The organism is Proteus penneri (assembly GCF_003144535.1).
GTDB lineage: Bacteria > Pseudomonadota > Gammaproteobacteria > Enterobacterales > Enterobacteriaceae > Proteus > Proteus penneri.
The window spans coordinates 173,014-230,684 of the sequence record NZ_PHFJ01000002.1 but is presented as its reverse complement, the minus strand read 5'-3'; the positions used below and the strand labels follow the sequence as shown (position 1 = coordinate 230,684).

Sequence of the window (57,671 nt, the reverse complement as noted above, 5' to 3'; positions counted from 1 at the left end):
CATCTATCTCAGGTGCTGAAGTGGGTTGCCAAGGCGAAGTGGGTGTTGCTTGTTCAATGGCAGCAGGTGCATTAACGGAACTTTTAGGCGGTAGCCCAGAACAAGTTTGCATTGCAGCTGAAATTGCGATGGAGCATAACTTAGGGCTTACTTGCGACCCAGTTGCAGGACAAGTACAAGTTCCTTGTATTGAACGTAATGCTATCGCCGCTGTACAAGCAGTAAACTCATCGCGTATGGCGTTACGTCGTGTCAGCGACCCTCGTATTTGTTTAGATAAAGTCATTGAAACAATGTACGAAACCGGTAAAGACATTAATGCTAAATATCGTGAAACCTCTCAAGGTGGATTAGCTATTAAAATATCCTGTGACTAAACCCATGGATCTTAAATGCAAATAGCTACAATAGATAAGGCGCTGATATCAGCGCCTTTTTTGTTTGTGTAGTATCTATCTCGTTACTCTTCTTTTTTAATATCATCTTTTTGTATGAGATTAAATTTTTATCCTTAGTTAAAATATGTTTTTTCAAACGAGCAAAGCATCACTCAATACAGATAATTTAAAGAAAAAATAGGAGATAACTACATAAATTATTTAAATGGCGTGACGATAAACGCGTTATCTAAAGTAAATAACTACAACTTAATCAATCTATTGGTGATATTTAGATTATTGTCTAAAGTTGATAAGTAAAGATCACTAGAGACATCATCAGCGGGATAAAAAGAGAACTAAAATGAAATCAGATATTCAAATCTCCCAAGAAGCACACCTCTTACCTATTCAAGAAATTGCGAAAAATTTAAATATTGATCAAGATGATATCGAGTTTTATGGCAAATACAAAGCTAAATTTAGCCACAGTATTTGGTCAAAAATTGCGGCCAAAAAGCCCGGAAAATTAGTTTTAGTTACAGCAATTAATCCAACACCTGCTGGTGAAGGTAAAACAACCGTCACCGTTGGATTAGGGCAAGCCCTTAACCGTATTGGAAAAAATGCCATTATCGCATTACGCGAACCCTCATTAGGCCCTTGCTTTGGCATTAAAGGGGGAGCTGCTGGGGGGGGTTATTCTCAAGTTGTACCAATGGAAGATCTTAATCTTCATTTTACTGGCGATTTTCATGCTATTACATCAGCAAACAACTTACTGGCCGCCATGCTTGATAACTCTATTTATCAAGGTAATCCTTTAAATATCGATCCTAAAAAAATCGTGTTTAAACGTTGTATGGATATGAACGATCGCGCTTTACGAAATATTGTTGTGGGATTGGGTGGCGAAAAAGACGGTATTACAAGAGAAGATAACTTTGTTATTACTGTTGCTTCTGAAATTATGTCAATCCTGTGTTTAGCTGAGGATATTCAAGATTTAAAACAAAGACTTTCTCAGATCATTGTTGCTTATTCTTACAATGGCGATCCTATCACGGCGAATGATTTACAAGCCGTTGGCGCAATGGCCAGTTTGTTAAAAGATGCTATTAATCCTAATCTAGTACAAACACTCGAAAATACGCCAGCCATTATTCATGGTGGCCCATTCGCTAATATTGCTCATGGTTGCAATAGCGTAAGAGCAACAAAATTGGCTCTTCAACTTGCTGATATCACTATTACGGAAGCGGGTTTTGGTGCTGATTTAGGTGCTGAAAAATTCTTTGATATAAAATGCAGAATGAGCGGATTACGCCCTGATTGTGCCGTTATTGTTGTCACCACTAAAGCACTAAAATATAACGGTGGCTTAGGTAAAGGCGAGTGGAATAATGAAGATTTAAGTGCACTTAAAAAAGGTATTGTCAATCTAGAAAAACATATTGAAAACCTTAAAAAATACGGCTTACCTGTGATTGTTTCACTCAATGCCTATGTTACCGATAGTATTGCAGAGCATCAGTTTATCAAACAATTCTGCCAAGATAGAAATTGTCGATTTGCAATTACAAAAGTGTGGGAAAAAGGAGGGGAAGGTGGTATTGAATTAGCGAATCAAGTCATTGATACACTTGAAAATGAGCATAGCCAATTCCAATTAATTTATCCTGATAATGCCTCGCTTAGTGAAAAAATTAATACTGTCGCAAAAGAGATCTATGGCGCAAATGAGGTGACTTATAGTCAATCTGCTCGTAACATGTTGGAAAAAATAGAAAAAATGGGGTTTTCTCATTTCCCTGTTTGCATGGCTAAAACTCAATATTCACTCTCAGATGACCCCAAGTTATTAGGTCGCCCGACTGATTTTACAATAAATGTTCGTGAAGTGTATGTTTCTGCTGGCGCTGGCTTTGTTGTCGCCTTAACAGGCTCTATCACAACCATGCCCGGACTACCGAAAACACCTGCTGCTATCACTGTTAATGTTGATAATCAAGGTAAGATCGATGGTCTTATTTAAGCTCTAAAGTAGATATTTCCCCATTTTTATTGAATATAAAAAAATCCGTAATCATTAAACAATTACGGATTTTTCATATCAAAATAACAACTAGTCTTTCTTTTTGGGTGAAAAACTCAGTAACGCTTTGATAGATCCATTCTTGATAAATTAACCAAAAATAGCATTAAACCAACCGGATACTGTTTTAACAACAAAATCCCAAATACGGCTGAAGAAACCGCCTTCCTCAACCGCTTCTTTTACGACGAGTGGGCGTTGTTCAATCACTTCATCATTTAATAAAAAGTTAACTGTACCTACAGCCTGGTTTTGAGTTAACGGCGCTTCTAATACAGGATTAGTTAACGTAAAAGAGGCTTTCAGATTTTTCAATTCACCTTTAGGAATGGTAATTGAGGCATCATTAGCAACCCCTAATGCCACTTCACCTTTATCGCCGTACCACACTTTTTGACTTGTCAATGGTGTAGCTGCTTTTACTGGCGTTACCGTTTCAAAAAAGCGAAAACCCCAGCCTAATAACTTTTCACTTTCAGCAAAACGTACTTTATCTGATGGTGCTCCTAAAACAACAGCAATCAAACGCATATCACCTTCGGTTGCCGAAGAAACAAGATTATACCCTGCTCCATTAGTGTGACCTGTTTTCACACCATCGACATTCATATTTTTATTCCACAATAAACGGTTACGGTTTGGCTGACGAATATTGTTGAATGTAAATTCTTTTTCTTTATGTATTTCATACTCTGAAGGAACATCGCGGATCATGGCTGCTGTGAGTAATGCCATATCTTGTGCTGTTGTATATTGCCCTTCAGAATCTAACCCATGAACAGTTTTAAAGTATGTATTTTTTAAACCCAGATTCTTAGCATAGGAATTCATTAAATCAACAAAGGTTTCCTGACTACCCGCAATATGTTCTGCTAATGCGATACTGGCATCATTACCAGATTGAATAACCATACCGCGATTTAAATCAATCACTTTGACCTGATCACCCGGTTTCAAGAACATCAATGATGATCCCTTCAATACCGGATTTCCTGTTGCCCATGCATTACGCCCAACAATAACCATATCGTCAGGTGACATACGACCTTCTTTAATAGCTTGCCCAACAACATAGCTACTCATGATTTTTGTAAGACTAGCAGGATCTAAACGCTCATCAGGTTTTTCTGATGCCAGAATTTTTCCGCTGTTATAATCCATTAATACATAAGATTTTGCCTCAATTTGAGGAGCCACTGGATTATTTACTGCAAATGAAGGACTAGAAATAATTAGCAGTAAACCCATTCCCGCGGTAACCTTACTCAGAACAGATGGAATATTTTTTGTCATTACCGATCACCCTTTTATATCAATTTGTTAAAGCTTTCCTACTATATGGCTTTCTGGAATAAGACGCCAACATTGATATGTAGAGATTTATCTTATATTCATATTTAGGCGCCCTATAGAGGGAAATTTTATTACTTATCGTGGTTTAGGAGACCTTTATGTTAAAAGTCTGGGGTAGAAAAAACTCATCTAACGTTAAAAAAGTTCTTTGGTGTTTAAAGGAATTAAATGTTCCTTATGAGCAAATCGATGTTGGTGGCCCTTTTGGTGGACTCAATGAAGTAAATTATTTAGCGATCAACCCCAACGCATCTATTCCAACCTTACAAGATGATGACTTTGCTTTATGGGAGTCTAATACCATTATTCGTTATTTATGTACAAAATATGAAAATAACACACTCTATCCCATTGTTCTAAAACAACGAGCAAATATAGAAAAATGGATGGACTGGTCAAATGGCAGCCTATTTGCTCCCATCCAACAAATGATGATCATGATTGTTCGTACGCCTAAAGAGCAACAAAATCCTGAGATTATTAACGAGTTGAAAGAGAAGCTTAATAAACTCCTTAAAATTGCTGACGACCAACTGGCAAAAACAACTTATTTTGCAGGAGATACACTTTCTCTTGCTGACATAGCGATAGCACCATTGGTCTATCCATGGCTAGAAGTTTGCAAAGATAGACCACATTTCCCTCACATTGAGCGTTGGTTTGCACGATTAAGTGAAAGACCTATTTTCCGTGATATCGTGTTACTGCCTGTAAATTAAGTTAATTCATTGGCATTTTGTCGGGATCTGGGTAATGGTAATGGAATCCAAGATCTCGACAGATCTGCTGACCATCAATCTCTCGTATTAAAGGCTTCTCTTCCTCAACAAATTCTGGTGGAATAAGATCAAGTTGATTAGACACTCTTGAGTAAAAATCTTTCTTTTTAGGGTGAATAGGAGCACATAGGTTATATAAATGGCCACCTTCATTCTGCGCAAGAAGTTGTTCGACTGCAAAAATTACATCGTCTAAGTGAACTAAGTTAACGCATTGATGAGCGCCTTTTACCTGTTTTTTACCTGATAAAAAACGTCCTGCATGACGACCCGGCCCGACTAATCCAGCTAACCGAAGAATATCAACCGTAGTCAACGGTAAACGATGTAGCCAGTTTTCAACTTCTGCTAACATTTTTGCTGATTGTGTTTCTGGCCGAATATCTATTTCTTCCGTGATATTACCCGTTTGATTGCCATATACAGAAGTAGAGCTAATGTAAATGACTCTCGTAACATGACGAGACATTGCGCTATCCACCAGCGTCTGAATAGCTTCAACATAATCATAACCACCACCAGCAGCACTAGGTGGTAACGTGATAATGAGAACGTCTGTTTCCATTAAGTAATCAAAATCATCTCTATCACATTCAATTGCGGGTGTTAAATTCACTAAACAGCAGTCAACGCCACTCATTCTTGCTGCTTCTACGCCATCTTCGGTGGTTTTAGTCCCTTTAACTTGATAGCCTGCATCACGCAACGCAGCGGCAAGTGGTAAACCTAACCAACCTAATCCTACGATGGTTATTCGTTTCATTTTGCTCCCCTACTTAAATGGCTTAGTCAAAGTATGCTATAAAATTTCAGTTTCGCCATTACCTATAAACAATACTTATATTTCGTAAACATTTTACATCTCCCTATATACTCGCCTACTTATCCCATTAAGTAAATAAGAGAAATATTAAAATTACATTAAAAACAAAAGGTTATAAAATAATTAAATTATTATTAAAAAATAGGTTGCTTTCTGCTTTGTAAATCATGTAGGTTGAAAGGCAGACAAATTCTAAATGCAGGTTACTAAATAGAGATTAACAGTAACAGGCATGATTAAATAACAAATAGTGTTATTAGCTAGGAAAATAATTATGTATAGCATTCAACTAAACCACCATCATCACCATCACCCTGACTAGTCTTTCAGGCGATGAGTGCTGGAAGACGTTTAAGAAACGCTTCTGGTGGTCTGAATGCAGATAACAACTAAAACCCCGGAAGGCAACTTCCGGGGTTTTTTTATAGCTAATTTTCAAACAAAAAATTAAGACAAGGACAGGGTAATATTATGTTAGACAAAACAAGATTAAGAATTGCAATGCAAAAATCGGGTCGCTTAAGTGATGAATCTCGCGCCCTTTTAGCACGTTGTGGCATCAAAATTAATTTAAACCAACAACGTCTGATTGCTTATGCAGAAAATATGCCTATCGATATTTTACGTGTTAGAGATGACGATATTCCTGGATTAGTAATGGATGGCGTTGTTGATTTAGGGATCATCGGTGAAAACGTTTTAGAAGAAGAGTTATTAAAGCGTCGTTCACAAGGTGAAAACCCCAGTTATCTAACATTGCGTCGTCTTGATTTTGGTGGCTGTCGTTTATCTCTTGCGACCCCTGTCGATTTTGATTACCAAGGTGCGGAATGCTTAAATAATACTCGTATCGCAACCTCTTATCCAAACCTGCTCAAACGTTATTTAGACCAAAAAGGTATCAAATTTAAATCGTGTTTATTAAACGGCTCTGTTGAAGTCGCGCCTCGTGCGGGCCTTGCTGACTCTATCTGTGACTTAGTTTCTACTGGCGCAACATTAGAAGCCAACGGTTTAAAAGAAGTTGAAGTGATTTATCGCTCAAAAGCGTGTTTGATCCAACGCGATGGTGAGATGGAAGCTGATAAACAAGCTCTTATCGACCGCTTACTAACGCGTATTCAAGGTGTTATTCAAGCTCGAGAATCAAAATATATTATGTTACACGCACCAAGTGATTGTCTTGAAGATGTCATCGCATTACTTCCGGGAGCTGAAAGACCCACTATTTTACCTCTGGCTGGAGACCAAAATCGCGTTGCGATGCATATGGTAAGTAGCGAAACCCTATTCTGGGAAACAATGGAAAAGCTTAAAGCACTAGGTGCAAGTTCAATTCTTGTTTTACCAATTGAAAAAATGATGGAATAAGGTGAAATGATGAAAACAGGTTTTAGTACATTAATTTACTGGAATAAATACACGAGAGAACAGCAACAACAGCTATTAACTCGCCCTGCTATTTCTGCATCAGGTTCAATTACAGAACAAGTTGCTAGCATCATTTCACAGGTACGCAATGAGGGAGATAAAGCGCTTAAAACGCTTAGCCAAAAATTCGATAAGGCAGCGCCGGAAAGTGTTTTGGTGTCAAAATCGCAAATCGATGAAGCCTCATCACGACTTGATAGCAAAATAAAACAGGCAATAGCACAGGCGATGAATAATATTCGTCGCTTTCATGAGGCGCAAATTCCTAACACTATCAACGTAGAAACTCAGCCCGGTGTATTTTGTCAGCAAGTAAGCAGAGCAATTGATGCAGTAGGACTTTATATTCCCGGAGGTTCAGCGCCATTGCTTTCAACCGTCATGATGTTAGGTATCCCAGCACGTATTGCAGGTTGTCGCAAAGTTATTCTTTGCTCTCCCCCTCCTATTGCTGATGAAATTTTATATATTGCTCAACAAATTGGTATTGATGAAATTTTCCAAGTAGGAGGCGCGCAGGCGATTGCAGCCATGGCGTTTGGTACAGAATCTATCCCTAAAGTAGATAAAATTTTTGGCCCCGGTAATGCGTATGTAACAGAGGCCAAACGTCAAGTCAGCCAATCGCTACAAGGTGCAGCAATCGATATGCCAGCAGGCCCTTCTGAAGTATTAGTGATTGCTGACGCGGATGCAAATCCTGCATTTATTGCTGCTGATTTACTGTCGCAAGCAGAGCATGGCCCAGATTCACAAGTCGTGTTATTAACACCCGATGAAACCTTAGCAAAAGCGGTTATCACTGAAACGGAAACACAACTTACTCAATTAAGCCGAGCTGAAATTGCCAAACAAGCGTTAGCTGAAAGTCGAGTCATTATTACTCGCGATCTCGATCGGTGTATTGAAATCAGTAATAGCTATGGTCCTGAGCACTTAATTATTCAAACCAATGATGCTGATACTCGTGTTGATAGCATTACCAGCGCCGGATCTGTTTTTCTTGGTGCTTGGTCGCCTGAATCTGCAGGAGACTATGCTTCTGGCACGAATCACGTTCTACCAACTTATGGTTATACATCAACCTACTCCAGTTTAGGTTTAGCTGACTTTATGAAGCGAATGACGGTACAAAAACTGACAGCAAAAGGTTTATCCGATTTAGCAGAAACGATTGAAATATTAGCACAAGCTGAACAATTAACCGCTCACAAAAATGCGGTCACACTTCGTGTTAATGCTTTGGCTCAGGGGAAAAATAACGATGAAAACTGAATTTGATATCACCACACTTGCCAGAAAAAATGTACGCGAACTGACGCCTTATCAATCTGCTCGACGTTTAGGCGGAAATGGTTCTGTTTGGTTAAATGCAAATGAATACCCTATCGCTCCTGATTTTACTTTTAATGAAAAAAACTTAAACCGTTACCCTGAATGTCAACCTGTTAACGTTATTAGCCGTTATGCAAAATATGCCGGTGTAAATACTAATCAAGTTTTAGTTAGCCGTGGCGCAGATGAAGCTATTGAGCTCCTTATTCGTGCTTTTTGTGAGCCGAGTAAAGACGCAATGCTCTATTGCCCACCGACATATGGCATGTATAGCGTTAGTGCTGAAACTTTCGGTGTAGAACAGCGTGTTGTCCCTGCTCTTGCTGATTGGAGCCCTGATGTCAAAGCCATTGCATCACAACTTGATAATGTCAAACTTATCTATCTATGTAGCCCAAATAATCCAACAGGAAACATTATTGATCCTTCGCTTATTCGTGATGTATTGGCATTAGCTAAAGACAAAGCCATTGTTGCGATAGATGAAGCTTATATTGAATTTTGCCCACAAGCCTCAGTTGTTTCATGGCTTGAAGATTATCCGAATTTAGTTATTTTGCGAACCTTATCGAAAGCTTTTGCTTTAGCAGGGCTTCGTTGTGGCTTTACGCTTGCCAATCCACCTGTCATTGAATTATTACTAAAGGTGATCGCGCCATACCCGCTTTCAACACCTGTTGCAGATATCGCTGCGCAGGCATTAACAGAAGCAAGTATTGAGATAATGAAAAAACGAGTGGCAGAAATTTCGCGTAACAGAGCCATTTTATCTGAAACGTTAAAAAAATTACCTAATGTTGAACAGGTTTATAACAGTGAAACCAACTACATTTTAGTGAAATTCACTGATGCTACTCTAGTTTTCCGAACTTTATGGGAACAAGGGATTATTTTACGCGATCAACAACGTCAATATGGGCTTAATGGCTGTTTGCGTATTTCTATCGGTACAGCAGAAGAATGTGATAGCGTGATTAATGCCATAAAAAATATTCAAACTGCAAACGTATAAAACATTAAAAACGATAACAACAAAAAATCGCAACTGAAGGATCTCAACCATGAGCCAAAAAATTCTTTTTATCGACCGTGATGGTACTTTAATCACAGAACCCACAACTGATTACCAAGTAGATAGACTTGATAAGCTTGCCTTTGAAAATGGCGTGATCCCCGCACTGACTGCGCTACAAAAAGCGGGTTATAAACTCATTATGATCACAAATCAAGATGGATTAGGCACAGAAAGCTTTCCTCAAGCAGATTTTGATCCTCCTCATAATTTAATGATGCAAGTTTTTTCTTCTCAAGGGATCTCATTTGATGACGTTTTAATTTGCCCTCATAAACCTGAAGATAACTGCCCTTGTCGCAAACCAGAAACAGGACTTGTCACCCAGTATTTAGTTGATGGCGCACTCGATAAAGATAACAGCTATGTCATTGGTGATAGACAAACTGATATTCAACTAGCTGAAAATATGGGCATCAAAGGCCTGCTTTATAATACAGATAAACTCAATTGGGCTGTTATTACAGAGCAACTAACTAAAAAAGATCGCTATGCCCACGTTGAACGAAAAACAAAAGAAACACAAATCGTGATCGATATTTGGCTTGATCGTGAAGGCAATAGTCAGATCAGCACAGGTGTTGGTTTCTTTGATCACATGCTTGATCAAATTGCCACACACGGTGGCTTTCGTATGAATATTAATGTGAAAGGTGATTTAGTGATCGATGATCACCACACTGTGGAAGATACCGGTCTTGCTTTAGGTGAAGCCTTACGCGAAGCATTAGGTGATAAACGAGGTATTGCTCGCTTTGGCTTTACATTACCAATGGATGAGTGCCTTGCAAGCTGTGCATTAGATATTTCAGGTCGTCCACACCTTGAATACAAAGCCGAATTTAAATATCAACGTGTCGGTGATTTAAGTACAGAGATGATCGAACACTTTTTCCGTTCACTCTCTTACACCATGGGTTGTACATTACACCTGAAATCAAAAGGCAAAAACGATCACCACAAAGCTGAAAGCTTATTTAAAGTCTTTGGTCGTACATTGCGCCAAGCCATTCGTGTTGAAGGCAATACTTTACCAAGCTCAAAAGGTGTTCTGTGATGAAAGTGGTTATTCTTGATACAGGTTGTGCCAATTTAGCCTCTGTCACTTACGCCGTTAAGCGACTTGGTTATGATCCCATTGTTTCCTATGAAAAAAACGTTGTGTTATCTGCGGATAAGCTCTTTTTACCCGGAGTCGGAACGGCTAAAGCAGCAATGGAACAACTCAAAGCACGTGAGCTAATTCCTTTAATTAAAGCATTAACACAACCTGTTTTAGGTATTTGTTTAGGCATGCAAATATTGGCTTCACTAAGCGAAGAAGGCAAAGATATTCCTTTATTAGGTTTAGTTGATGGCACTATAGATAAGCTTAATACTGCCGGATTACCATTACCTCATATGGGTTGGAACCAAGTATTAGCAAAACCGGGACATCCTCTGTTTCGTGAGCTTGGTGACGATGCTTGGTTCTATTTTGTTCATAGCTACGCTTTAGCACTCAATGAATCGACGATTGCAGAAACTGAATACGGCACTCGTTTTAGTAGCGCAATTCAAAAAGATAATTTTTATGGCGTGCAATTTCACCCAGAGCGTTCAGGGAAAGCGGGTGCTCAACTTATCAAGAACTTTTTGGAGATGTAACCCGTTATGATTATTCCAGCATTAGATTTAATTGAAGGGAAAGTCGTTCGTCTTCATCAGGGTGATTATGCCAAACAGCGCGATTATGATGATAATCCGCTGATACGCTACCAACAATATGAAAAAGAGGGTGCAAAATTACTTCACTTAGTGGATTTAACGGGAGCAAAAAATCCCTCTGCCCGCCAAATTCCACTGTTAAAAGAACTTGTTACTTGTGTCAATGTGCCTGTACAAGTGGGTGGTGGTATTCGCACTGAAGATGATGTGAAATCACTACTTGATGCAGGGGCAAGCCGTGTTGTTATTGGCTCTACCGCAATCAGTCAGCCCGAAATGGTAAAAACATGGTTCGAGCGCTATGGTGCGGAAGCCATTGTATTAGCCCTCGATGTTCGCATTGATAAACAAGGCAAAAAGTGGGTGGCAGTCAGTGGTTGGCAAGAAAACTCACCCTATACGCTTGAAGAGATCATCGAGCTTTATCAAAGTGTGGGTTTAAAGCATGTGTTATGTACCGACATTTCTCGAGATGGCACATTGGCGGGCTCTAACGTCGAACTGTATAAAGAAATTAGCCAACGTTTTCCTGATATTTTATTCCAAGCTTCAGGCGGTATTGGTGATTTACAAGATATCGCAGATCTTCCAGCATCCGGTGTTGCCGGTATTATTGTTGGTAGAGCATTATTAGAAGGCAAGTTTACATTAAAAGAGGCAATATCATGTTGGCAAAACGCATAATTCCTTGTCTTGATGTCCGAGATGGGCAAGTTGTTAAAGGTGTTCAATTTCGTAATCATGAAATTATTGGTGATATTGTCCCTCTTGCTGAACGCTATGCCAAAGAAGGCGCTGATGAACTGGTATTTTATGATATTACCGCCTCTTCTGATGGTCGAGTTGTTGATAAAAGCTGGGTGTCACGCGTAGCTGAAGTCATTGATATACCATTTTGTGTTGCTGGTGGCATTCGTTCCGTTGAAGATGCAGGAAAAATTCTCTCTTTTGGGGCTGATAAAATTTCGATTAACTCGCCTGCGCTTTCTGATCCAACATTGATTTCACGTTTGGCAGAACGCTACGGTGTGCAATGTGTTGTCGTAGGTATTGATACTTGGTTTGATGAAAAAACAGGTGAATACCTAGTTTATCAATTCACAGGTGATGAAAAACGTACTCAACAAACACACTGGAAAACACTTGATTGGATACGTGAAGTTCAAAAGCTAGGCGCAGGTGAAATTGTTTTAAATATGATGAATCAAGATGGCGTAAGACAAGGCTATGACTTGAAACAATTAGCTCAAGTGCGCCAAGTTGCAGATGTACCTCTTATTGCCTCTGGTGGTGCTGGCGAAATGTCACACTTTCTTGATGCCTTTAAATTAGCCAATGTTGATGGCGCACTTGCAGCGTCTGTTTTTCACAAACAAATTATTAACATTAACGAACTAAAACAATATCTTGCAGAAAATGACGTTAAGGTAAGAATATAATGAATAGTGAAACATTAGCGCAATTAGATTGGGAAAAAGTGGATAATCTCATGCCAGTTATTATCCAAAATGCCATTTCAGGTGATGTATTAATGCTAGGCTACATGAATAAAGAAGCGCTAGATGTGTCACTAAAAAGTGGAAATGTCACTTTCTATTCTCGCACTAAGCAACGTTTATGGACAAAAGGAGAAACATCAGGCAACTTTCTCAAGTTAGTCAATATTTATCCTGATTGTGATAATGATACTTTACTTATTTTAGCTAACCCGATTGGACCAACTTGCCATAATGGCACTGAGAGTTGCTTTGCTCCTGCACAAAGCCAGTGGGGATTTCTCTATGAGCTGGAAAATATATTACGTGAGCGTAAAAAAGCCTCACCAGATAGCTCGTACACTGCCCGCCTTTACGCCAGCGGTACAAAACGAATAGCTCAAAAAGTTGGAGAAGAAGGTGTAGAAACTGCATTAGCCGCTACAGTTAATGACAAAGAAGAGTTAAGAAACGAAGCCTCTGATTTGCTCTATCACTTAATGGTACTATTACAAGATCAATCATTATCACTCTCTGATGTAATAAGTTGTCTACAAGAGCGCCATAAAAAATCAGAGTAAATGAATTAACATTAATATGAAAAAGCCGATACTCCTAAAGTATCGGCTTCATTTTTGAAAAAAAGCAAAAAAATGACTTAATTACCTTTTTATTTCCTGCGTATTACATTGCTTGGCGGAATAACTCGATAACATCACTTTCAGTACCCTGAACAGGGTTAGTAATTGCACAAGCATCTTTCAGCGCATTTTCAGCTAATGTTTTAAAGTCTTCTTCTTTTACACCTAATTCTTTCAGACCTGCTGGAATACCAACATCTTTAGCCATTTTACGAATTTCTTCAATACATGCCTTCGCACCTTGCTCATCGCTCATTGCAGAAACATCAACACCCATCGCTTGTGCGATATCTTTTAAACGACCTGCTGCTGCTTGAATGTTATAAGCTTGAACATGTGGTAATAGAACCGCATTACACACACCATGAGGTAAGTTATAGAAACCACCTAATTGGTGAGCCATAGCATGTACATAACCTAAAGAAGCATTATTAAATGCCATACCAGCTAAGAACTGAGCGTAAGCCATGCTTTCACGCGCTGCCGCATCACCACCATTATCAACCACTTTACGTAAAGATTCGCTGATCATAGTGACAGCTTTTAATGCACACGCATCAGTGATTGGATTAGCAGCAATTGAAACATATGCTTCTACAGCATGAGTTAACGCATCCATACCTGTTGCAGCGGTTAAACCTTTTGGCATACCTATCATTAATTCTGAATCATTTACAGATAAAAGTGGTGTAACGTTTTTATCAACAATAGCCATTTTAATATGACGTACCGTATCTGTGATGATACAAAAACGTGTCATTTCTGACGCAGTACCTGCTGTAGTATTAATTGAAATTAGTGGTAATTGCGGCTTTTCAGAACGGTCAACACCTTCATAATCTGCAATTTTTCCACCATTAGAAGCCACTAACGCGATACCTTTAGCGCAGTCATGTGGAGAACCACCACCTAAAGAAATCACACAGTCACATTGATGTTCTTTCAGCAGCGCTAAACCTGCTTCTACGTTTTCAACAGTAGGATTTGGTGCTGTGCCATCATAAGTCACACTTGAAATGCCTGATTCAGTCAATAATTTACTGACCTTATCGACAACACCCAATTGATTTAAAATACTATCAGTAACGATTAAGGCTTTATGAAAACCAAAATCTTTCATTGAACTTACAGCTTCAGCAAGACAACCAGCACCAATTTTATTTACAGAAGGGATATAGAATGTTGAAACTGCCATTATTGACTTCCTTTTTAGTAATTAAATCTATGTTTTAATATGTTCTATTCTTTTTATTCTTAAATTGATCATCATCAAAATAATGAATAAATATCAATTTATTTATAATAATAGTATACAAATATAATATTGGTATTCTAATTACCCTATTAATTCAATAGGATAATACTATTAACATATTATTATTTGTAATAAAATAATTTGAAAAGCTTATCAAAATAATCAAAACCAACTATAAACATCACAGCAGAATATTTTTTTTAAAGTCGTATAATGACTCTAATAAATAATCAATTAGATTCAGGAGTCATTGATGTCTTTGACTATTTTTGAGCAACTTACTGCTTTATTAGATAAAAACCACGCTACTTACCGTATTATGGAACACCTTACCGCAGGTCGTTCTGAAGAAGTTGCAAAAATCAGAGGAACACAATTAGGACAGGGAGCAAAAGGACTTGTTTGCCATATAAAAGGTAATGGCATTAAACAGCATGTTCTTGCAATATTACCCGCCGACAAACAAGCTGATCTAACAAAACTCGCTCACCAAATTGGTGGAACAAGAGCATCACTGGCAAGCCCTAAAGAAGTGGATGATCTTACTCAATGCGTATTTGGCGCAATACCGCCTTTTAGTTTTCATCCTGCATTAAAGCTTGTGGCCGACCCTCTACTTTTTGAACGTTTTGATGAACTCGCTTTTAATGCAGGTACATTAGAGCGTTCTATTATTCTTAATACACAAGATTATAAGCGTATTGCACAGCCTGAATTAATCTCTTTTATTCGAGATGAAGAAAACCAACAATAAAAACATTTAACCTATTTTTAACAATTACCCTAATCGAAGGGTAATTGTTATTATAATAACTATTCTTTCTGAAGGCTTATTTGTTTGTTAGTTAACGTTTTATTTAAATTAATGAATTTATCGTTAGTTAATTCCCATTTAAAATAAATTTAATAAAAACAAATAATTGACGACACATTCTTTCCTTAAATCCTCTTTTTCATAATTATTTACATTTAAATCATTTTATTCACCAAAAAATAAAATCAAATACACAACCCATTAAATAAATATGATAAATCAAAACAAAACATAGATTCATTAACCTATTGATATAAGAAAAATAAATTTCAAAAATAGCGATAAATTGAAATTAAATCTAATTTTTTAGATGAAGAGCACAATATTTGATAAAATCAACTTTATTTTATTGACCTGATTTACTCATACCTTTAAGTTACCTGTTACAACAAAATAAATGTAAATAATAATTTACATCATAATTTCTTTTTTATTTAGTCAATATCTTTCAGTTACAGGGAATTTTTATGCAGACTTCATCCCGCAAGCTCCCCCTTTATCGTGTGTTATATATTCAAGTTATTATTGCTATCATTTTCGGTATTCTATTAGGGCATTTTTACCCTGATGTTGGTGAATCCTTTAAACCACTAGGTGATGGATTTATCAAAATTGTAAAAATGATCATTGCACCGGTTATCTTCTTAACTGTAGTAACGGGTATTGCAGGTATGAATAACATGAAAGCAGTCGGAAAAGTGGCTGGTAAATCAATGATTTACTTCCTAACATTTTCTACGATTGCACTTGTGATTGGATTAATCACTGCCAACATTATTCGTCCTGGTGATGGCTTAAACATCTCTCCTGAATCATTAGATAGTAGCCGAGTAGAAATGTATGTCACTCAAGCACATAGTTCTTCTCTTGTTGATTTTTTAATGAATATCATCCCTGACACTATCGTTAGCCCTTTAGTTAACGGCAATATCTTACAAGTATTGTTTGTTTCTGTGATTTTTGGTCTAGCATTAGCATCAATCGGCTCACAAGGTGAACCTGTATTAAAATTCTTACAGCATCTTTGTGCTCCTATCTTTAAGATGGTTAGTATGCTAATGAAGTTAGCACCTATTGGTGCCTTTGGTGCCATGGCTTTTACAATAGGCAAATATGGTATTTCTTCTATTGGCAATTTAATGTTGTTAGTCATTACTTTTTATCTTACTGCATTACTTTTTGTTCTCGTTGTATTAGGCGCTGTAGCTAAATATAACGGCTTCTCCATTCTCTCTTTAATCAAATACATTAAAGATGAGTTATGGTTAGTATTAGGTACCTCTTCATCTGAAGCCGCGCTACCCACGTTAATGAATAAAATGGAGAGTTTAGGCTGTAAAAAATCGGTTGTCGGCTTAGTTATTCCAACGGGTTACTCCTTTAATTTAGATGGCACTAATATCTATATGACCATGGCGGCCTTATTTATTGCACAAGCAACGGGCGTAGATTTGTCATTAACAGAACAGATTACATTACTCTTTGTTGCCATGATCAGTTCAAAAGGTGCTGCAGGTGTCACGGGGGCTGGTTTTATTACTTTAGCAGCAACATTATCGGTTGTTCCTAGTGTTCCCGTTGCTGGTATGGCGCTTATCTTAGGCATCGACCGCTTTATGTCAGAGTGTCGCGCTTTAACCAATATTGTGGGTAATGCCTGTGCTTGCATTGTTGTCGCACGATGGGAAAATGCCTTAGATAAAGAAAGAATGAATGATGTTTTTAGTGGAAGAATATCCAGAGAAGACTTTGCTGATGATAATTTAGTTTCTGAGAATAAAAGTATAAAAAACTATTATTAAAAATAATAATCAGTTATTTCTATCTAATTAATTATTTAAAATATAGGGGAAGTTACTCAAACTGCTGAGTATAAATTCTTCCCCTAAAATAGATAATTATTTAAACCTAGTAATCTTGAATGGGTAATAAGTGAAATTGGCGCCTCTCTTTTTGATGTTTCAGGCGTATTTTATATGCTTAAAGGAATGGATTCTTGTGATAAGAAAAGTATTATCGAATCCACTCGCAGAATACTAAATAGTATGGTTAAAGATAATTTACTTGAAAGAGCGTCTAGTTACGAAAGATGACAAACCTTTCACAGACATCTTAAAAAATCAACATTACATAAAAAGCCATCAATCAATATTAACTCATTGAAGTAACATCTAATAACTGAATTATAAACCGTACTCCAATATATTAATTGATGGCTACAAATAAATTAAAATTGTGCTTTATTCAACCAGAATAGAAACATCTATACTCCCTTTATAATTATTGGCAGGGACATTACCTTGAGCACAAAGATTAAATGATAATGATTTCATTAAAGAACTATCTTTATAAGAACCCAACTGTTTTCCATTATAAAATTCAAAAGCATTCGAATCATTTTTATTACAAATGGCATCAGTTACCGATTTTTCACCGTCAGAAACGGAAATGTAAGGCGCTACTTCGTTAGCATTTAATGGATTATCTGGCTTCATCTTCATGCCTGTCTTGCTTGAATCAACTAATTCGCCAAAAGGTTTTAATGAAACATAGAGACTTCCATTGTTAGGGCAAGACACCATAATACCAGCTAGATATTTATCAAGTAATTTAGGTGAGCTATATTGCTTAGCTAATTGAGGTGCAAACTGTATATTAGTTGAACTCATCGGTGTCACATTACACTTTTTTAAAACATGAATAGGGCCATCATCAAATGAAAAAGGAACCGTATCTACGATATACCCATCACCACCTGTCTTAGGTTGTGCTGCCGACCAATATAAAGGGGCAACAAAATCATAAATACCTGGTTTTACATTGCCAACAGCATAAATAGAATAAGATTTTATACGTAATTGTGAACTCTGGAACCGCGTATAAAACCCATACCAACATAATGGACCATTGGTAAGAATAGTATCGCTCTTTTCACCTGTAATTGAGCTCGCATTTCCTCGATTTAAATTAATATAAGCGTAATGAGGTGTACCACGGTCATTAGGTACATGTTCAATTACTATTGTGCCATTAATCGCAGCAACTAGATAATTTGTTTTATTTTCCTCAGGACTTGCATTTTTATTATACAGTCTCAGACCATATTCACCGTCCTGTCCTCCAGGTAACGGAAATAGAAAATTCCCTACCGCATTATTACCTTTATTACAATAACTTCTGGTATTGTTAACGCCTGTCGTCCCTTGATCTCGGTTAGCGTTACTAACTTTCACTCTTAGGTAAGACTGCGTAGGATAAAATTCTCCAATATATCCCGTACTACCATCAGGAACAGTAAGTGCATAAGTCATCTGAGAAAATGATATTAATAGTAAAAAAAAGCTTATCTTAGTAAATTTCATTTTACAGTTTCCGCTTTACATTTTAAAATTTATTACCACGTTAATGATAATTTAATTGAATATTTAAGGGTTGAGTCATCCTTAATAGAGTTATATTTATAATATAATTAGCAATATTACTCTTATTTTTATATTATCTGCTCTTCTTTCATTTCATACATTATTCACCCTTAATTATTTTAGTCTCTATACCTAAAATTAAACCGAAAACTCACCGCATTAGAATAGTCAATTTCATTAAGTATATTAAAACGTTATTGTGTTATAAATTTATTCACAAATGACATTAACATTTCTAATTGGATTATCATTTATAGTCATTTTATCTAATCCGGAGTAAACAAATTTACAAGTATTTTTATTCTTACCCCACTCAATATCTATCTGACCTGAATTAGGTAGACCACTCATATAAAGATTTTGAGAATTATCAACTAGCCCATTATTAGGTAATTCATTTAATTCATCTTTAGTATTAAGCGTCGCCACAGCCCCAAATGGAATTTTTTTAGTGGAATTACTCAAATTAAAAATAACTTGGTAGCCTACCTTTGTATTAAATGATTTGGCAAGCACAGCACCTGCTGTTGGATATACATTCATTGATGTATTAGTAAAAGTAACATCATCAGGTAATGTATTTACATCAATGGCTATAACATTTCGGTTGTATTCAGAAAGTTGAGTAACAACGGCGTTATCGAAATAATCAAAGCTTTGTCCAGTAGTTAACTCGCCTCCTCTTGCGTTTTCAGCACTCACTACAGCAATATTTGAACCTAATAATGGTGATAATGTTACTCCTTTAGAGTGTGCAACCACCCCACCACTTAAATTAGCATTAATATTTTGATTATTTCGGGAGTAACTATAACCTAGTCCAGCATTAATAATATTACCAGAATAATTAGTGTTGAGACTGCCACCATAATCTGAGTTAACATTATTATATTGTTGATAAACACCATAAGCTAATTTATTGTCTAGCGCCCCACCTGTGATACCCACTTGTTGATAAGTATTATGGTTATTATCAGTGGTTAACATATAATTTGCTGACATAGAGCTAAACCTTTCAGCATTGGATAATACACTGAACGGCATACTCATGGTAAAGTTTAGTCGATGATTCTCTGGCCAATTATTACTGGCTGTTTTTAGCCGATCGATACTGTAATCCACGTTAAAATTGATATTTTTTATATTGGTATTATAACCAACACTTAATGTTGTATTTTTATTATCATTTCCCCAATAATTCGTTCTTGCTCCCCTCAAATAAATAGAGCCATAGTAGCCTAAAGACTGAGAAATAGTTGTTTGAAAACTTGAACGCTGTCTATAACCTAACCAAGGGGCTATATTATCTTTTAAATTATAACCATAACCGTTAAAGTCTGAAAAAGAGTAATAATCTGATGTTGAATATCGTAATGTTGTTAAATCAAAAGATGTTCCTGTTGATAACATACTTTTCGAATAGCGTAGGCGGTAAGATTTACCTGTATAAGTGTTATCTAGTTTCGCACGAGATAAAGTCACATCAGTAGAAAGAGCACCAAATGAGCCTAAAGAGAAGCCAGTACCAACGACCAGAGAAGAATAATCTTTAGCGAGTAACGCACCACCATATAATGTAATATTTTTTGGTAAACCATAAACTAAAGTTCCTAATACGAAATTACTTTTCTTAGAATTTTCTCGTATTGAACCATCATATTTACCAGCAGCAAATTCATACTCAAACTGCCCTTCGCGAGTCATCAATGGTAAAGATGAATAAGGTTGTGTCGTAACCCGTTTAGAACCATCTTCTTCTTCGATAGTAATTTCTAAATCCCCAGAGTTACCACTAGCTGGGATATCTTCAATTTTAAAATTACCAGGAGCTACAAATGTTTGATAGATAATATTACCATTTTGGCGAATAGTAACTGTCGCATTAGAATTAGCAACCCCCGAAACAACAGGCGCAAATCCGCGCATGCTACTAGGTCTCATTAACACATTAGTTGCTAAAGAGATCCCTTTCATTGGAATACTATCAAATAAATTACCACTCGTACTAACTTCACCCATTTTTAAAGTTGATGCGAGATGATTGATTGCCCGCATAATATAGGTATTAGAGAATTTGGAATAAGTATTTTTAAAATTTACATTATTTTCCGATTTTACAGAGTCTTTAGAATAACTATAAGTTGTACGTAAACGCCATGGACCAATATTTGCCCCACCATTTAAATTAACATATACATTAGAACTATTTGATGTACCTGAAGACGTTTGTTTATTCCTAGAAAAGTTAGCCATATAGTTAAATAATAAGGCAGTAACCCCATCATCTAATAGCTCAGGAGGAATTTCCCCACCAAAAGAACTTTTCATATAAACTTGAGGGATTGAAATATTTAGCGTTAACTGACTAATATCTTCAGTTAATTTAGCATTAGGAATATACTGTTCTATATTAAAAATAACAGTATCATCAGCTAACCCTTTTAAATCTTTTATTTTATCTACATCAACACCAAATAGTTGTAATAATTTAGGTGTTAATGTTGGTATAACTTTACCCTGATCATTCTTTTCAAACTTTATATCATAATCTCCCATAGGAGATAAATTAACATTAACGTTTAAATTATAAGTTCCTACTGAAAGTGTATTTTCCTGATAAAACTGACTTAAATCAATATCTTCTGATCCTTGCATTAATAAATTAGGATCAAAGTAATTATCAGCTTTAGCTAGAGATGGCATAGTAAGGTATAAAATACAGATAAAATTTGTAAATCCCTTTATATTATTCAATTTAAAACACTTCATAATTTTATGCCATTCCTTAAATTGTTATTAAATGTTACTCTCTAAACGATGAAGTTTTAGATCAAGCATATTTTCATCACTTAGTTGCCAATAAATATCACCAGAAACATTAGGTGGAATCACTAAATTTTTCTGACTAAATGGAGGTAAAAAAATAGGTCTTCCTTTTTCAAAATATAAAGGTGTTTCACCTACTAAAACCTTAGAAAAAGTGATATATAAAGGAGAGTTATTAGTTAATAAAATAGATGAACCCTCTCTTTTTATAACTATTTTTTTATCGGACTCTACTTTTTCTACAGAGAGTTCTTCAATACTTTTAGGCCTATAAATTAATTTAAAAAAAAATGTCGGTGTTACTACTAAAGATGTTTCTTTTTTATCATCACTATTTTTTCTTTCTTTTTCTTCTGGAATTGCTCTTAATGCAATCCAAAATAAAGTTTCTCTGTCTTCTGGTAATTTTTGATTTTTATATTCATTACTAGAACGTTTTATTCTCCAACTAAAAGCTGAATTAGGTGCTAACTTGTATAAAGGAGGTAAGATAATAAAAGGAACTTCATTACCTAAATTATTAGGATTATTTTTTTGATTATCATTTTCAAAAATAGAAGTTTCTATTAAGTAATTGATATCATTATTATTAGATAATTCTATGCTTACACCATTACTAGATTCATTATAAATATAATTTTTTAAAGAAAAACTAATCCCTGTATCGATATTGCTATTTTGCATTAAATGAATATCACTAGCCAATGTACTTTTATAGAAGAACATTAGCATAAAAGTTAAAATCAACACCTTTATATTAAATATATTTTTGGGAATATTAGTTTTTTTCATAATAATGTTATCTATTGTTTTTTTCAATTAAGGATTGTGAATAAACAGATGAATATCCACCAAAATCATCAATAATTTGCCAACTAACATCTTTCACTTTTTCATTATTATCTAAAGCTATTTCCGATAATGGCGGAACCATTACTGGGATAGGTGAAGAATATAAAACTCCATTTAATTTTAATTGAGATAGTGACATAAAATATGGACTAGGGTTTTTTATCACCAGTTTGTTATTAACTAATGAAAAGGATAGTTTATCAGCAAAATCACTACTACTCTTTTCAAGCAATGATTCAGGGCGATAAAATAATTTTATTACAAATCTTGTAACAACAGTAATTTCTGTATTTATTTCGCTCTTTTCTTGACTATTTATTTTTTTACTTTCTGGTATTAACTGTATTGCTATAAAAAAAACAGACTCTTTATCCTTAGGTAAATGTGATAATGACTGAGGTAAAATTTTCACTGTACTTGATAGATTAGGCTCGACTCTAACAAGTGGCGGAATAATAATAAAACTATTATCAATTTGTTGATTATTCAGTGTCAAGTTTATTTGGCTTTGTGCTAAGTAAAGATTAGGAGAATTATTATAAATAACAACACTTTTACTTTTATCTGTTGCTTTAAAAATAACACGGGTCTGTTTTAAAGAAACGCCCGCAATAGTGTATAAAGAAAAACTAGAAATAAATAAATAGATTATACACTTTATTAATAATATTTTTTTCATATCTCCTACTTTATTTATCTTTTAGTTAACATAGTAACTTAATGTCACAGAAGCTGTAAATAAACCAATATCTGGTTCGCAATTTTCAGTTTTACAGCGAAGAGATGCTGTTAATTGTTTCTTTTCAGCTTCTGATTTTATATTATCCCACACAATAGAATTAGGATCAGGTGCCGCAGAATTAGAAGTATTGACTGAGAATACTCTATTATTAGCAACGTCCTTTATCTGAACCCCAATATTACCATCTGCTTTATTATTAAAAAAATTAGTTGTATCTGCTAATGTGTTTCCTTGAGAAATATATATGCTAACATTACTTAAATCTTTTGATGTGCATTTTTGTAAACCTATAGTAAAAGGAATATTAATTGAATCATTTTTGATATCTATTGAAGACACAATCCCTGTATCAGGTGTTTTTGATAAAATAATACTCTCAGGTGTTTCAACATCACATGTATTTTTAAAAAATTGCACAGAGAAATTATATTTAATAGAATCTTGTGATGATGCTATTAAAGGGAATAGATATAGAGTGAGAAATAAAATAATTACTTTCTTTTTAAATTTAATTAATTTCATATTCACTCCTGAATATATTCTAATATTACAGCAGCATTGGATATACCTGATGTAACATTTTCAGCTCTTTTCACAAAACTGACTTTATAATTTATCCCAATTAAACTATCAGAATTAGTTGTAAATATTGTTTTATTCTCTACATCTACTTTCTGACAGTTTAAATTTTCACCATCACATACAGTTAATTTAAATCCAGTATTAGTTTTATCATTGGAGCCAAAAAAAACACCATTATCAAAATTTGTACCAGAAGCAGGTTTAGCTGTTAACGTTATATTTTTTTCACTACCTTCGGGAAAGTCTTTACATCTTATTAGATATGAAAAACTTTTAGAATCAATAGATTCCATAATGGATTTTTTTTCAACATCACTGACAATATAATATTTGTTAAAGTCAATTGACTTATTTAAATCATTAGAACTATCAAACTCACAAGTTCCGGCTATAACAGTTGTTTTAAAATTTATTGTTCCGTTAGCAATCGTAAAATTAAAATAAAAGATAGCTATCAAAATTATACAAGTTCTAATTAATTTTCTGAGAAAACTCATCTAGGCCTCCCAAATCATTAAATACACTCCATTTCACCATACCTTTTTGCTTAATTGTTGAAAATGTCGATGTTGAAAAAGGGTAAAGAATGTTATTCTCTTTATTAAGTTTTATAGCTACTTTATTTATAGTTAGTGATGCGAGATTAATATGGTATGGTGTATTATTCTCAACTACTAACTGAGAACCATTAAATGTAAACTTTGGTTTTGAAAAAGCCATACTTGGTGACATTGATAAACCTTTTGGACGATAAAAAAGTTTAATTACATTTTCTAAACCAATATTCATACCATCTTCATTATTTTTTGATTCAGGAATATTGCGCGAATGAAAATAATAGAGAGATTCTCTGTCTTTCTGAAAATTATTATTAGAAACAACCTGAATCTTTACTGCATTATAACTATTTGGTTGTGCTTTAAATAAATTAGGAGTAATTAAAAACAAACCTTCCATTGGTCTATTTTCGTCATATTTCTTAGTAATATAATTTGCGACTAGATATGGCTTACTACTTCTATTTTGGATATTTATAGCTGTGCTTTTACCCTCTTCCATAACAATCCTTGTTTGACTTAAACCAACCCCGCCTTCCTGAGCCAATACAGGCTGAACAAAAAAGAGAGTTAAAAATAAGCTAAAGAAGATGGATGAAAACTTGAACATAGTCATACCTTAATTTTTAATATAGGGAATAACTAATGAGTTAGTTTATCCCCTAATTATTTTATATAGTTAATGCCTACTCTAAAGAGCAAAGTTTTTCTTATTAGTCGTATGCAACACTAAATGTAACAGGCACATTAATATCTTGTGCTTTCAGTGTGTCACCTTTTACTGTGGTCATTAACCCAGCAGTTACAGGTACAACGAACTCAGTTTCACCTTCTTTTGCATTCAGTACGGCCACTGATTCATTTGGTTTTAATTCAGTATTAAGCATACCTTCATAGTTTGATGTTAATTTAACACCAACCTGTGTAGCTGTAGAACTTGAGAATAAATCATTGTGACCAGCCAGAGTGTTACCTGTAGCAATTATTGTTACTGGAGTTTCTACAGCTTGACCTTCTTCACCAGCGCTTCCTGGGAATACTTTAGTGCAGTTATTTAGCACTAAGTTAAATCCTTTTTCTGCAATAGGAGTAGAAATATCACCAGTAGTAAGTGAGCCAATAGCATGAGTACCTAAATCTACTTTCGCTGTATTTGCACTAATGTCACAAGTTGCAGTCACTAAACGCGCAGTAAAGTCTACTTTCGCATTTTCAGCCGCCATTGATTGACTAGATACGCCAGTCAAAACTAGAGCCATAGTAATTAAGCTTAATTTAGATTTTAATGCATTCATATTTATATACCTTAATTTTAAGAAGTAATGCTAGTAATAAATAAATACTAGTTAATCATCATTATATAAAACGCATTGATAAGTTTTTTATTAACCAATCAATATTTAATTACTATAATAAATATTAATAAAACTTCAATTACTCAAAAAAAGAATGCTTTGATATATTCATTAAATAATCAATTATTTATATTATTCTTAATAATTAATTATTAAGAATTATCCTAATAAGCAATATTAATCTGATTATCATTAAATGATTTTTTTATTTATATATAGGATTAGATATTAATTTGATTATCATTAAATGATTTTTATTTATATATAGAAATAAATATTAATAATTAACTTTAGCATATATTTATTTTAAGTAAGAAGGCGTTAAAAATTGTTTATTGCTTTTTTAGACTAGTACCTTAAACATCCTGACCTTCATAAATATAAAAAATAGATAAAAATGACAATCATAGTTCGATATATTGACTTGAAGGAGACGATCTAGTTAACCAGCAAAATTAAGCAATAATTTTGGAGAATGTACGCAAAATGAAATTAGTTCTCTATCCACCAAAAAAAACAAAATACAGTGCATTTCTAGGCCTTGTAGTATTCAATATATTATACTGACTATTAACACCTTTAATTTATTAAAATTTATAATATACTCCCGATTATATCTCTTTTTATTTTGTGATGAAAAAATTAAGAGATTCAAAATCCAGTTTTCCCAGAGCTACCAGTATTGCAAAAATATCATTGATAATAATTTATTTATAGATAATGAAACACCAACTAGAAATAAACATAACTTTGTTTTTCCATAACACTATCTAAAATAATGATGATATATCGTGTTACTTCTTGCTATGCTTCTATAGATTTACGTGTTTGGTGAAGAAGTTAATCCGTGCAGAAAGAAAGGCTAATGCAGGTGAATGACTAATACCGACATATCGGTTAAATAACAGTCAAAAATCACCTAGGATGATCCATCTAAATGATTTAGCATTTTATATAGACCAGCAAAGAGACGAGGCTATAATTGAATTTAATCGCTCAAAATAAAAAAGGTGCTGTATTATCAGCACCCCTAGATACTATAAACTAATTGTTTTAATGTTTTATTCCATCCACTCAGTGTGGAATACACCATCTTTATCAGTACGTTTATAAGTATGCGCACCAAAGTAGTCACGCTGAGCTTGGATTAAGTTTGCTGGTAACACTTCTGCACGATAGCTATCATAGTAAGAAATAGCCGCCGAGAATGTTGGAGTAGGAATACCTGCTTGTACTCCATAACAAACAACATCACGCAGAGCTTGTTGATAATCGTCTGCGATTTGTTTGAAGTATGGCGCTAATAGCAGATTTGCAATGCTTGCATTTTCGTTATAAGCATCTGTAATCTTTTGCAGGAATTGAGCGCGAATAATACAACCCGCACGGAAAATCTTGGCGATTTCACCGTAATTTAAATCCCAGTTATATTCATCTGATGCTGCTTTTAGTTGTTGAAAACCTTGAGCATAAGAGACAATTTTACCTAAATACAGTGCGCGACGAACATTCTCGATAAAGGCTTTTTTATCACCTGAGAATGCTTTAGGTGTTGGGCCTGATAATACTTTAGATGCCGCAACGCGTTGATCTTTTAGTGAAGATATATAGCGAGCAAACACAGACTCAGTGATAAGAGTCACTGGTACACCTAAGTCTAAAGAGCTTTGGCTAGTCCATTTACCGGTACCTTTATTTGCCGCTTCATCAAGAATAACATCTACAAGGTATTTACCTTCATCATCTTTTTTACGGAAAATATCAGCTGTTATTTCAATCAGATAGCTACTTAATTCACCTTTATTCCACTCGGTAAAAGTTTCTGCTAATTCTTCGTTAGTCAGACCTAAAGAGTGTTTTAATACAGAATAGGCTTCTGCTATCAGCTGCATATCACCGTATTCGATACCGTTGTGAACCATTTTTACATAGTGACCTGCACCATCAGCACCGATATAAGTGACACAAGGTTCACCTTCAGCAACAGCCGCAATCTTTTCAAGGATTGGAGCAACTAATTCGTAAGCTTCTTTTTGTCCACCTGGCATGATTGAAGGACCTTTTAATGCGCCTTCTTCACCACCAGAAACACCTGTGCCGATGAAATTGAAGCCTTGCGCTGATAACTCTCTGTTACGACGAATAGTATCTTTAAAGAAAGTATTTCCGCCATCGATAAGGATATCACCTTTATCTAAATGCGGTGTCAATGCAGCAATTGTTTTATCCGTTGCTTCACCCGCTTTTACCATTAATAAAATACGGCGCGGTTTTTCTAACGAATCAACAAACTCTTCAATAGAATAATTCGGAACCAGTTTTTTACCTGGATTTTCAGCGATAACGTCGTTGGTTTTATCGCTTGAGCGGTTGTAAATGGATACAGAATAACCACGGCTTTCAATATTTAGCGCAAGGTTACGTCCCATAACTGCCATACCAACCACGCCGATTTGCTGTTTTGACATGAAAATAACTCCCGTCTGAAAATAAACCTGCCAGTATCAATGTACTGACAATTTGTTAACCTGATCACATAGTAACTCACTCTCTCACTTGGTGGTAGTTATTGATGTAATTGGTATCACAATCTTTTAGACAAAATGAAATTATTCCCCTACTACTAATAATAATTTATTGAAAAATTCCTTCAAATTGCTCATTATTCTCAAGTCGGCATATGCCGTCTTTATAGAAGGTAAAACAAACTGTATGGAATGGATCTTGGATCCGACAATCTGGGTAGGACTGTCCACCCTAATTGTTCTCGAAATCGTACTTGGTATTGATAACCTTGTTTTCATTGCTATTCTGGCAGATAAACTCCCAGCAAAACTAAGAGATAGAGCTCGTATAACAGGGCTATTATGTGCCTTAGTAATGCGTGTCGTGTTGTTATTTAGCCTTTCTTGGCTTATCACTCTGACAAAACCTCTTATTACACTGTTTGATCATCCTTTCAGTGCAAGAGACTTAATTATGCTGCTCGGAGGGTTATTCTTGCTGTTCAAAGCCACGATGGAGCTTAATGAACGGTTAGAAGGTAAAGATCACGACGAAGGAAAACAACGCAAAACGACCCGCTTTTGGTCTGTCGTTGCACAAATTATCGTGCTGGATGCGGTATTTTCGCTTGACTCAGTGATAACCGCTGTGGGTATGGTTGATCATTTAGGCGTAATGATTGCGGCTGTTACTATTGCAATGTTCTTGATGATCCTTGCAAGTAAGCCTCTAACAAGTTTCGTCAATAATCACCCAACCATTGTTATCTTGTGTTTAAGCTTCTTGCTGATGATTGGTTTTGCATTAGTTGCCGAAGGCTTTGGCTACGCCATTCCAAAAGGTTATCTATATGCAGCGATCGGCTTCTCTATCATGATAGAAGTCTTTAATCAGCTTGCACAATTTAACCGCCGCCGTTTCTTATCTGCTTCTCGCTCTTTACGTGAACGTACAGCAGAAGCGGTTCTACGTATTATTAATGGTAAGCCCGAATCTTCTGAATTAGATCCTCACACATCTGATTTAGTCTCCAGCTCAGAAGAAGTGTTTGATCCTCAAGAACGCCAAATGATTGTGCGTGTGCTTGGTTTAAGCCAACGTAACGTCAACAGCATTATGACGTCTCGTCATGATGTTGAATACGTAGACTTAAATGCAACACAAGATGATATCCGCCAATTATTAGAGAAGGATCCCCACTCTCGTCTGGTGATCACTGATGAACAACATAGTGATGAACCTATCGGCGTGGTTAATGTTATTCAACTACTGAATCAACAGTTACGTAATGAGCCTCTAAACTTACGTTTATTAGTCACTCAACCTTTGATTTTCCCTGAAGGTTTATCCTTGCTGCAAGCGTTAGAACAGTTCCGTAGTGCTCACACTCACTTCGCTTTTGTTGTAGATGAATTTGGCTCAGTGGAAGGTATTGTCACATTAACTGACGTTATGGAAACTATCGCGGGTAACTTACCGGTCAGTTCTGAAGAAAACGATTCACGCCACGACTTGGTTCAAAATGAAGACGGTTCATGGACTGTTAATGGCTTTACACCACTTGAAGACTTAGTGCTTTATATTCCAATCAAATTGGATGAAAAACGTGAGTATGAAACCTTAGCAGGTTTATTAATGGAGCATTTACAACGTGTTCCAACTGTTGGTGAGAAGATCCTTATTGATGGCATTGAATTTGAGCCGTTAGAAGTGAACCACCATCGAATTAATAAAGTCCGAATTGTTGAACCCACACCAGAAAACGAAGAGAACGTTGACGAAGCGTAATCCCCGTCCAAATAGCAAAATATCCGCTTTAAAGGCGGATATTTTTTATCTGTATCTTATAAAGATAAAAAAATGGACTTTGCCAATTAATAACAAAGCCCACCAATAAAATTTAAAACAATAATTTTAGATTAATTTAATGAGTTAGTAATTAACCTAGTGTACTTGGTACAAGAATTTCAGTCGCAACAATCACGATAACTAGGCCGACTAATACGGGTACAGAAACACGTTTCATCACTTCAAACGGTGAAATTTTTGCCATACCTGATACTGCGACCACAACACCAGAGACCGGTGATAATGTACGTCCTAAGTTTGAAGCTTGTAACATAGGAATAGTTAAGTAAGCAGGATTAACCCCCATATTGCTTGCTAAACGAGGAATTAATTCAACAAATGCATAGAATGGCGCATTACCAGAGCCTGTTGTCATTGCTGCTAACATGGTAATTAAGACCAGTGCAATCATCATCACAATCGCCCCCGAACCTAATGATTGAGCACCTTCAATTAACGCATTGATAAAGCCAACTGTTGTTAAACCTTGAGCAAATACCCCGGCCGCCACTAATAACATAACAACTTGAGCAAAGGCATCGGCCATGCCGCGATAAGCAACTTCTAAACCTTCAAAAACTTGTTTTGCGCTAAAGCTACTAATAAATTCGATAACAGCCGCTAAAATCATACAGATAATAATAATGGCGACGATATGTAATTCTGGCAACCATTTACCATCAAAGACAAGAACGCCGATAATTGGCGTGAAAGGTAAAATCGCATAGAAACTTGGTGCGTGAGTTTTGATTTCATTCACGTCTAACATTTCAGTTTCAATGTGCTCTTTGCGGTCAAGGTAACGTTGCCAGAAGAAGTGCGCAATACACATACCAATGATTGCAGCAATAGAGATAGGTAATGTGGTTTTAAATGCGAAATCAATTAGCGGCATTTTAGACGCTTCTGCAGCTAAAATAACATCACCTGATGTTGGTGCTAAAATAATAGAAGCTGGAGACGCACAGATTGCAGCAGCCGCTCCGCGGCTAATTCCCATATTCACCATAACAGGGAACAATGTTGCCATTAATAACACACCTAAACCTGTCGCTGATGAAACAGCCAGTGACATCAAACATGCAACAATGTAAGCCGCAACCATTAGCAGATAAGGTGAGTTGATCATTTTCAGCGGGCGTGATGCTAATTTAACAACAACATCATTAGCGCCGATGTGAGTCATATAAGAAGCAAAACCACAAAGTATCATGATCATCATACCTAAATCGCCACCACGGCTCATTAGTAGATTTTTCACATACTCAACAATATCGATTAAACCATAACCTGTCGCAGTTGCGCTTGCTGGTAAAACGGTTCTTCCCATAATAACGCTGATGATCAGTAATAACAGACCACCCGTCATTAAAACACCTGTTGGTGAATAGCCTTTTACAATATAACGTCCAACACCAACAGCAACGAAGGCGCCGATAAGAATTTCGATCATTTATTTATCCTGTCTAACATAGTCATTTATAAAATGAAGTTTTTTATTTTTATCATCATTTTTGCGTTTAGTGTGATTGACACACTCTGCCCAAAGGCAACGTTCCAGTGTATGACATATATCAAAAAAAACGACTATTTTTTTGTATATACATAGCACGAATGCTTACTTTTCATTCAAAATATAAATTAAGTGATAGATATAAAGCAAAAAGCACACAATTATCAAAATAGTGTGCTTTTATTAAGAGTGTGATGAAGTTAAAAATTGTGAAATTATATTTTCTTCAATAGTTGATTAAGTGCTTTTACTTCAGGACTTTCCGCATCTTGTTTATTTAGCCAATTATCGATAGCTTGCTTGGCTTTTTGCTGTAATTGGTCACTCAATAATTTTTCAATATTAAGTTCATATTGAATAGCATTCCAATCACCATAGAGCCTTAATGGAATTTCAATTTTAGCCAATTGACGAATAAAATCGTTTTCTTTACCCCAACCTTTTTTAATATTAACCAGTAACATCACATCAAGATCATGACGTTGAAGGTTAACTTTACCCTGCCCTTTAATTTGATAAGCCTCTGCTTGCGCATCAAGTGAATTAATGGTTACTTTCCCTTTGGGCGCTAATTTAAATTGGGCAATCACATTATCTGCTTGGGTATAACTTTCGACATCCTCAGGGTAAATCACTTTATCCGTCGCTTGAGCGACAGATTGCTGAATAACCTGTGGTACATTTAATCCTTGCATTTTAAATTGAGTAACAGATGCATTAAGCGTACCTTGCCAATAATTATAAAAAGCTTTTCGGTTATATCCCGTTCCTTCTAAATTTCCTTTTGCTGAAATTAATCCACTGAAATTTTCAGGCTGATTAAACGCACGCAGTAGAGGTTGTAACGGAATATTATTCATTGTGATATCCATACTAATATGTGCCGGCACAATACTTGTAGAAATCACGGTAGGAAGTGAAAAATCACCCTGAAGAATTTTTCCTGTTAAAGTTTGAACATTCAGCGAGTTAGGATTATTTAGCGCATCAAGTTTAAAATCATTAATCTCTAAATCTTTATAAAGAAGCTTATTCAGTGCTAATTTCAGCGTAAATTCAAGATCACCCCAATGCGTTAAATCATATTCTTTATTTTCAATAGTTACTGAAGTAATAACTTGCTTGGCCATAATCGTAGCATTTGGTGCTGGAGCCGCGTGCGCAGTGTTAAATAATGAAAATGATGATGGTGTCTTATTATCTTTAGGGGACAATGATGCAGTTTCAGTTGTTTTAGCCGCAACTAACGCTGGTAACAAGGTATTTAAATTTAATTGTTCACCTTTTAAATCAACCTGATAACGTGTTTTATTTGCAAACTCCGCACTGACACTACCTTGTAATTGACTGTCATTAGCAGTGAGATTTAGGTTATTAAGTGAGATTTTTCTCACACCTTCATTTTGGATATGAAAATCTGAAGTTAAACTTCCTGCAATCCCATTTTCAGGGATCCCAACTCCTGATAAAGCGTAATCTAACTGTGTGATATTACCTGAAACTTGGTAAGGATAGCTTTTCATATCCGCATCAGCGGCAATATTTAGCGTGATCTCACGACGGTCACGATTCACTTTCGTGCTCATTTCAAGACTAACTTGTTTTTTCTCGTCTGTTTTCAACGATAGGTTAATATCACGTAAATTAAGCTGCTCGCCATCTTTCATTTGCCAAATAATTAAGCTATCTGAAATATTCACTTTGGCGATATTCAACTGCCAATTATTGGTTTTAGGTTCAATCACTTGACGAGAAATATCTCGAGGAGTAGACGGTGGTAATATTTTAGGAATTGCCTTACTTTCAGGTGTTTGGCGAACCACGGCACCTTTAAGCATAACTTCTTTTACTTCAAGTTGATGAGAAAGTAGTGGCAATAACTCAACATCAAGACGCATATTATCTGCTGTGACCAAAGGCATTTCAGCGCCAGGTGCTGTCAATGACATTTTACCACTGATAATGCTTAATTTTGGCCACACATGCCAACGCATATCATCTTGTAATGTGAGTTTGTAACCGCTTTGTTTCTCAACCCTTTCAATAAGGTACCCACGGAAATCATTCGGGTTAATGAGTAAAACTAACGCTGTCAAGCCTGCCAAAATAACCACAAGCAAAATAGCCAGTGTTGTCAAAAACCTTTTCATATAATTACCCGTTTAGTGAACATGATAATGATGATTATAAAGATAGTTAATCTTCACTAATCCGACTACCAACTGCACCTTGTTGATTTTTATATTTTGCATCTTGACGACGATTATAAGGTCTATCAGCAGAACCCGACATAGGTTCAAAACTTAATGCACCAATCACCATACCCGGTCTTAATGCAAGAGGCAGTTTACCTGAATTAAAGAATTCTAATACGATTTGCCCATGCCAACCAGGATCAATACGATGTGCAGTAACGTGCACCATCAAGCCTAAGCGTGCTAATGATGAGCGTCCATCTAACCATCCAACAACATTATCAGGCAAAGTGACTGACTCAAGTGTCACTGCTAACGCCAATTCACCAGGATGTAGAAAGAATGCTTCACCTTCAGGCAAAACTATTTCATCACTCATTACACGCTCTAGCGCAGCATTCACTTCAGCCTTAGGGCCACTCAAATCAATATAAGCTGCAGTATGACCTTGGAAAACACGAAATTGATTTCCCAAGCAAACATCTGCTGTTGCGCCGTTAATTCGCTCGACAGGCGGGCGGGGTTCAATGACTAACTTACCTTCATCCAGCCACTGAATAATATCACGGTCGCATAATCGCATTTTATTTCCTTCTTCAAGTTAAACAGGCAGTTTCATCATGCATGAAAGCTGCCTAAAAATGAATCTATTATTCGCAGAATTGCCCAATTTTTGCTTTCAGAATATCAATCGCAACGCGGTTTTTCCCCCCTCTAGGTACAATAATATCGGCATATTGTTTAGAAGGTTCAATAAACTGGAAGAACATAGGACGAACGGTTTTATTATATTGTTCAATGACTGAGTCTAAGCTACGTCCACGTTCATTCACATCTCGTTTAATCCTGCGCATTAAGCAAATATCTAATGGGGTATCAACAAAGATAGAGAAATCCATCTCTTCACGCAGGCGTTTATCTGTTAATAACAAAATGCCTTCAATGATAATCACTTTTTTAGGTTGAAAAGAAATGGATTCTGTTTTGCGTGTATGAGCAACGTAGTCATACTGAGGGAGTTCGATGGCATTTCCTGCTTTTAATGCGCACAAATGCTGGTATAAAAGTGCATGATCCATCGAATTTGGGTGGTCATAATTGACCTTATATCGTTCTTCCATTGTTAAATCACTTTGGTCACGATAATAACAATCTTCTGGTATCACCCCGATATTATGATCACCTACTTGCGCTCTTAACTCACGGTAAAGTGTGCTTGCAATAAGACTTTTACCCGAAGCAGAGGCTCCAGCGATACCTACAATTGTGCACTGATGTGCTGTGTCAGCCATAATCAAAAAACCTGGTTTGAAATAAAAAGAGGGATAACGTAATAATATGTAAATATTACGCTAGCGCAGATTATAGTTTTGAAATCACTCTGGTTCCAGCGTAAAACCAGAAATCTATTTGTTTTTTATCAAAAACAGCCGGAAATCACCTGTAAAAAATGGAAAGCCAAATGACTCTCCATTTTAATCAGCAAATAATTTCAGACATTATTCTACTGTGATTACACTGCGCGGAAAGAAATTTCCGTTGGAATTGCATCACCATCCCAATACATTTGAGAAGATACGGTAGACGCGATTTCGCGATAAATATCCGCAAACTCACCTTCTGGATCACGCATCACTGTTGGTTGCCCGCGGTCTAGGTCTTCACGTAAAGAGATATGAAGAGGAACTTGACCTAATAATTGACAATGATACTTCTCTGCCAATTTAGCGGCACCACCAGTACCAAAGATAGGTTCAAGGTGACCACAGTTACTACAAATATGTGCACTCATGTTTTCAATAATACCTAATACAGGTACATTGACTTTCTTAAACATGACAATCCCTTTCATTGCATCCACCAGCGCGATATCTTGTGGTGTTGTTACCACAACCGCAGCAGTTACAGGGATATTTTGAGATAAGGTTAATTGGATATCGCCTGTTCCTGGTGGCATATCGATAACCAGATAATCCAAGTCAGGCCACAACGTATCTTGGAGCATTTGCATTAATGCTTTGCTCGCCATAGGACCACGCCATACCATCGCATTATCATCAGTCACTAAATAACCGATAGAGTTAGACGCTAATCCATACGCCATAATTGGCGCCATATGTTGTCCATCAGGAGACGTTGGACGCTCCATCGTGGTCCCTAACATATTAGGAATAGACGGTCCATAAATATCAGCATCAAGAATACCGACTTTAGCGCCTTCTTGTGCAAGAGCTAATGCAAGGTTAACTGCTGTACTTGATTTACCAACGCCACCTTTACCAGAGCTCACTGCAAGAATATTACGCACACCATTAACGCCAGGCAGATCATTTGCACGACGTAAGGTGGAAATATTATGCTTGAGTTTCCATTCAATGGCTTTTGCACCAGTGATGTTGCGAAGTTCGGCTGTCTTTTCTTCAATTAGGGTTTGGAAAGGTTTTTTCCAAACAAACGGCATCACTAACTCGATATGAAGAACATCGTCAATCATCGCACATTGGTGTAATGCTTTTAGAGAAAGCAGATTACGTTTCAATGTTGGGTGTTCAAAAGTAGACAAGACACCTGAAACTTTTTCGTTCAGAATCTCAGGGGTGGTCTGCTCGGGGGATTTATCACTCATCCCGGCTCCTCTCGTTTTCATTATTTATTAAATATATGAGTGTATCTATCATATCAGATAGTAGATGACTACGATAATGCCTTACCTCAATTTGCCAACTGAAATTTCTCTTGCAAAAACTCCATTATTGCCCTAGCGACATCATGACGGATCGGTTACCATCAAAGTCCCTTTTATTAATTTTATGGAAGTAAGATCCTTACTATGTCTCACGTCGCGAATAAATTATTGGTAACCTGCGCGTTACCTTATGCTAACGGTTCAATTCATCTCGGTCATATCCTTGAACATATTCAGGCAGATATCTGGGTCCGTTATCAACGAATGCGCGGCAAAGAAGTTCATTTCATCTGCGCTGACGATGCTCACGGCACACCTATTATGCTGAAAGCCCAACAACTGGGTATCACGCCAGAAGCCATGATTGAAGAAATGAGCAAAGAGCATCAGCAGGATTTTGCTGGTTTCAATATCAGTTACGACAATTATCACTCTACACACAGTGAAGAGAGTCGCCAATTATCAACTAAAATTTATATTGCACTGAAAAAAAATGGTCACATCAAAAGTAAAACTATTTCTCAGCTTTATGATGAAGAAAAAGGCATGTTTTTGCCTGACCGCTTTGTAAAAGGCACTTGCCCTAAATGTAAAGCGCAAGACCAATATGGTGATAACTGTGAAGTTTGCGGCTCAACCTACAGTCCAACAGAATTAATTAATCCGCGTTCTGTTGTATCAGGTTCAACGCCTGTTATGCGTGAAACTGAACACTATTTCTTCGACTTACCTGCATTTAGCAACATGTTACAAGAGTGGATCCGCTCTGGCGCGCTACAAGAGCAAGTGGCAAATAAAATGCAAGAGTGGTTTGACAGCGGTTTACAACAGTGGGATATCACTCGTGATGCACCTTATTTCGGTTTCGAAATTCCAGATGCACCGGGTAAATATTTCTATGTATGGTTAGATGCACCGATCGGCTACATGAGTTCATTCTTAAACTTATGTGAAAAACGTGGCGATTTAAGTTTTGACGAGTTTTGGAATAAAGACAGCAAAGCTGACCTTTACCACTTTATTGGTAAAGATATCGTCTATTTCCACAGCTTATTCTGGCCAGCAATGTTAGAAGGCAGTGAATATCGCAAGCCGACAAACCTGTTTGTTCACGGTTATGTCACTGTAAATGGCGCCAAAATGTCAAAATCTCGTGGCACCTTTATTACAGCGCGTGCTTATCTTGATCATTTTGATGCTGATTGTCTACGTTATTACTATGCTGCAAAACTTTCATCACGCATTGACGATATTGACCTAAACTTAGAAGACTTTGTTCAACGTGTTAATAGCGACATCGTAAATAAAGTCGTTAACCTTGCATCACGTACCGCTGGTTTTATCAGCAAGCGTTTTGATGGCAAATTAGCTGATTCTTTAGATGATGCTAAACTTTATCAACACTTTGTTGATATGAAAGAAACTATCGCACAGTCATTTGAAAATCGTGAATTTGGTAAAGCTGTTCGTGAAATTATGGCATTAGCTGATGAAGCGAACCGTTATATTGACGAAAAAGCACCTTGGGTAGTGGCAAAACAAGAAGGTCAAGACGCTCAGTTACAAGCAATCTGTACCATGGGAATTAACCTATTCCGTGTGTTGATGACGTACCTGAAACCCGTTTTACCATCACTAACAGAACGTTCAGAAGCATTTTTGCAAACTCAATTAACATGGGATGCACTTGAACAACCGCTATTAGGTCAAGAGATCACTAAATTCAAAGCGTTGTTTAACCGCATTGAAATGGATAAAGCCAATGCAATGGTTGAAGCATCAAAAAGCACCATTGCGCCTGTAAAAGAAGTAACAGGCCCATTAGCAGATGCTCCAATTCAAGAAACCATCAAATTTGATGATTTTGCGAAAATCGATATGCGTATCGCTGAAATTAAACAAGCCGATTTTGTTGAAGGTTCAGACAAACTGCTGAAATTAATTTTGGACTTAGGTGGAGAAACTCGCCAAGTATTTTCCGGTATTCGTACAGCATACCCAGATCCTAAAGTGTTAGAAGGTCGCTTAACGGTAATGGTAGCAAACTTAGCACCTCGTAAAATGCGTTTTGGTATTTCAGAAGGCATGGTAATGGCAGCAGGTCCTGGCGATAAAGATATCTTCTTACTTAGCCCAGATTCTGGTGCAAAACCGGGTCAGCAAGTGAAATAACAACCAAAATTCATTTGCCAAACGAATAAAAGGCGGGGTTCTATTAGAGCCCCGCCTTTTTTTATTGTGATCCATAGCACACTTTCAAAATCGGTGTATGATAATTCTGTTAGTTGATTTGGGACACTTACTTATGAAATCTAAACGGGCACGATTGCAGATTACACTTTGGCACTATTTACGATCTTTTTTGGTACTTTATCTTTGTCTCTTTGCTGGTAATCTTATTTCAGCCCTTCTACCCTTCGCGGTTCCAGGCAGTATTGTTGGCTTACTGATCCTCTTTGGTTTACTTGCTTTTCAGCTTATCCCTGTGCGTTGGGTTAAACCCGGTGCAAATATCCTCTTAAAAAATATGTCATTACTCTTTATCCCTATCGGTGTCGGTGTAATGAACTATTATGATTTATTAAGTCAGCAACTTTTCCCCATCGTTTTAGCCTGCGTCGTGAGTACCTTTGGTGTTATGGCACTCGTTGCATATTGCTCACACTATGTTCATCGTGAGCGCGTTATCGTGGGTTCGAAACCAGACCAAGTTGAAGATATTGTTGAAACAAAAGAGAAAGACGATGATAAAGCGTTAAGTGAGAAGAAAAAATGTTAGCTATGTTGATGAATATTTGGTGGTCACTTCCTTTAAGTATTTTTATTTTTTACTTAGCTCGTAAGCTGGCGGCCCGATTTAATTTGCCTATTTTAAATCCACTGCTAATTGCTATTATAGTAATTATACCTATTTTGTTAATAACTAAGGTACCTTACGAAAATTATTTCGCAGGCAGTCGAATTTTAAATGACTTACTGCAACCCGCCGTTGTTGCTTTAGCTATACCGCTTTATCAGCAATTACACCAAATTCGCGCACAGTGGAAATCATTAATCAGTATTTGCTTTATTGGTAGTATTGCTGCGATGGTCAGTGGCACAGCCATTGCTTTATGGGCAGGTGCAACACCTGAAATTGCCGCATCAATCTTACCTAAATCAGTGACAACCCCAATAGCAATGGCTGTCGCGGACTCCATAGGTGGTATTCCTGCAATCAGTGCTGCATGTGTTATTGCAGTAGGTATTTTAGGTGCCATTTTTGGTCATACATTATTTAAGCTACTGCGTATTCCTACTCACGCCTCTCGTGGTTTGGCTATGGGCACTGTTTCGCACGCAGTGGGAACAGCAAGAGCGGCAGAAGTCGATTATATTGAGGGGGCTTACAGTTCATTGGCATTAATGACATGCGGGATTATTACCTCTTTACTTGCTCCGTTTATCTTCCCTATTATTTTACATCTTTATAGTTAATATCTTTCTTACCCTCTATTCCTAAATCCCCGATTTAATTAAATTTATTTCGGGGATTTTTACTATAAATTTGAGATACATCTCTCAATTAATGAATTTGTTGCAATTGTTTCATTGAAAATATGATTTTCATCACATATAAAAATAGGTAAAGATGCCTAGAATCTTATAATACAGAAAGATTAATGGGAGACTCATGTATGCATACTCGTTTTCAGGCAGTTTGGTCAGATTTATCCCCTCAGTTGCAACAAGCACTTGCTCCTTATCTTGAGCAGGATGAATTCCCTGCAATATTCACGGCAGAACAGGTCAATGCCATAAAAACACAATTACAATGTAATGATGATGCCTTAGCTCTCGCACTTTTACCCGTCGCTGCCGCTTGTGCAGTGACACCGATATCTCATTTCAATGTTGGTGCTATTTCACGTGGGGGAAGTGGTAATCTCTACTTCGGTGCCAATATGGAATTTGCTGGCGCCCCACTACAACAAACTGTTCATGCTGAACAAAGTGCGGTAACTCACGCATGGCTACGTGGTGAATCTCGCTTAATTTCAATCACCGTTAACTATACACCTTGTGGTCATTGTCGCCAGTTTATGAACGAACTCAACAGTGGCACCCATATTCAAATCCAATTACCGGGTAGAAAAGTGGCGACATTGGGAGATTATTTACCTGATAGCTTTGGTCCAAAGGATCTCAATATCACCTCTTTATTAATGGATAAAGTTAATCACGGTTACGAAATTGATAACCATAGTGAATTAGCACAACAGGCGCTACAAGCCACCAATCGTAGTCATGCACCTTATAGTGAGTCTCACAGTGGAATTGCTGTTCAAATGAAAAATGGCAAAATTTTCCAAGGTAGCTACGCAGAAAATGCCGCATTTAACCCAAGCTTACCGCCATTACAAGCCGCATTGATTTTATTAAATATGGCAGGTGAGAGTGTGATGGAAATTGAATCTGCCGTCTTAATTGAAAAAGCAGAAACAATTTTAACGCAATGGGATGCAACTCAAGCCACATTAACAGCTTTAGGTTGTCGCCAGATGCAACGCATCACTTTGTAAAAAATTTTAACTTATTCCTCTAAAAATCTCTCCTAAAAAAGCATCAGCATGTAAATTTTGCTGATGCTTACCAGAAAAAGTTGTAACAACTGTATCTATCTCTCATTTCTAAGCATAAAAATCATAAAAAAATAACATAAGCTGTACATATTTTTATTATTTTGTAGGATCTACAATTGTCATGTGACTAACTGCCTTACAAGAGTATTTTTCATGGAACTGGAACACGAAAGTAAACGCCCTCTCTACATCCCGTATGCAGGTCCAATCCTGCTAGAATTTCCCCTGTTAAATAAAGGTAGTGCTTTCAGCGAAGAAGAACGCAGCACCTTTAACTTACATGGTTTACTGCCTGAAGCAGTTGAAACCATCGAAGAACAGGTTGAACGCGCTTATCGCCAATATCTTGATTTCAAAAACGATAACGATAAACATATTTACCTGCGAAATATCCAAGATACCAATGAAACCCTGTTTTATCGTCTATTGGAATCTCACCTAACTGAAATGATGCCAATCATTTATACACCAACAGTAGGTGAAGCTTGTGAACATTTCTCTGATATTTATCGTCGTGCTCGCGGTTTATTTATCTCTTACCCTAACCGCGCCAATATCGACGATATGCTACAAAACGCCACTAAACAAAACGTAAAAGTCATTGTTGTAACAGATGGCGAACGTATTCTTGGTCTAGGTGACCAAGGTATCGGCGGTATGGGTACACCTATCGGTAAACTCTCTTTATATACCGCGTGTGGTGGTATTAGCCCAGCGTACACACTGCCTGTTGTACTTGATGTTGGTACTAATAATCCACAACGTTTAAACGATCCTCTGTATATGGGATGGCGTCATCCTCGCATTACAGGTGATGAATATAACGAGTTCGTTGATGAATTTATTCAAGCTGTTAAACGTCGCTGGCCAAATGTTTTACTGCAATTTGAAGATTTCGCACAAAAAAATGCGATGCCTTTATTAAACCGTTACCGTGATGAGCTATGTTGCTTTAACGATGATATTCAAGGCACTGCATCTGTTACCTTAGGTAGCCTAATTGCAGCAAGTCGTGCTGCAGGTCGCCAATTAAAAGACCAAACAGTCACTTTCTTAGGTGCCGGTTCTGCGGGTTGTGGTATTGCTGAGCAAATTATTGCCCAAATGAAATCCGAAGGTTTAAGCGATGAGCAAGCACGTGAACGTATCTTTATGGTTGACCGTTTCGGCTTATTAACAGACAAACTGCCAAATTTACTGGATTTCCAAAGCAAACTTATCCAAAAAAGCGAAACCATTGCTAATTGGGAAACCACAAGCGATGCGATTTCACTGTTAGAAGTGGTTAAGAATGCAAAACCAACTATTTTGATTGGTGTTTCAGGACAAGCAGGTTTATTCACTGAAGAAATTATTCGTGAAATGCACAAACACTGTGAACGCCCTATCGTGATGCCATTATCTAACCCAACTTCGCGAGTAGAAGCGCGCCCTGAAGATATTATCAATTGGACTGATGGACAAGCTTTAGTGGCAACAGGTAGTCCATTTGCCCCCGTTAAATACAAAGATAAAGAGTATCCAATTGCACAATGTAATAACTCTTATATCTTCCCAGGCATTGGGTTAGGTGTTATTGCCTGTGGTGCGAAACGTGTGACTGATGCCATGTTAATGGTTGCAAGTCGTGCATTAGCAGATTGCTCACCAATGGCAAAAGAGGGTGATGGTTCTCTGTTACCTTTACTGGCTGATATTCAGCAAGTTTCGCGTTATATCGCAAAACAAGTTGCCAAAGAAGCACAAGTACAAGGTGTTGCGACTGTAACGTCTGATTCAGCATTAGAAGAAGCCATTGAACGTAACTATTGGTCACCAGAGTACCGTATTTACAAAAGAACCTCGTTCTAAATAGCTTGAAACACTAAGTACCATTCTGAAAAGCGCGTCATTACTTAATATGAGGCGCTTTTTTCTTGCTTCCCTATTCCTGCTCAAGTAGCCTTACGCATTATGAAAGTCATTCTTTATTTGCGTCATTAAGGCAAGGACATGCTAAAACGCCTCATTTATCTCTTTCTCACACTTTTTATGTTGCTTGCAGTCATCTTGATTGCCTGCGATCGTTGGATTGGCTGGAAAACTAATCCTTATATCTTTGAAGATGTGGATACATTGCCCGCTAAAAAAGTGGGTATGGTGTTAGGCACATCAAAATATTATACCAGCGGTTACATTAATCAATTTTATCAATATCGCATCCAAGGCGCAGTTAATGCCTATAACAGTGGTAAGATCCAATATTTATTATTAAGCGGTGATAATGCAAAACATAGCTATAATGAGCCAAATACAATGCGTAAAGATCTCATTAAAGCAGGCATTCCTGCCTCTCGTATTGTGATGGATTTTGCGGGCTTCAGAACACTCGATTCAGTTGTACGAACAAAAGAGGTGTTTGGTACAGATGGATTTACCATTATTACTCAGCGTTTTCACTGTGAACGTGCTGTTTTTATCGCATTAGAAAAAGGAATCGATGCGCAATGCTTTGCGGTTGCATCCCCCAAAAGCATGTTTAAAGTACGTGTACGCGAAGTGTTTGCAAGAGCCGGAGCAATGATTGATGTTTATATTCTAAACCGCGAACCCCGCTTTTTAGGACCACCAGAAACGATCCCCGCAATACAATCTATTCCTGATGGCATTAAAGGATATCCCGCAGTTTTACCTGAGGAAGTTGAATCACTTCCTCTAAGTAACAACAATAACGAGAAAATCTAAAAGAATTGCGCTAATTTTGAGGCTGATTTACGCCAAATCCACTCTATTGGACCTTGTGGAAAATAGCGTAGCCAAATTACGGCAAAAGCAATGTTAATTGCCCAAATAACGACAACAAAAGGCATCAGTTCAGCTAAGGTAAATTGATTAAATAATCCCATCCGCTGAAACAGGATAATGCCGATAAGACTTTGCATTAAATAGGTCGTTAGCGCCATTTTTCCTACACAACGTAAAGCATAGGCAAAATAAGAGTGACGCATTGTATTCCAACTCCAATAAAACAGCGCAATATACCCCAAGCTTTGCACCACTTGGATCAGCATTGTTAAAGGTTGTGCTAAAATAGCCGCCCAGCGGTAATCCCAATCAAGATAATAATCCACCAGTACAATAACCGTTTGTAAGCTTAAACTTATTGTAAGGAAATAAAGTGCTACACGACCATAATGAGCGCGACTAAATTTCTGCTGCAACCAACCTGATGCCATTAATGCTGATCCCATCAGCATTGCACCGAACAAAAACCAACTGTATTGACGAACAAGATTAAAAACAAACAGAGTTAGCTCATTTAAACGATAATAAACACTATTTAAATAAGGCCCTGTTTTCCAATCTGATTCAGCCAATTGGGAATATGGTGTGCTGTACCAAACGGTATCAATAAAATCACGATAATAATAAAACAACACACCTAGAATAAGTGCGCCACAAAAATAGAGTATCGCTCCCAATATAAATTGGTTTTTTATCGTTATTGATTTGATAAACGCAAAAACAAATAAACCACATATACTATATGGAAATAAAATGTCACCTTCCCAAATAAATAATGTGTGAATAACCCCAATCAATGCCAGTACAACGAGCCGCGATAAATTAAAGCGCGTTCCTTTACGTAGTAGCAGGTAAAGCGTACCACCAAATAGTAATGCAAAAATAAAGAGGAACTTACCTTGGGCAAACAGATTTAATGCCATCCATGTTATACGATCACCAAAAGAGGCTTCCCCCGAATGTAACGGATTAAATGAAGCCACTCTTAATAAAGCAAAACCTGAAATATTGAGCAATAAAATGCCAAGGATCGCCATTCCTCTCAACGCATCAAGTGCTTCGATACGTTGATGAGACGATTCATTCATTTATTTGAAATCTCAAAGGTGACGAACAGCGCGTAAAAATTCCTGACGCGTATTTTGACTTGATTTAAATAACCCACCTAACGAGGTTGTTGTAGTTGCACTTGTTGCATCACGAATACCACGAGCTTTAACACAATAGTGAACCGCATCAATAGAAACAGCCACATTTTTTGTGCCTAGTAATGTTTGTAATGCGATAAGAATTTGCTGTGTTAAGCGTTCTTGAACTTGAGGGCGTTGAGCAAAAAATTGCACAATACGATTAATTTTTGATAAACCAATCACTTTATCTTTTGGTATATAAGCCACAATCGCCTTGCCATCAATAGTAACAAAGTGATGTTCGCAAGTACTGGTTAATGTGATATCTCGTACTGTCACCATCTCATCAACTTGCATTTTATTTTCAATTAGTGTGATTTTTGGGAAGTTGTGATAATCCAATCCTGAGAAAATTTCATCAACATACATTTTAGCAATACGACGAGGCGTTTCAGCTAAACTATCGTCGCTTAAATCCAGATTTAACAGCTTCATCACTTCTGTCATATGATGTTCAATTTGCTGTTTACTCTCACTTGGAGATAGCTTTGATTCACGAAGAGGCGTTTCTAAACCGCGTTCAACTAACGCAGCGTGCACCCATTGCGCCTCTTTACTTAATGATGACATTGGACTCTCCGATAAACACATTAATTAAGTATCTGTTTCGCTGTCAGCGACAACAGCCTACACTTTAGATGACATGAATCACATTATCCAGCGATACCGCATTTTTCGTTATGAACTTATTGCATTTTTGTATGAACTATTTTTAGATTAAGCCTAATTTTTCTCTTTTAAACACACCAGAAAACCACCGATGATCAACACAATAAAGGCGACATAAAGTGCAGGTTCTAATTTTCCGGTTAATGCCGTTGAAAGCGAAGAAATGACAGGGCCAACTAATTGCCCAATAGCATAAAAAGTGGTGAGTAAACCCGCCATATAACGCCCGTGATCGGGCGCTAATTCTCTACCTCGTAAAAAAGCCAGTTGTACTGCACACATAAGACCGCCACCAATTAAGAAAGCGCCAATCGCAAGCCCTGTTATTGTCGGGAGCCACTCTGCAATCAAAATACCTAATGCTTGTAACCAAAGCGTAATAGCTAAACGTAACTGTGTATTTAATACATTACGCGTTAAAATAGCGATCCCAATACATAATGCAGCAGAAGCACCGAATACAGGCCAAACAAATTGCGCAATTAAGCTTCCTGGAAAGCGTTCTGCCGCCATTTGAGAAAGAAATGTAGCTGGTAAAATATAACCAAACCCCGCAAAGGTATAACCCCAAATTAACTTTTTCATTGCTGGTGTCAGTGTTAAAGGTGCAACTTTTACTTCTTCTCGACTCATCGCCCAAGGTTTAGGAAGGTGATAACTGACATATATTGCACAAATAAAAGCAAGTGAACCATAAATTAACCATCCCGCCGTCGCGCTCATTTGCCATTTCATAATTAACACAGCAAGAATACCACTAATAAATATGCCTGCGCCTGTTCCTGCATAAACAGCAACGCTTAATGCCGGTCGATTAAGACGAGCGAGTAATTCGTTTGCCCATGAAGCCACTAGCACTAACGTCCAACCACTTGCCCAGCCAATAAAAAAGCGTGCAATACTGTGTGTAAATGCATCATTTAAACATGCAGACAGTAGCGTAATTATCACCGCCCCCCAAAGACCAGCCCACAAGCGATATCCCACACCTTTAACGGCTTTCATCGCGTCATAGGAGCCAGCAAGATAACCAAGATAATTAAATGCAGCGACAATCCCCGCACTTGTCAGCGTTAATTGATATTCTGCAATCATCAACGGCACTTGTGGTGTAAAAGTAAAGCGTCCTATCCCCATTGCAACAACTAAAGCAAGAAAACCACTAAACGCGATATGAAAAGCTTGCGCTGAATGACTTTGGTGATTTGAAGTATTCATTGATATCCATTATTTTGTTTTATCGTTTTATACATTTTAAATGTGCTGTTCATTAATAACAGAACAAGCAACATATTAACCCCAGACAGTTAACATTTTTGCAATAATACGTTTCATTTCTTTCTAGTCACAAGATGATCTCTGACATGATGATGCTCATCGTGATAGATTAGTATCATGAAATAAAACAGAACATTTAGATAGATCTTGGAGTATATGATGAGTCAATGTCACGTGAGCGGTTTATTATCTCTTGATGAAGCGCTAGAAAAACTACTTGAAAAACCGCTGGCAATTACCGATACCCTTAACATCCCATTAAATAATGCAGCCGATTATATCTTAAGTGAAAATATTACATCTCCACTAAATGTTCCGCCTTTTGATAATTCTGCAATGGATGGTTATGGACTTCGTTACGCTGACTTAGCTCCCCAAACTCCTCTTCCAGTGGCAGGAAAATCATTCGCTGGTATTCCTTTTGAAGGAGAGCTTCCTGCTGGTCAGTGTGTACGCATTATGACAGGGGCAATGGTTCCTGCTGGTGTTGATACTGTCATTATGCAAGAAGAAGCAGAAGTCACTGAACATGGTATTCGTTTTTCACAACCCGCTAAGAAAGGCCAAAATATTCGCCGTATTGGTGAAGATATTAAAGAAAATGATATTGTATTACCTGCTGGCACTAAGCTCTCAACAGCACAATTGCCATTAATCGCCTCTTTAGGGATCGCCTCTGTACCGGTTTATCGACGTTTAAAAGTTGCCGTTTTCTCAACAGGTGATGAATTACAAACCATTGGTCAGCCATTAAAAGCAGGCCAAATTTATGATACCAACCGCTTTGCGGTACGTTTAATGCTTGAAAAACTAGGATGTGAAGTCTTAGATTTAGGTGTTATTCCTGATTCACCGGAAAAACTGCGTGAAACTTTTAAAAAGGCTGATCAAGAAGCAGATTTAGTGATCAGCAGTGGTGGTGTTTCTGTGGGCGAAGCCGATTACACCAAACAAATTCTTGATGAAATTGGTGAAATTGGTTTTTGGAAATTAGCGATTAAACCAGGCAAACCTTTTGCCTTTGGTCATCTGCACAATGCGTGGTTCTGCGGTTTGCCGGGTAACCCAGTCTCGGCAACTGTGACATTCTACCAATTAGTCCAACCTTTAATCGCTCGTTTATCAGGATTTAGCCATTGGAAAGCACCACAACGTTTCCAAGCTATTGCACAATCTCCATTGAAAAAATCCGTGGGTCGTCTTGATTTTCAACGTGGTATCGCAAGTATTAATGCGGAGGGTATATGGCAAGTAGACACTTCTGGTCACCAAGGCTCACACGTTTACAGCTCCTTTAGTGTCGCTAACTGCTTTATTGTCTTAGAACGTGAGCGCGGTAAAGTGGCAGCGGGTGAAACGGTCACAATCGAGCTATTTAATTCTCTACTAAAAAGTGAATAGTTTTATGAGTATCGAATTAACCGATGAAGAAACACTGCGCTACAATCGCCAGATTGTATTAAGGGGTTTTGATTTTGATGGCCAAGAGGCGCTGAAAAGTGCCTCTGTTTTGATTGTTGGTGCAGGTGGCTTAGGATGTAGTGCTTCGCAATATCTTACAGCTGCAGGTGTAGGAAAACTCACATTATTAGACTTTGATACAGTTTCCCTTTCTAATCTTCAGCGCCAAATTCTTCATCGTGATGCGACGATTGGGCAACCCAAAGTGCTCTCTGCAAAAGCAACATTAGAAGCAATTAATCCTCATGTCACAATAGAAACCGTTGATGCATTACTTGAAGATGAGGCTTTAGCTAAACTTATTAGCCAACATAATATCGTAATGGACTGTACGGATAATGTGGCAGTACGCGAGCAACTTAATCGCCTCTGCTTTCATCAGAAAAAACCGCTAGTATCTGGTGCAGCTATTCGAATGGAAGGTCAAATCAGCGTATTCACTTACCAAGATGACGAACCTTGCTATCGTTGCTTGAGCCATCTTTTTGGCGATAACGCTTTAAGTTGTGTTGAAGCAGGCATAATGGCACCTGTTGTGGGTACTATTGGTACATTACAAGCTGTTGAAGCAATAAAGTTACTTACTGGCTACGGTGAAAATTTGCATGGTAAGGTATTGATGTTTGACGCAATGCGAATGCAATTTCGTGAGTTCAAATTACCCAAAAACCCACATTGCGAAGTGTGTTCTGCCAATTTACCAGACAACTAACCACTTTCTATTCTAAATAAGGTAAGTCTAACCTATTTAAACTTACCTTATCGCCTTTCAAAGATAGAGCTATTAATCTGTTTTTTAAATATTTTAATCGTCCTATAAATCATATTTTTCATTACGTCGATGTAACAAGCTTATAGTATTCACTCTGATTTAATTCTACTATGACCGCCCGCGTCAAAACGCAACAGGATACCCTATAAGCAGAATAATCATTTAAGCACGCATTCTACGTGCTAAAAAAGCAATACAAGGTAGAAGAATGACATTTCAAATTGCAGACACTCTCTATTACAACGGACTTATTTATACCGCTGATCATAATAACAATATTGTTGATGCTATCGCGATCAGCCAAGGTGTAATTATTGCTTCAGGTAAAAAAGAGGCGCTACTTTCTTACTGTAATGAAAATACTGAGCAGATTGATTTGCAGGGAAGAATGGTCATGCCGGGCATTATTGATGCGCATATGCACCCTTTCTGGGGAGGTGCAACGTTAGCTGGTTGCCATCTTGATTATCAATCACTCTCTATCGATGACATTTTATCGCGTATTCAAAAATACCTTGATGAAAACTTTATTGATAATGATACCGAATGGCTAAAAGTCTCTGCATGGTATCGTGAAGGCATGCAACCGGAAGGTGTGCAAATGACACGTTATCACCTTGATACCTTAAAAACGACGCGTCCTATTTTACTCTTTTCTAGTGATTGCCATAGTGTTCTTGCTAATTCTCGCGCTTTAGCGCTGTTAAATATCACTGCAGAAACGCCCGATCCCCCTGATGGAAATATTGAACGTGATAGTGATAGAACGCCTATCGGTATTCTTGAAGATGCACCTGCAATGCAAGCTATTGATAGCTTGCCACCACTCACTGAAGCACAAAACCTACAAATCGCCCGTCATGTTCAAAAACGATTAAATAAACAAGGTGTAACCACTATTATGGATGCGCGTGTGGGTGAGCCTCAATTACGCGCCTTTAATAAATTAAGAAACACGGGTGAGCTGACCCTTCGTGTTGAAAATGCTGTTGAAATTACGCCAGATGATGTGCCATCTATTGATGATATTCCAAACGCTGTACGCCATGCTGCAACTCGTTTTTCACAATGGCATCAAATCAGCAATGGCGCTCAACCCAGTGTTGCGATCCGTCATATTAAACTTTTCCTTGATGGTGTATTACAAGCTCCGATTATGACAGCGCGCTTACATGCACCATATCGTATTAATGTTGGCACTGACGATACGCCACATTGGCAAGACTCTGAACATATTGGTGATCTCTATTTTTCACCTGAAATCTTAACGCCATTAATAACAGAAATTGCTCGTGCGGGTTATCATCCTCATATTCACACTGTTGCTGAAGGTGCAATCAGTACAGCACTGGATGCTATTAGTGAAATGCGTAAAGTCTTACCTGAGAAAGACATTAGACCGGGGCTTGCGCATAATGAATTGATGTGTGAAAAAGATTACGCGCGTTTTACACAATTAAAAACCTACCCTTTTCTCTCTTTCCAATGGGCGGCTGTCGATCAGAGCAATATCGAGAAAGATATTGAAATGCTCGGTAAATCTCGCTGTGACTATTTGGAAACAGCAGGGAAATTTATAGATGCGGGTGTCACTGTAGCTTTTGGTAGCGACTGGCCAATTGATCCACTTAATGAATGGTATGATTTTAAAGTTGCGATGACTCGCCAAAAAGATGCAACAAGTCCACGCCTTGATAACGATCGTAATCTAACATTAGTGGAAGTCTTACGTGCAGCCACCATTAATGCGGCAGAAGCTTTGGATATGGATAGGCAAATTGGATCATTAGAAGTCGGAAAATTTGCCGATTTTATTGTATTAGATAGAAACCTGTTTGAAATATCGGCAGAAGATGTTGAAAATGTCAGGGTATTGTGTACGATCATTGCGGGGAAACCCACAATTTAGCTGAATAATATAATTAATAAACCCGCCATTGAAGCGGGTTTATTTTTATCTGCGCACTTAATCCTATGAGAATTAACGTAAATTGGCTCTGCTATAAAGCAATGCCCATCACTGTGCTCACTTCTTTTAATCCTTCACGCTGGTAAAAACGTTTAGCCGCACCGTTTTCAGCTAATACAGATAACTCAAGATGAGTCATTTTTTCCGATTTGGCCCACTCTTTCATTGCTGTTAATAGCAAGCTACCTACGCCTTGGCTACGAATGGAAGGGTCAACAATAATATCGTAAATATAAGCGTATTTACGTTGAACCAAGCAGTTAAACATAGGTGTTTCTTGAATTTGCGCAATGCTAAATCCAACCACTTTGCCATCTAAATCTGCGACCAAAAGATGAAACTTATTATTTTTTATTCCATTAATAATAAAAGCTTCATCTTGCTTACCCGGTTTTAATCGATCGGGTTGTAAATTAGCCATTTCATTAAATAAATGGGAGTAAAGATCATTAATTTCTTCTACATCAGACAAAATCGCTTTTCTTATTATTATCATTTTTTACCTTTATTTGTCGTAGGTTTTTACTGGAGGTGCAATATATGTTTCAAATTTATCTAATAATTGAATAGGACATTGTTCCACAATCGCCATATTACGGTATTTTTCATGTAAGAATTGTTCATCCGCCATTTTATCAATCATCATTAATAATGGTGAATAAAACTGATTGATATTAAGTATGCCCAATGGTTTTTGATGCAAACCAATTTGGCTCCATGTAAAGACTTCACTAAACTCCTCTAATGTACCAAAACCACCAGGTAAAGCGACAAAACCTTCTGCCAGTTCTATCATTTTACTTTTACGCTGATGCATAGTCTCAACAATATGCAGCTCAGTCAGATTTTTATGAGATATTTCACGCCCTTCTAATAACGTAGGAATAACGCCAATCACCTTTCCGCCTTCAGCTAATACTGTATCGGCAAGTGTGCCCATAATTCCTACACTTGCACCACCATAAATTAAGGTGATATTACGTTTAACCAGCTCTTTGGCAAAAATAATGGCCTGTTCTTTATAAATAGGTGAAGCACCTAAACTAGAGCCACAATACACTGCGATAGATTTTATTTTATTCATTTTTTATTCTCTTTTAGCTAGTTAAAACGAGTTTGGAATTATACTGAAGGTGCTTTTAATAAAAAAGGTTAAAAAAAATGTTTTTACGCTTTTTATCGCATATATATTTTTAACCATTATTAATACTTATATTCATAAGAAGTTATTTTATTAAATATAAATTAATTTATATTTTAACCAATCTCACTAAACGAAATTAAAATAAAAAATATTTATTAATGAATAGCTATATTAAAGCGGGTAATTTTACTTTATATTATGCGATCCTTTGTTAGCTTTTAACAGAGCACACATACGATTGATTATTGACGAGGTTTTATAGGATGTTGTCAGCCAGGCACTCAGCTAAATTACAGGTGTTTTATCCCGTGCCTCTTTTGCTTCTCTCTATGCTTTCAATTCAAAGTGGCGCATCCCTTGCTAAAAGCCTATTTCCTGTTATTGGAGCCCCAGCTGTAACGGCATTACGTCTATTATTGGGTACGTTGATCCTCTTTTTTATTTTTAAACCGTGGCGACTCAAGTTCACTCGAGAATCGATTATGCCACTGCTTTTATATGGCTTATCTTTAGGGGCAATGAATTACCTTTTCTACCTCGCACTTGAAACTATTCCGCTAGGGATTGCTGTTGCCCTTGAATTTACAGGCCCTTTAGCCGTTGCAATGTTTTCATCACGTAGAGCTATCGACTTTTTATGGATAATTTTAGTGATTGCGGGTTTGGGCTTATTGCTCCCTATTGGTGATAATATCCATGATGGTCTTGATCCGCTTGGTATGCTTTATGCGTTGGGTGCGGGTGTAGGTTGGGCATTATATATCGTATTCGGACAACGTGCAGGAAAAGGCTATGGTGCGGCAACAGTTTCAATTGGCTCATTAGTTGCTGCCTTTATTTTCGTACCTATCGGTATGTTACAAAGTAGCCCTGATATTATGTTTAGCTGGTCTATTTTACCTATTGCCTTAGCCATTGCGATTTTATCAACCGCTTTCCCCTATACATTAGAAATGATTGCTCTTACACGTTTACCAGCTAAAACGTTTGGTACTTTAATGAGCTTAGAGCCATGTATGGGTGCTTTTATTGGTATTATTTTCTTACACGAACATTTGACGCTAATACAATGGGTTGCCTTAGCCTTTATTGTTTTAGCTTCTATTGGTTCAACAACAACCATGAAAAGTAAAACTAAAATTGAGGAAGTAAAATAGATATTTAACTCATTTTACTCAGTAAAAATAAATATTAATTTAAAAAGGATCATATGATCCTTTTTACTTATTAAATAATAACTTTACTGACCTATCATTGCTATTTTTCGTTCATTGTCTTACCCTAAATAGACTATTTCGATAGATTAGATTTTTTTAAATAGATGACCTATCAATTTAATAGTATCAATCGATAAGACTAACCATTAATAATTCACTATCATAATTAACAGAAATTAAGATATTAAGTTATTAATTATTTAGGGAGAACGATTATGAGTACTGCTAAATTAGTCAAATCCACACCTTCAAGCCTGCTTTATACCCGTAATAATCTCGATGACAGCGTAAAACTACACGCTATCGAGTTACTGCAACAGATGGTGACACAGTTTATCGACCTATCTCTCATCACAAAACAAGCGCACTGGAATATGCGTGGTAGAAACTTTATTTCTGTTCATGAGATGGTTGACGGCTTCCGCGATACCATTAATCAGCACACTGATGAGTTTGCAGAGCGTGTTGTCCAATTAGGTGGCACAGTATTAGGCACTGCACAAGTGGTGAGTAAGAAAACCCCCTTAAAAGCTTATCCTCTGGATATCCATGATGTACAAGATCACCTAAAAGCATTGGCTGATCGTTATGCTGTTGTTGCTAATGATATTCGTAAAGCCATTGACGAAGTTGAAGACGAAGATACCGCCGATATGTTTACGGCTGCATCGCGTGATCTTGATAAATTTTTATGGTTTATTGAAGCCAATATTGAGAACTAATTCTTAATAAAAAATTACAATTATGACGTTAAAAGGCTACCTCTCTTTCTTTAGGTAGTCTTTTTTATTTATCTTTTACTTTCGGCATATCCGGCTGATAGATAGGAAAAACAGGCAGTGCCGTTAATAAGCGTGAACCATAGTTTTTAGTTAACAGACGTCGGTCATAAATCACAATTTCACCGTGGCAATGATGACTACGAATAAGACGCCCAACTTGCTGAATTAAATTAAACGATGCGCTTGGCAAGCTCTGCACTTCAAAAGGATAACGTTTCAGCGATTTAAGCCACTCACCTTCTGTCACAATCACCGGGTCCGTCACTGGCGGAAAAGCAATTTTATGAATATGCACTTGCGTTAGATAATCACCTTTTAAATCGAGCCCTTCGGCAAAAGATTGCAAACCTATTAATACACTATTATCACCTGCATCAATGCGCTTACAATGTGTTTCAACTAATCTATAACGAGGCTGATCCCCTTGTACCAATAAGCATAAACGTAAGTCTTTCACTTCTTCTAAAAAGCCTTCCATTGCCCGTTGGCTACTAAATAGAACCAATTGCCCTCGATGGTTATTCTCTTCCATGCTTTGACGAAAATAACGCGCCATCTCTTTTAAATGTTCGCGCTCATGAATCATTGTCGGTTCATAGCGCATTTTAGGAATAACTAATCTACCCTGATCTTTATGTTCAAAAGGTGAAGATAACGTAATAAAGCGATCATCAAAATGCTCACTTAGCCCCGTTAATTCTTGAATGCGAGAATAGCTATTTAACGAGCGCAAGGTTGCAGAGGTAATAACCACATGCGGGATATTTTTCCATAACAATTGTGTCAGTTGTTCGCTGACACGAATACCCGCACAATGAAAATAGAGATGAGACTGCTTTTTATCGTAACGGCGAGTTAACCATTTGGATACTGGTGCTTTTGAGGTTTGCTCTAATGTAGCTAAACGCCACAATTTTGCCATATTCTCTAAATAACCCACCATTCTACTGGTCGTTAAAATGGCACGATGTAAACGCACAATATCTTCTTTCGCTGTCCGTTCTGTTAAATCAGTTAAAATGGCTTCACCCAACATTTTTAAACTATCCGTTAACTTAAATAATGTCTGGCAACTTAACAGGAATTGTTCAGGTAATTCACCTAACGGAAAGAGATATTCATCTTGTTCACTGCGTTCTGGTAATAGTGCTCGCGTAAAGGTATCAACCTCTTGATAAGCCTCACGTAACTTAGCAATATGAGCATCAAAACGAATAGGATCAGCCAATTTAGGTGGTCTTACAGGGATAAATTGCGCTAAATACTGACTAACATGGCGAGTGATATTATCAAGCTGATTATTAAGGGAAACTAAGGTTATTTCCCCTTCGACTTCAAGTGCATCTCGCGCAACATCAGGAATATGATGCCCTTCATCAAGCACCAAAAGCAGATTTTTAGCATCAGGCAATACGGATTCACTTTCCATTGCCGCCATCACTAAAGCGTGATTAGTAATAACTACATCTACTTCATCAATTTCACGACGTGCAATAAAGAAAGGGCAGCGATGATAATATTGGCAATTGCGCCCTAAGCAATTCATTTTATCCGTGCTGATTTTGCGCCATAAACTGTCTGTTAGTGCGCGTTTATGGTGATCACGCAAACCATCCCAACCAAAACTAGTGAAATCATTTTTGAGCTCTCGACAAATTTCTCTTTCTGCACTCGTCGCAACATCAACTTTATCTTCAAGCAAAAACATTAAGTCAATTTGCTCACCTTCTGTTGCACAAATCGCATCTAAATTACGCGGGCATAGGTAACGCCCCCGACCGAAAGCGCCTGTAAACGTAAGATCAGGAATGATTTTTTTTAGTAATGGCAGATCTTTGCTATAAATTTGATCTTGCAGCGCCACATTGGCCGTACTGATAATCAGTGGTTTTTTCTCATCACGACTAATGGCAATACCCGGAATAAGATAAGAGAGTGTTTTTCCCACACCAGTTGGGGCCTCTATCACTAAATGACGTCCCATTTCATCAGAAAAAGTCTTAGCTACTTCAGCAATCATTTCACGCTGTGGCGCACGCGGAATAAACCCTTCAATATGATCTGGTAGGGCTTTATACCACTGACTTATTTGATTTTTAACTGATTGAGAAAGGGACATAACCACTCTGCAACTGATTTTAAGAAAGGCGCCATTGTCTCATAACACTGTATAAAAATCAGTAGTTACCTTCGATTGCTCTCCTTTTTCATCAAAGAATGGATAACACCTCGAAATTATTGAGCTTTGTTATGGATTATTAATTCAACTATTCATAGTATGAGTATTCATTATGTAACATCTAAAATAGTCTTATAAAAATATGATTTATTGTTTTTACTAAACACAACATCAGTTAAGAGACTCCTATAATGACCTCTGCAAAGCGCCCTATTTTTAACTTAGAACTTGATTTACTTCGAACCTTTGTTGCTGTTGTCGATGGTAATACCTTTGCTGCAGCGGCAGAATCTGTTTGTCGTACACAATCTGCGGTAAGCCAACAAATGCAACGGCTAGAATCTCTGATAGGCAAAGAGCTGTTTGCTCGCCAAGGTCGAAATAAAACACTGACAGAAGCCGGTACACAACTACTTAATTATGCTCGCCGTATTTTGCGTCTGAATGATGAAGCGTGTCTTTCATTGATGCATGAAGAAATTGATGGGATCTTAAAAATTGGCTCTCCTGATGATACGGCAAACACGATTTTACCTGATCTCCTCGCGCGTTTTTCTGGAGCCTATCCTCGCTTAATCATGGAAATTATTGTGAAACGTAGTCCATTTTTAATGTCTATGTTAGAAAATAACGAACTTGATTTAGCCATTTCCACCGAAGAACATGTAGGTTATCCCAAAATTGTATTACGCGTTTCCCCCTCTTTATGGTATTGCGGAAAACACTTCAGATTTGATCTTGATGATCCCCTACCATTAGTTGTATTAGATGAACCCAGCACATACCGCGATATGATGATTAATCACCTTGATCAGCAAGGTATTCGTTGGCGAATCGCTTATGTTGCTACAACACTTTCAGGTGCCAGAGCCGCAGTACGTGCAGGCTTAGGTATTATGGCGCGTTCAATTGAACTATCAGGTGATGATTTGCGTATTTTAGGCGAAAAGGAAGGTTTACCCGCTTTACCAGCCATTAGTTATAACCTGTATCTCAATGCCAATAGCCCAGGGAAAGCCGCACAAATACTGTTTGATTCATTAAAAAATGAACAAAATGAAGTGATTAATCATGCTGATATTACTCTTCAACAAGAATAATAAAAATAAATAAACCATTGCGATATCACATCAGAAAGTTCGCAATAACAAAGACTAGATTTTATCTATGCTGGTCTTTGTTATCTATTTAACTCAAATTTCTCAACCAAAAGACAGGCTAACACTGTACGATATTGAATAAGAATGAAATAATAGCCACCCTTTTTGTAAAATAAAGTTTATCCTATCATCATAACGAGGAGAAAATGTATGCCCATTTCCGTCAGTGAAATAATGGAAATATTGCCTCATCGTTATCCATTC

The 57,671-nt window shown here is 37.1% G+C and carries 51 protein-coding genes and 1 other annotated feature (2 of these 52 only partly in view); of the genes, 28 read left to right on the top strand and 23 right to left on the bottom strand.

Annotation, left to right across the window (positions count from 1 at the left end; genetic code table 11):
- Nucleotides 1-377, top strand: the final stretch of a protein-coding gene (locus CUB63_RS04090) for an L-serine ammonia-lyase (protein ID WP_072062833.1). The gene continues 988 nt to the left of window position 1, outside the view; only the last 377 of its 1,365 coding nucleotides appear in the window; its start codon lies off the left edge, out of view; it ends in the stop codon at nt 375-377.
- Between the two features lie 364 nt (nt 378-741).
- On the top strand, nt 742-2,412 hold the full coding sequence (locus CUB63_RS04085; protein ID WP_109847511.1) for a formate--tetrahydrofolate ligase: 1,671 nt from the start codon (nt 742-744) through the stop codon (nt 2,410-2,412).
- 150 nt (nt 2,413-2,562) lie between these two features.
- Here the strand turns inward: CUB63_RS04085 and CUB63_RS04080 are convergent, their stop codons facing one another.
- A complete protein-coding gene (locus tag CUB63_RS04080) occupies nt 2,563-3,765 on the bottom strand; it encodes a serine hydrolase (protein WP_109847510.1) in 1,203 nt (400 codons plus the stop codon).
- Between the two features lie 158 nt (nt 3,766-3,923).
- On the opposite strand from CUB63_RS04080, the gene CUB63_RS04075 reads away from it, so the two are divergent.
- Nucleotides 3,924-4,544, top strand: coding sequence for a glutathione S-transferase family protein (locus CUB63_RS04075; protein WP_006537497.1), 621 nt, complete (start codon nt 3,924-3,926; stop codon nt 4,542-4,544).
- Between the two features lies 1 nt (nt 4,545).
- Here CUB63_RS04075 and CUB63_RS04070 read toward each other — a convergent pair whose 3' ends face one another.
- Nucleotides 4,546-5,367 (bottom strand): SDR family oxidoreductase, encoded by an 822-nt coding sequence (locus CUB63_RS04070; protein WP_109847509.1) that lies wholly within the window; start codon nt 5,365-5,367, stop codon nt 4,546-4,548.
- A 357-nt stretch (nt 5,368-5,724) separates the two neighbouring features.
- Nucleotides 5,725-5,854: a sequence feature (His leader region), on the top strand.
- Between the two features lie 44 nt (nt 5,855-5,898).
- Here CUB63_RS04070 and hisG point away from each other — a divergent pair.
- The 8 genes from hisG to hisIE are packed head-to-tail and all read left to right on the top strand — an operon-like array spanning nt 5,899 to nt 13,028.
- Nucleotides 5,899-6,798, top strand: coding sequence for an ATP phosphoribosyltransferase (gene hisG, locus CUB63_RS04065; RefSeq protein WP_006537499.1), 900 nt, complete (start codon nt 5,899-5,901; stop codon nt 6,796-6,798).
- A 6-nt stretch (nt 6,799-6,804) separates the two neighbouring features.
- The gene (hisD, locus tag CUB63_RS04060; protein WP_109847508.1) at nt 6,805-8,133 is read left to right on the top strand and encodes a histidinol dehydrogenase; all 1,329 of its coding nucleotides are present in this window, start codon (nt 6,805-6,807) and stop codon (nt 8,131-8,133) included.
- Nucleotides 8,123-9,205, top strand: coding sequence for a histidinol-phosphate transaminase (gene hisC, locus CUB63_RS04055; RefSeq protein ID WP_006537501.1), 1,083 nt, complete (start codon nt 8,123-8,125; stop codon nt 9,203-9,205). Before hisD ends, hisC begins: the two co-directional genes overlap by 11 nt.
- Before the next feature lie 49 nt (nt 9,206-9,254).
- Complete coding sequence (gene hisB, locus CUB63_RS04050) at nt 9,255-10,322, top strand: bifunctional histidinol-phosphatase/imidazoleglycerol-phosphate dehydratase HisB (protein WP_109847507.1); 1,068 nt, start codon at nt 9,255-9,257, stop codon at nt 10,320-10,322.
- Complete coding sequence (hisH, locus tag CUB63_RS04045) at nt 10,322-10,912, top strand: imidazole glycerol phosphate synthase subunit HisH (protein ID WP_109847506.1); 591 nt, start codon at nt 10,322-10,324, stop codon at nt 10,910-10,912. The genes hisB and hisH overlap by 1 nt, the downstream gene beginning before the upstream one ends.
- A gap of 6 nt (nt 10,913-10,918) precedes the next feature.
- Nucleotides 10,919-11,656: a 1-(5-phosphoribosyl)-5-[(5-phosphoribosylamino)methylideneamino]imidazole-4-carboxamide isomerase gene (gene hisA, locus CUB63_RS04040; protein WP_109847505.1), complete on the top strand. Its 738-nt coding sequence runs from the start codon at nt 10,919-10,921 to the stop codon at nt 11,654-11,656.
- Nucleotides 11,638-12,411, top strand: coding sequence for an imidazole glycerol phosphate synthase subunit HisF (gene hisF, locus CUB63_RS04035; RefSeq protein WP_006537505.1), 774 nt, complete (start codon nt 11,638-11,640; stop codon nt 12,409-12,411). Before hisA ends, hisF begins: the two co-directional genes overlap by 19 nt.
- Nucleotides 12,411-13,028: a bifunctional phosphoribosyl-AMP cyclohydrolase/phosphoribosyl-ATP diphosphatase HisIE gene (hisIE, locus tag CUB63_RS04030; RefSeq protein ID WP_161669155.1), complete on the top strand. Its 618-nt coding sequence runs from the start codon at nt 12,411-12,413 to the stop codon at nt 13,026-13,028. The genes hisF and hisIE overlap by 1 nt, the downstream gene beginning before the upstream one ends.
- A 103-nt stretch (nt 13,029-13,131) precedes the next feature.
- On the opposite strand, the gene yiaY is transcribed toward hisIE, so the two are convergent.
- The gene (gene yiaY / locus CUB63_RS04025) at nt 13,132-14,283 is read right to left on the bottom strand and encodes an L-threonine dehydrogenase (protein WP_072062843.1); all 1,152 of its coding nucleotides are present in this window, start codon (nt 14,281-14,283) and stop codon (nt 13,132-13,134) included.
- Between the two features lie 313 nt (nt 14,284-14,596).
- On the opposite strand from yiaY, the gene CUB63_RS04020 reads away from it, so the two are divergent.
- Both CUB63_RS04020 and CUB63_RS04015 read left to right on the top strand, forming a co-directional pair.
- Nucleotides 14,597-15,097 (top strand): YbaK/prolyl-tRNA synthetase associated domain-containing protein, encoded by a 501-nt coding sequence (locus CUB63_RS04020; RefSeq protein WP_109400803.1) that lies wholly within the window; start codon nt 14,597-14,599, stop codon nt 15,095-15,097.
- 527 nt (nt 15,098-15,624) lie between these two features.
- The gene (locus CUB63_RS04015; protein WP_109847504.1) at nt 15,625-16,959 is read left to right on the top strand and encodes a dicarboxylate/amino acid:cation symporter; all 1,335 of its coding nucleotides are present in this window, start codon (nt 15,625-15,627) and stop codon (nt 16,957-16,959) included.
- A gap of 438 nt (nt 16,960-17,397) precedes the next feature.
- Here the strand turns inward: CUB63_RS04015 and CUB63_RS04010 are convergent, their stop codons facing one another.
- From CUB63_RS04010 to CUB63_RS03975, 8 genes are all read right to left on the bottom strand, one after another.
- Nucleotides 17,398-18,468 carry a hypothetical protein gene (locus CUB63_RS04010; protein ID WP_229096557.1) on the bottom strand — a complete coding sequence of 357 codons (1,071 nt, stop codon included), beginning with the start codon at nt 18,466-18,468 and terminating at the stop codon, nt 17,398-17,400.
- Between the two features lie 321 nt (nt 18,469-18,789).
- Nucleotides 18,790-21,348: a fimbria/pilus outer membrane usher protein gene (locus CUB63_RS04005; protein ID WP_109847503.1), complete on the bottom strand. Its 2,559-nt coding sequence runs from the start codon at nt 21,346-21,348 to the stop codon at nt 18,790-18,792.
- Nucleotides 21,349-21,375: 27 nt separating this feature from the next.
- Nucleotides 21,376-22,197 carry a fimbrial biogenesis chaperone gene (locus CUB63_RS04000; RefSeq protein WP_147280383.1) on the bottom strand — a complete coding sequence of 274 codons (822 nt, stop codon included), beginning with the start codon at nt 22,195-22,197 and terminating at the stop codon, nt 21,376-21,378.
- Nucleotides 22,198-22,204: 7 nt separating this feature from the next.
- On the bottom strand, nt 22,205-22,936 hold the full coding sequence (locus CUB63_RS03995) for a fimbrial biogenesis chaperone (protein WP_109847501.1): 732 nt from the start codon (nt 22,934-22,936) through the stop codon (nt 22,205-22,207).
- A gap of 21 nt (nt 22,937-22,957) precedes the next feature.
- Nucleotides 22,958-23,521, bottom strand: a complete 564-nt coding sequence (locus tag CUB63_RS03990) for a fimbrial protein (protein ID WP_109847500.1) — start codon at nt 23,519-23,521, stop codon at nt 22,958-22,960.
- A 2-nt stretch (nt 23,522-23,523) separates the two neighbouring features.
- Complete coding sequence (locus CUB63_RS03985; protein ID WP_109847499.1) at nt 23,524-24,078, bottom strand: fimbrial protein; 555 nt, start codon at nt 24,076-24,078, stop codon at nt 23,524-23,526.
- On the bottom strand, nt 24,053-24,748 hold the full coding sequence (locus tag CUB63_RS03980) for a fimbrial biogenesis chaperone (protein ID WP_161669158.1): 696 nt from the start codon (nt 24,746-24,748) through the stop codon (nt 24,053-24,055). The genes CUB63_RS03985 and CUB63_RS03980 overlap by 26 nt, the downstream gene beginning before the upstream one ends.
- 103 nt (nt 24,749-24,851) lie before the next feature.
- On the bottom strand, nt 24,852-25,433 hold the full coding sequence (locus tag CUB63_RS03975) for a fimbrial protein (RefSeq protein WP_109847498.1): 582 nt from the start codon (nt 25,431-25,433) through the stop codon (nt 24,852-24,854).
- 942 nt (nt 25,434-26,375) lie between these two features.
- Between CUB63_RS03975 and CUB63_RS17685 the strand changes: the two genes are divergently transcribed.
- Complete coding sequence (locus CUB63_RS17685; RefSeq protein ID WP_255311248.1) at nt 26,376-26,498, top strand: pyocin activator PrtN family protein; 123 nt, start codon at nt 26,376-26,378, stop codon at nt 26,496-26,498.
- Nucleotides 26,499-26,554: 56 nt separating this feature from the next.
- On the opposite strand, the gene gndA is transcribed toward CUB63_RS17685, so the two are convergent.
- Nucleotides 26,555-27,961 carry an NADP-dependent phosphogluconate dehydrogenase gene (gndA, locus tag CUB63_RS03965; protein ID WP_006537525.1) on the bottom strand — a complete coding sequence of 469 codons (1,407 nt, stop codon included), beginning with the start codon at nt 27,959-27,961 and terminating at the stop codon, nt 26,555-26,557.
- Nucleotides 27,962-28,205: 244 nt separating this feature from the next.
- Here gndA and CUB63_RS03960 point away from each other — a divergent pair, with 244 nt between their 5' ends.
- On the top strand, nt 28,206-29,786 hold the full coding sequence (locus tag CUB63_RS03960; RefSeq protein ID WP_006537526.1) for a TerC family protein: 1,581 nt from the start codon (nt 28,206-28,208) through the stop codon (nt 29,784-29,786).
- Between the two features lie 151 nt (nt 29,787-29,937).
- Here CUB63_RS03960 and dcuC read toward each other — a convergent pair whose 3' ends face one another.
- The 5 genes from dcuC to apbC all read right to left on the bottom strand — a co-directional run bounded on the left by dcuC (nt 29,938) and on the right by apbC (nt 36,180).
- Nucleotides 29,938-31,299 carry an anaerobic C4-dicarboxylate transporter DcuC gene (gene dcuC, locus CUB63_RS03955; RefSeq protein WP_109847497.1) on the bottom strand — a complete coding sequence of 454 codons (1,362 nt, stop codon included), beginning with the start codon at nt 31,297-31,299 and terminating at the stop codon, nt 29,938-29,940.
- Nucleotides 31,300-31,574: 275 nt separating this feature from the next.
- A complete protein-coding gene (gene asmA / locus CUB63_RS03950; protein WP_109847496.1) occupies nt 31,575-33,509 on the bottom strand; it encodes an outer membrane assembly protein AsmA in 1,935 nt (644 codons plus the stop codon).
- 46 nt (nt 33,510-33,555) lie between these two features.
- Nucleotides 33,556-34,137, bottom strand: coding sequence for a dCTP deaminase (dcd, locus tag CUB63_RS03945; RefSeq protein WP_006537532.1), 582 nt, complete (start codon nt 34,135-34,137; stop codon nt 33,556-33,558).
- Nucleotides 34,138-34,204: 67 nt separating this feature from the next.
- A complete protein-coding gene (udk, locus tag CUB63_RS03940; protein WP_072062857.1) occupies nt 34,205-34,846 on the bottom strand; it encodes a uridine kinase in 642 nt (213 codons plus the stop codon).
- 221 nt (nt 34,847-35,067) lie between these two features.
- Nucleotides 35,068-36,180, bottom strand: coding sequence for an iron-sulfur cluster carrier protein ApbC (gene apbC / locus CUB63_RS03935; protein WP_072062858.1), 1,113 nt, complete (start codon nt 36,178-36,180; stop codon nt 35,068-35,070).
- A gap of 204 nt (nt 36,181-36,384) precedes the next feature.
- Between apbC and metG the strand changes: the two genes are divergently transcribed.
- From metG to sanA, 6 genes are all read left to right on the top strand, one after another.
- Nucleotides 36,385-38,412: a methionine--tRNA ligase gene (metG, locus tag CUB63_RS03930; protein WP_109847495.1), complete on the top strand. Its 2,028-nt coding sequence runs from the start codon at nt 36,385-36,387 to the stop codon at nt 38,410-38,412.
- 133 nt (nt 38,413-38,545) lie between these two features.
- Nucleotides 38,546-39,019 carry a CidA/LrgA family protein gene (locus tag CUB63_RS03925; RefSeq protein WP_072063009.1) on the top strand — a complete coding sequence of 158 codons (474 nt, stop codon included), beginning with the start codon at nt 38,546-38,548 and terminating at the stop codon, nt 39,017-39,019.
- Nucleotides 39,020-39,021: 2 nt separating this feature from the next.
- Nucleotides 39,022-39,717, top strand: coding sequence for a CidB/LrgB family autolysis modulator (locus CUB63_RS03920; protein ID WP_109400733.1), 696 nt, complete (start codon nt 39,022-39,024; stop codon nt 39,715-39,717).
- 200 nt (nt 39,718-39,917) lie between these two features.
- Nucleotides 39,918-40,802, top strand: coding sequence for a cytidine deaminase (gene cdd, locus CUB63_RS03915; RefSeq protein ID WP_109847494.1), 885 nt, complete (start codon nt 39,918-39,920; stop codon nt 40,800-40,802).
- Between the two features lie 213 nt (nt 40,803-41,015).
- On the top strand, nt 41,016-42,713 hold the full coding sequence (locus tag CUB63_RS03910; protein ID WP_109847493.1) for an NAD-dependent malic enzyme: 1,698 nt from the start codon (nt 41,016-41,018) through the stop codon (nt 42,711-42,713).
- A gap of 141 nt (nt 42,714-42,854) precedes the next feature.
- Entirely contained in the window at nt 42,855-43,586 is a 732-nt protein-coding gene (sanA, locus tag CUB63_RS03905) for an outer membrane permeability protein SanA (protein WP_072062862.1), read from the top strand.
- Here the strand turns inward: sanA and yeiB are convergent.
- From yeiB to CUB63_RS03890, 3 genes are all read right to left on the bottom strand, one after another.
- Nucleotides 43,583-44,734, bottom strand: a complete 1,152-nt coding sequence (gene yeiB, locus CUB63_RS03900; RefSeq protein ID WP_109847492.1) for a DUF418 domain-containing protein YeiB — start codon at nt 44,732-44,734, stop codon at nt 43,583-43,585. The two genes, sanA and yeiB, sit on opposite strands and share 4 nt — an antisense overlap.
- Before the next feature lie 12 nt (nt 44,735-44,746).
- A complete protein-coding gene (gene folE, locus CUB63_RS03895) occupies nt 44,747-45,406 on the bottom strand; it encodes a GTP cyclohydrolase I FolE (protein ID WP_036938265.1) in 660 nt (219 codons plus the stop codon).
- 153 nt (nt 45,407-45,559) lie between these two features.
- Nucleotides 45,560-46,723 (bottom strand): YbfB/YjiJ family MFS transporter, encoded by a 1,164-nt coding sequence (locus CUB63_RS03890; RefSeq protein ID WP_109847491.1) that lies wholly within the window; start codon nt 46,721-46,723, stop codon nt 45,560-45,562.
- A 219-nt stretch (nt 46,724-46,942) separates the two neighbouring features.
- Between CUB63_RS03890 and moeA the strand changes: the two genes are divergently transcribed.
- The 3 genes from moeA (at nt 46,943) to CUB63_RS03875 (ending at nt 50,925) form a co-directional block, all read left to right on the top strand.
- Nucleotides 46,943-48,184, top strand: a complete 1,242-nt coding sequence (gene moeA / locus CUB63_RS03885) for a molybdopterin molybdotransferase MoeA (RefSeq protein WP_072062865.1) — start codon at nt 46,943-46,945, stop codon at nt 48,182-48,184.
- Nucleotides 48,185-48,188: 4 nt separating this feature from the next.
- On the top strand, nt 48,189-48,956 hold the full coding sequence (gene moeB / locus CUB63_RS03880; RefSeq protein ID WP_006537554.1) for a molybdopterin-synthase adenylyltransferase MoeB: 768 nt from the start codon (nt 48,189-48,191) through the stop codon (nt 48,954-48,956).
- A 268-nt stretch (nt 48,957-49,224) separates the two neighbouring features.
- The gene (locus CUB63_RS03875; protein ID WP_006537555.1) at nt 49,225-50,925 is read left to right on the top strand and encodes an amidohydrolase; all 1,701 of its coding nucleotides are present in this window, start codon (nt 49,225-49,227) and stop codon (nt 50,923-50,925) included.
- Nucleotides 50,926-51,016: 91 nt separating this feature from the next.
- Here the strand turns inward: CUB63_RS03875 and CUB63_RS03870 are convergent, their stop codons facing one another.
- Nucleotides 51,017-51,481 carry a GNAT family N-acetyltransferase gene (locus CUB63_RS03870; RefSeq protein WP_072062868.1) on the bottom strand — a complete coding sequence of 155 codons (465 nt, stop codon included), beginning with the start codon at nt 51,479-51,481 and terminating at the stop codon, nt 51,017-51,019.
- 9 nt (nt 51,482-51,490) lie between these two features.
- A complete protein-coding gene (locus tag CUB63_RS03865; protein ID WP_006537557.1) occupies nt 51,491-52,069 on the bottom strand; it encodes an LOG family protein in 579 nt (192 codons plus the stop codon).
- Nucleotides 52,070-52,392: 323 nt separating this feature from the next.
- Between CUB63_RS03865 and rhtA the strand changes: the two genes are divergently transcribed.
- Entirely contained in the window at nt 52,393-53,286 is an 894-nt protein-coding gene (rhtA, locus tag CUB63_RS03860; RefSeq protein ID WP_109847490.1) for a threonine/homoserine exporter RhtA, read from the top strand.
- Between the two features lie 275 nt (nt 53,287-53,561).
- Entirely contained in the window at nt 53,562-54,068 is a 507-nt protein-coding gene (dps, locus tag CUB63_RS03855) for a DNA starvation/stationary phase protection protein Dps (RefSeq protein ID WP_006537560.1), read from the top strand.
- A 64-nt stretch (nt 54,069-54,132) separates the two neighbouring features.
- Here dps and dinG read toward each other — a convergent pair whose 3' ends face one another.
- Nucleotides 54,133-56,247 (bottom strand): ATP-dependent DNA helicase DinG, encoded by a 2,115-nt coding sequence (dinG, locus tag CUB63_RS03850; protein ID WP_109847489.1) that lies wholly within the window; start codon nt 56,245-56,247, stop codon nt 54,133-54,135.
- A 251-nt stretch (nt 56,248-56,498) separates the two neighbouring features.
- Here dinG and CUB63_RS03845 point away from each other — a divergent pair, with 251 nt between their 5' ends.
- Nucleotides 56,499-57,407: a LysR family transcriptional regulator gene (locus CUB63_RS03845; protein WP_072062873.1), complete on the top strand. Its 909-nt coding sequence runs from the start codon at nt 56,499-56,501 to the stop codon at nt 57,405-57,407.
- A 210-nt stretch (nt 57,408-57,617) separates the two neighbouring features.
- Nucleotides 57,618-57,671, top strand: partial view of a 3-hydroxyacyl-ACP dehydratase FabZ gene (fabZ, locus tag CUB63_RS03840; protein WP_006537564.1) — the start only. Its footprint extends 372 nt past the window's final position; the window shows 54 of its 426 coding nt (coding positions 1-54); the start codon lies at nt 57,618-57,620; its stop codon lies off the right edge, out of view.

Excerpts from the sequence above, each read along its gene's own strand:
- CUB63_RS04085 (WP_109847511.1), top strand. The coding sequence starts at position 742 with ATGAAATCAGATATTCAAATCTCCCAAGAAGCACACCTCTTACCTATT.
- CUB63_RS04080 (WP_109847510.1), bottom strand. The coding sequence starts at position 3,765 with ATGACAAAAAATATTCCATCTGTTCTGAGTAAGGTTACCGCGGGAATG.
- CUB63_RS04075 (WP_006537497.1), top strand. The coding sequence starts at position 3,924 with ATGTTAAAAGTCTGGGGTAGAAAAAACTCATCTAACGTTAAAAAAGTT.
- CUB63_RS04070 (WP_109847509.1), bottom strand. The coding sequence starts at position 5,367 with ATGAAACGAATAACCATCGTAGGATTAGGTTGGTTAGGTTTACCACTT.
- hisG (WP_006537499.1), top strand. The coding sequence starts at position 5,899 with ATGTTAGACAAAACAAGATTAAGAATTGCAATGCAAAAATCGGGTCGC.
- hisD (WP_109847508.1), top strand. The coding sequence starts at position 6,805 with ATGATGAAAACAGGTTTTAGTACATTAATTTACTGGAATAAATACACG.
- hisC (WP_006537501.1), top strand. The coding sequence starts at position 8,123 with ATGAAAACTGAATTTGATATCACCACACTTGCCAGAAAAAATGTACGC.
- hisB (WP_109847507.1), top strand. The coding sequence starts at position 9,255 with ATGAGCCAAAAAATTCTTTTTATCGACCGTGATGGTACTTTAATCACA.
- hisH (WP_109847506.1), top strand. The coding sequence starts at position 10,322 with ATGAAAGTGGTTATTCTTGATACAGGTTGTGCCAATTTAGCCTCTGTC.
- hisA (WP_109847505.1), top strand. The coding sequence starts at position 10,919 with ATGATTATTCCAGCATTAGATTTAATTGAAGGGAAAGTCGTTCGTCTT.
- hisF (WP_006537505.1), top strand. The coding sequence starts at position 11,638 with ATGTTGGCAAAACGCATAATTCCTTGTCTTGATGTCCGAGATGGGCAA.
- hisIE (WP_161669155.1), top strand. The coding sequence starts at position 12,411 with ATGAATAGTGAAACATTAGCGCAATTAGATTGGGAAAAAGTGGATAAT.
- yiaY (WP_072062843.1), bottom strand. The coding sequence starts at position 14,283 with ATGGCAGTTTCAACATTCTATATCCCTTCTGTAAATAAAATTGGTGCT.
- CUB63_RS04020 (WP_109400803.1), top strand. The coding sequence starts at position 14,597 with ATGTCTTTGACTATTTTTGAGCAACTTACTGCTTTATTAGATAAAAAC.
- CUB63_RS04015 (WP_109847504.1), top strand. The coding sequence starts at position 15,625 with ATGCAGACTTCATCCCGCAAGCTCCCCCTTTATCGTGTGTTATATATT.
- CUB63_RS04010 (WP_229096557.1), bottom strand. The coding sequence starts at position 18,468 with ATGACTTATGCACTTACTGTTCCTGATGGTAGTACGGGATATATTGGA.
- CUB63_RS04005 (WP_109847503.1), bottom strand. The coding sequence starts at position 21,348 with ATGAAGTGTTTTAAATTGAATAATATAAAGGGATTTACAAATTTTATC.
- CUB63_RS04000 (WP_147280383.1), bottom strand. The coding sequence starts at position 22,197 with ATGAAAAAAACTAATATTCCCAAAAATATATTTAATATAAAGGTGTTG.
- CUB63_RS03995 (WP_109847501.1), bottom strand. The coding sequence starts at position 22,936 with ATGAAAAAAATATTATTAATAAAGTGTATAATCTATTTATTTATTTCT.
- CUB63_RS03990 (WP_109847500.1), bottom strand. The coding sequence starts at position 23,521 with ATGAAATTAATTAAATTTAAAAAGAAAGTAATTATTTTATTTCTCACT.
- CUB63_RS03985 (WP_109847499.1), bottom strand. The coding sequence starts at position 24,078 with ATGAGTTTTCTCAGAAAATTAATTAGAACTTGTATAATTTTGATAGCT.
- CUB63_RS03980 (WP_161669158.1), bottom strand. The coding sequence starts at position 24,748 with ATGTTCAAGTTTTCATCCATCTTCTTTAGCTTATTTTTAACTCTCTTT.
- CUB63_RS03975 (WP_109847498.1), bottom strand. The coding sequence starts at position 25,433 with ATGAATGCATTAAAATCTAAATTAAGCTTAATTACTATGGCTCTAGTT.
- gndA (WP_006537525.1), bottom strand. The coding sequence starts at position 27,961 with ATGTCAAAACAGCAAATCGGCGTGGTTGGTATGGCAGTTATGGGACGT.
- CUB63_RS03960 (WP_006537526.1), top strand. The coding sequence starts at position 28,206 with ATGGAATGGATCTTGGATCCGACAATCTGGGTAGGACTGTCCACCCTA.
- dcuC (WP_109847497.1), bottom strand. The coding sequence starts at position 31,299 with ATGATCGAAATTCTTATCGGCGCCTTCGTTGCTGTTGGTGTTGGACGT.
- asmA (WP_109847496.1), bottom strand. The coding sequence starts at position 33,509 with ATGAAAAGGTTTTTGACAACACTGGCTATTTTGCTTGTGGTTATTTTG.
- dcd (WP_006537532.1), bottom strand. The coding sequence starts at position 34,137 with ATGCGATTATGCGACCGTGATATTATTCAGTGGCTGGATGAAGGTAAG.
- udk (WP_072062857.1), bottom strand. The coding sequence starts at position 34,846 with ATGGCTGACACAGCACATCAGTGCACAATTGTAGGTATCGCTGGAGCC.
- apbC (WP_072062858.1), bottom strand. The coding sequence starts at position 36,180 with ATGAGTGATAAATCCCCCGAGCAGACCACCCCTGAGATTCTGAACGAA.
- metG (WP_109847495.1), top strand. The coding sequence starts at position 36,385 with ATGTCTCACGTCGCGAATAAATTATTGGTAACCTGCGCGTTACCTTAT.
- CUB63_RS03925 (WP_072063009.1), top strand. The coding sequence starts at position 38,546 with ATGAAATCTAAACGGGCACGATTGCAGATTACACTTTGGCACTATTTA.
- CUB63_RS03920 (WP_109400733.1), top strand. The coding sequence starts at position 39,022 with ATGTTGATGAATATTTGGTGGTCACTTCCTTTAAGTATTTTTATTTTT.
- cdd (WP_109847494.1), top strand. The coding sequence starts at position 39,918 with ATGCATACTCGTTTTCAGGCAGTTTGGTCAGATTTATCCCCTCAGTTG.
- CUB63_RS03910 (WP_109847493.1), top strand. The coding sequence starts at position 41,016 with ATGGAACTGGAACACGAAAGTAAACGCCCTCTCTACATCCCGTATGCA.
- sanA (WP_072062862.1), top strand. The coding sequence starts at position 42,855 with ATGCTAAAACGCCTCATTTATCTCTTTCTCACACTTTTTATGTTGCTT.
- yeiB (WP_109847492.1), bottom strand. The coding sequence starts at position 44,734 with ATGAATGAATCGTCTCATCAACGTATCGAAGCACTTGATGCGTTGAGA.
- folE (WP_036938265.1), bottom strand. The coding sequence starts at position 45,406 with ATGTCATCATTAAGTAAAGAGGCGCAATGGGTGCACGCTGCGTTAGTT.
- CUB63_RS03890 (WP_109847491.1), bottom strand. The coding sequence starts at position 46,723 with ATGAATACTTCAAATCACCAAAGTCATTCAGCGCAAGCTTTTCATATC.
- moeA (WP_072062865.1), top strand. The coding sequence starts at position 46,943 with ATGAGTCAATGTCACGTGAGCGGTTTATTATCTCTTGATGAAGCGCTA.
- moeB (WP_006537554.1), top strand. The coding sequence starts at position 48,189 with ATGAGTATCGAATTAACCGATGAAGAAACACTGCGCTACAATCGCCAG.
- CUB63_RS03875 (WP_006537555.1), top strand. The coding sequence starts at position 49,225 with ATGACATTTCAAATTGCAGACACTCTCTATTACAACGGACTTATTTAT.
- CUB63_RS03870 (WP_072062868.1), bottom strand. The coding sequence starts at position 51,481 with ATGATAATAATAAGAAAAGCGATTTTGTCTGATGTAGAAGAAATTAAT.
- CUB63_RS03865 (WP_006537557.1), bottom strand. The coding sequence starts at position 52,069 with ATGAATAAAATAAAATCTATCGCAGTGTATTGTGGCTCTAGTTTAGGT.
- rhtA (WP_109847490.1), top strand. The coding sequence starts at position 52,393 with ATGTTGTCAGCCAGGCACTCAGCTAAATTACAGGTGTTTTATCCCGTG.
- dps (WP_006537560.1), top strand. The coding sequence starts at position 53,562 with ATGAGTACTGCTAAATTAGTCAAATCCACACCTTCAAGCCTGCTTTAT.
- dinG (WP_109847489.1), bottom strand. The coding sequence starts at position 56,247 with ATGTCCCTTTCTCAATCAGTTAAAAATCAAATAAGTCAGTGGTATAAA.
- CUB63_RS03845 (WP_072062873.1), top strand. The coding sequence starts at position 56,499 with ATGACCTCTGCAAAGCGCCCTATTTTTAACTTAGAACTTGATTTACTT.